This is a genomic window from Streptomyces sp. NBC_00158, from assembly GCF_045160885.1.
In the GTDB taxonomy this organism is placed as follows: domain Bacteria; phylum Actinomycetota; class Actinomycetes; order Streptomycetales; family Streptomycetaceae; genus Streptomyces.
The window spans coordinates 224,095-281,765 of the sequence record NZ_CP108161.1; the positions used below are offsets into that span (position 1 = coordinate 224,095).

Sequence of the window (57,671 nt, forward strand, 5' to 3'; positions counted from 1 at the left end):
GCCGGGGTGCAGCAGCAGGACGCCGGTGCGGTGGGCCCGGTCGGGGGCGAGCCGCCGGGTGACGGCGAGCGGGATCGTGCGCCCGGCCGGATCGCGGTAGTCCAGCGGTACGCGGGCGGTCGCGCACTCGAACGCGTCCCCGGGCGCGGCGCCCTCGCAGGGGCCCCAGGACAGGACGGGCACGGGGACGGGGGGCGCGGCCGGGGACGCCGCCGTCGCGGCGACCGGGGCGGCCCCGAGGAGGGCGGTGACCGCGGTCAGCACGAGGGTTATCCCCCACACCACTCGTTTGCGCGGCCCATCGGTCGAACGGTTCTGCATACGGCGGACTCCCTCGGTGACGGGATGGACGGGTCGGACGGAACGGACGCCGTCGAACGGCGGGGCGCACACGATCGGGGGGCTCGTGCGCGGCGCTCGGTCGAGCGGCGTGGTCAGGTTCGCACCTCCCGGCCCGCCCGGACAGGAGGTCGATGGTGCCTACACATCCGGAGCTGCGCGCTCCTGCGCCGCCGTCCGGGGAGGGTTCCCCGGCGGGGGGCGTCGGTCCCGGTCCGGGGGCGGAAAGCACCCGTGCGCGGTACGCCGGGGCCGGGGGCCCCTCAGCGGCGGCCCCGGGTGTTGAGGCGGGCGGCCTGGCGGGTCAGGTGGTCCCGTTCCGCCAGGTTGGGGGCCTTGCGGGCCGCCTCCGCGTACAGGCGGGCCGCCGTCGCGGGGTCGCCGTCGCGTTCGTGGAGGTACGCGGCCACCGCCGTGTGGCGCGGCAGCGTGTCGTCCAGCGCCGCGAGCGCCGCCAGGCCCGCGCGCGGCCCGTCCGCCTCGCCGACGGCCACCGCCCGGTTGAGCCGGACGACCGGACTGTCCGTCAGGCGTACGAGTTCGTCGTACCACTCGACGATCTGCGTCCAGTCGGTCTCGTCGGCGGCCTGCGCGTCCGCGTGGAGGGCGGCGATGGCTGCCTGCGCCTGGAACTCCCCCAGGCGGTCGCGGGCGAGGGCCGCCCGCAGGATCCCGATGCCCTCGGCGATCGCCCGCGTGTCCCAGAGTCCGCGGTCCTGTTCGGCGAGCGGCACCAGGCTTCCGTCGGGCGCGGTCCGGGCGGCCCGCCGGGCGTGGTGCAGCAGTATGAGGGCGAGCAGACCCGCCGCCTCCGGGTGGTCGATCGCGGCCGCGAGCTGCCGGGTGAGCCGGATGGCCTCGGCGGCGAGGTCGACGTCCCCGGAGTAGCCCTCGTTGAAGACCAGGTAGAGGACGCGCAGCACCGTGGCGACGTCGCCCGGCCGGTCGAGGCGTACGCCCGAGACGGTGCGCTTGGCCCGGCTGATCCGCTGCGCCATCGTCGCCTCGGGCACCAGGTAGGCGCGGGCGATCTGGCGGGTGGTGAGGCCGCCGACGGCGCGCAGGGTGAGGGCGACCGCGGACGACGGCGTCAGCGACGGGTGGGCGCACAGGAAGTAGAGCCGGAGCGTGTCGTCGGCGGCGGGGGCCGGGCCGGGCTCCGGTTCCCGGTCGACGAGGTCCTCGCGCCGGCGGCGGGCGGTGTCGGCGCGGGTGGCGTCGAGGAACCGCCGCCAGGCCACGGTGACCAGCCAGCCCCCGGGGTCGCGCGGGGGTTCGGCCGGCCAGACGCGGACCGCCTCGACCAGTGCGTCCTGTACGGCGTCCTCGGCCGCCGCGAAGTCGGCTCCGCGGCGGACGAGGACGGCGAGCACGCCGGGGGTGAGGCTCCTGAGCAGGGCCTCGTCGATACCGGACGCCCCGGGCATCGGGGAGGTCACTCCGTGATGGTGGGCGGCTCGGTCAGGAAGGGGCGCAGTTCGAGCCACTCGTGGATCGGCTCGCCGCCCGCGCCGGGGGCGGCGGACAGTTCGCCGGCCAGCTCGACGGCGCGTTCGTAGCTGTCGACGTCGATCACCATCCAGCCGGCGATGAGGTCCTTCGTCTCGGCGAAGGGGCCGTCGGTGACCGGGGGGCGCCCCTCCCCGTCGTACCGGACGAAGGTCCCCTCGGGGGCGAGCGCCTGGCCGTCGACGAACTCGCCGGTCTTCTCCAGCCGGGCCGCGAAGTCGTTCATGTACTGGATGTGGGCCGAGATCTCCTCGGGCGTCCACCGGTCCATGGGCACGTCGTTGACCGCCGCCGGGGCGCCGCGGTAGTGCTTGAGCAGCAGGTACTTGGCCATGATGGCTCTCCTCCGTGGTACTGGTGCGACCCCTTCCGGTCGCGTTCATACAGGAGACGGAGCCGGCCCGGGGTTCTCGACATCACCGCCCGGGATTTTTTCGCCGAATGCCGCGCCGAGGCGTCACGGTCTAGGATCACCGGCCGTGGGGGCTGACATCGACGGGGTGATCGAGGCGCGCGGGCCGGACGGCAGCTGGGAGACCGCGGCGGACCTGCTGCGCTTCGGGCTCGGGCGCGAGCGCCACGCCTGGGAGTGCCTGTTCGGTTTCGGCGGGGGCCTCGGTGTGGACCGGCCGCTGTTCGACCGGCGGGGAGTGCCCGACGGCGCTTCGGACCCCGTCCCGCGGACCTGCGGGGAACTGCACCACGGCCACTCGTACGCCACCTGGGCGGAGATCGCGGCGGTCGACTGGGACGTGCCGCTCTGCGACGCCCCCGCCTGGTCCTGGCTCGCCGAGTGGCGTCCGGGCCCGCACGGCCGGCTCGTGCTGCACGACGTCGTGCGGACGCGGGACGAGGTCCTCGACGCGGCGGAGGAGGCGTTCGGCGAGGACCTGATGCCGCCGGAGTGGCCGCCGGCGCGGGTGTCCGCCTGGACGGCGTCGAGTACCGGCCGGTGGTCCTCACGCCCCGCATGTTCGTCCCGCCGGACGGCGACTGGGAACCCGTGTGGGCGGCGATGCGCGCGCTGGCGGCCGTGCACGGGGACCCGGACGTCCGCCTGGTCGTCTGGTTCGGCTGAGGCCGGCCCGGCGGAGGAGACCCCTTAGCCGGCCGGGGTGAAGGTGACCGGGAGGGTGAGGGGGCCGCGGAGGCCGCCGGGGCGCCAGGGGATCTCGTCCGGCCGGACGGCGAGGGCGAGGGCGGGGAGCCCGCGCAGGGCCGTGCCGATGGCGATCTCGCCCTCCAGGCGGGCCAGTGGGGCGCCCAGGCAGTAGTGGACGCCGTGCCCGAAGGCCAGGTGGGCGTTGTCCCGGCGGGTGACGTCCAGGCGGTCGGGGTCGGGGAAGCGGACCGGGTCCCGGTCGGCGATGGCGGAGGCGATGAGTACGGTCGAACCGCGCGGGATCCGCACGCCGGCGATCTCGACGTCCTCGCGGGCGAACCGCGCGATACCGGGGCTGACCGGCCCGTCGTAGCGCAGGAACTCCTCGACCGCCCCCGGCAGCAGCCCGGGATCGGAGCGCAGCAGGGCGAGCTGGGCGGGGTGGGCGAGGAGCGTCGCGAGGCCGCCGGCGATCAGGTTGACCGTGGTGATGTAGCCGGCGGCCAGCAGCAGGAAGACCATGGCGATCAGCTCGTCCTCGGTCAGCCGCCGCTCCTCGTCCCGGGCCGTGACCAGGGCGCTGAGCAGGTCGTCGCCGGGGTGTGCCCGCTTGTCCCTGATGAGACCGGTGACGTAGCCGCGCATGTGCTGCCAGGCCTCGTTGACGACGGCGGGGTCCGGCGGCTCCGCGCCGCGGGTGACCAGGCGGTCGGTCCAGTGCTGGAAGTCGTGGCGGTCGTCCACCGGCACGCCGAGCAGCTCGCTGATGACGGTGACGGGCAGCGGGAGCGCGAAGTCGGCGACGAGGTCGGCGCGGCCGGCCGGGGTGACCGCGTCGAGCAGCCGGTCGGTGACGGCCTGGACGCGGGGCCGCATCCCCGCCACCCGGTGGGCGGTGAACGCCTTGGAGACCAGGCGGCGCAGCCGGGTGTGGTCGGGCGGATCGCTGCGGAGCATGTTGCCGAGCATCGCCTCGCGTTCCGTGTCGGGCAGCTGCCGCAGCAGGCGGGTGTCGGTCGCGTCGCGCACGTCGCTGCCGAGGCGGGGGTCCGACAGGGCTTCCAGGGCGTCTTCGTAGCGGGTGACGAGCCAGGCGTCCAGGCCGCCCGCGATGACCGCGCGGTGGACGGGGGCCTCTTCGCGCAGGTGCCGGAAGAGGGGGAACGGGTCGGCGACGAAGGCCGGGTCGGTGTACGGCAGCAGGACGGGCCGCTCGCCCGTGCCGGGGACGGGGTCCGTGCCGGAGGGGGTCGTCACCCGGCCATGATGCCCGGCGGATCAGTCGCGCAGCAGGAGCGGCACGGCCGCGAGTACGACCGCCAGGGCGAGGGCGGCGAGGCCGTGGGCCGGCCGGTGGGCGCGCAGGACCGGCAGGAAGCGGTCCAGGGCGAAGCGGCCGGGGCCGGCCAGGGCCAGGGTGACGGCGGCGGCGACGATCAGCGACTCGAACTCGACGCCCTCCGGGCCGAACACGGAGCGGGCCCATTTGACGGCGATGGCGTTGGTCATGACGCCGACGACGGCCGCGGCGGCCAGCGGGGTGAACAGGCCGAGGATCAGGCCGAGCCCGCCGAGGGTCTCGGTCAGGCCGGCGACCGCCGCCATGGTCTCGCCCGCCGGGTAGCCGGCCTTGGCGAAGAACACGCCGGTGCCCTTGAGGCCGGGTCCGTCGAACCATCCGAACAGCTTCTGGGTCCCGTGGACGGCCATGATCACGCCGAGTACGACGCGCAGCACGGGCAGGCCGATGTCGGCGGGGGTGGTCGCGGGGTGACGGGTCGCGGGCGAGAGGATCGCGGCCATCGTGGCGCCTTCCGTCGGCGGGGCGGGCAGTGCCGGGCCGGGCACGTCCGCCATGGAAGCACGTACCGCCCGGGCGGCGGGGGCGGGGCGCGCTGGACGGGCCCGACCGGGTCCGAATGCCATCCCCGGGCCGTCCGGACACCCGCCCCGCGGACCCTCGGCGGCCCTCCGCTACCTTGACCGGATGCACAGACGCAGCAGGCCGCAGCCGTACCGCCGGGCCGGACGGACGCTTCCGGGAAGGGCGGGGTGGGCGTCGGCCGCCGTGGCGCTGATCGGGGTGCTGACGGGCTGTTCGGACGCGCCGGGCGAGGCGGAGGTCCGCTACGCCTCGGACTACGGCGGCCACGAGCCGCTGGCCGTGCTCGGGTACCCGTCGACGGGCACGCTGCGGACCGCGCAGGAGGTCGTGTGGCGTACGGCCGACGGGAACGCGGGGGAACTGGCGGCGCTCGCGGCGCCGGACACCGCGCGCGACGCCGTCGCGGCGACCGCGCGGAACTGGGTCTCGGCCTTCGGCGAGGGTGCCCGGGGGAAGGTGACCGCGGAGTTCTACGACGAGGGCTCCAAGCGGCAGAGCGTCGTCCTGTACTTCCACGCGACCGGCCAGGTCAAGCAGATCGACATCCGCACGGGCATGGGCGGCGAGGACCGCGACTGGTACGTGTACATGGACCAGCCGGAACCCGCCGCCGCCACGGCCGTCCCGTCGTGGATCCCGAAGACGCCGGGCGCGCTCGGTTCCCGGTCGGTGCCCTAGGGGACGAAGTGGCGCCGTCCGCCCGGAGGGCGGGCCCCGCGGGGTCCGGTGCGTGCTCTCGGCCTGCCGGGCGGAAGCCCGCGTACTGGACGTACTCGCTCTTTCACCCGGTGCGGCGGGAGTGCGTGCCGGGCGCCGCGGGGCAGGCGCGACTTCGCGGACGCCCCCTAGCCCGTGCCGGGCCGCCGCGGGTGGCGGAGGTCGGGGAGGCCGGAGGGGTTGCGCGTGCTCGCCTCGGTCGCCTCCGACACCAGAAGCGCTTCCAGCAGCCTCTCCTGCGGCGTCCCCCGGCCGGTCGCGCGGCGCAGGCACAGCGAGAGGATGGCCAGGCTCCGTTCCTGGGCGGGCCGTTCGGGCGAACCCTCGGGGAGCAGCGTGACGAGTTCCCCCTGGATCTCGACCACCCGCCGCAGGACGGCGGTGTCGCGCAGTTCCAGGAAGCCGCCGTAGAGCGCGGCGGCCACTTCCTGGCGGAGCCTGATCCGCCAGCCCAGCGACACGTGCGGGAACGAGGGGGCGGCCAGTACGCCCTCGGCCGCTGCCCTCAGCCCGGCGAACCGCTCCGCCGTGGGGCGCCCCGCGAACGCCCGTTCCGCCTTCTCCATCCGTGCCACGGCGGGGTCCAGGTCCGCTTCGGCGCGGCGGCGGGCGGGCTCGCGCGGGGTGGCGGGCGGATCGGGCCGCAGGGTGTCCGGCCACGGCTTGGCCTCGAAGTTGTGCAGCACCCGCATGACGTCCCGGAGCATCGCGCGGGAGGTGTAGAAGTCCTCGGGGTCGGTGACCAGGCGGAAGCGGACCTTGTCGGACCGCTCGACCAGCTCCCGCGCGGCGCGTTCGGCGGTGACGGTGGCGGTCGGGACGATGAGCACGGGCGAGGAGCTCTCGGGCCGCAGCATCAGGTAGGCCACGCCGTCGAGTTCGGAGTGCGCCACCGTCATCGTGACCGGTCCTCCTTCCTCGTCGAGGCCGAGGACCGGCAGCTCGACGAGGAGGGCCTGGTGCGGGGTCCGGTGCTGGAAGAGGATGACGCGGCGCCGCGCGGCGAGCCCGCGGTCGCCGAGCCGCACTCCGGAGAGGTCTCCGCCGTCGCGCGTGCACAGGGTCGTGCCCTCGTCGAGTTCGCCGAGCCACTCGTGGAGCCAGGCCGGTGACAGCCGGCAGGCCCGCTGGTCCTGCCAGGGCGAGACGAACCACAGGGCGGTGTCGCCCTCGTTCAGCCACAACGGTTCCCGGCCGACGGGCTCCACCCCCGGCACCGGGGTGGGGAGCGCGTTGTGCAGCACCTCGACGAGGGGGTAGCCGTGGAGTTCGTCGGTCGGGGGGTCGATGTCGATCGGGCCGTGGGTGGAGGTGGTCCGGGTGAGGACCACCGACAGCAGGGGCGGGTGCAGGCCGGGCATGCTGAGCACCGGTACGGCCCACACGCCGGCGAGCAGGTCCCGGTCGTCCTGCGGCAGTGTGGTGTCGGAGACGAGCGGCCCGATCACGTTCGCCACGAGTCCGTCCAGCCACTGGGGGGTCGGCAGGGCGGCGGGGAACGGGCCGTAGCCGAGGGGTTCTCCGTCGAGGCGTACGTGTGCGAGCAGGCGGGCGGTCTCCTCGGGTCCGCCGTGGGACGCGCGGCACAGGGCCTCGTCGGACTGCTTCTCCAGGGCGCGGCACAGGGCGGGGAAGCGGCGGTCCGGCCGGTTGCCGGGGAGGCGGAACCACTGCTCGGCCGGTTTCGGCCGGTGGAGCCGCTGCGGCTGCCACGCCTCCAGGACGGGCACGGCGAGTGCGAGCGTGCCGAGGTGGAGGGCGAGTTGCTCCCGGGCCTCCGGGGGCAGGTCGCGGGTGCGCAGCCACTCCAGGGCGTCGGCGGCGTCGAGGTAGGGCTGGGGGTGCCGGGCCCGGTAGGCCGCCATGCCGGCGGGCTCGACGTCCAGGGAGGGGAGGAACGTCGCCACCGCCTCCTGGGTGAAGCGGGACGCCTGGACGGTGAGCGCGAGCAGCCGCGCGCACCGGTCGCGCAGCGGTCCCGGCCGCCAGGGGTCCATGGCGGAGGGGCTCAGCACGAGCTGGGTCCAGCCCAGTTGGGTCGCTCTGAGCAGGACGTCGTGCGTGGTCTCGTGCGCGAGGATCTCCGGGAGCGAATGGCCGTCGGTGATCCGGTCGATGCTGACGAGGATGCGGCCGCCGCGGCAGAGTCCCGCCCAGTCGAGGCTGAAGTCGAGGGAGCGCGCGGCGGATTCCGTACGGGTGCGGGACCGGGGGTGGGACCGGGAGCGGGGCTGGGACATGGCGGGCCTTTCAGCGGGAGCCGTCCTCGCCCGGTGCGGCGGCGGGCGGTGCGGCGGACGGCGGGACCGGCTCGTGCCCGTGCTCGTACGGGAGGGCGGTGAGCGGCACGCCCTGCGCCCAGAACCGGGTGAGCCGGCGGTTCAGGGACCGCTCGGTGTCGGACTCCGGGGGCAGGGGCAGGTGCAGGGCGGTCAGGAGGTCGAAACGGTGCAGGTCGAACGCGGCCGTCAGGGCCTCGGCGTAGCCGCGGGCCGCTGCCACGGCCGCGCGGTAGGCCACCCAGGCCGGCAGCAGGAAGGCGGCCGGGCTCGCCCGCCACCAGCCGTCGCCGCCGAGGACCACGGGGACGCTCAGCAGGCCGGTGGCGCCCGCCGTCACGCACAGCCGGCACGCCAGGTCGAGCTGGTCGCGCCGGTCGTCGACGACGGCCCGGAGCCGGTCGCCGAGCAGGGGGTAGAGCCGGGGCCACCACACCACCGCGTCCGCCCCGTACGCGGCGCCCGCCGTCGCCTCGCCGGCGCGCAGGGTGTTGCCGAGCGCGGTCGGCAGCAGGGGTACCGGGGGTGGCGGGAAGCTCCGCGCCAGCTGCCAACCGGCCGTCAGGATCCGCTGCCGTTCGGCTTCGGTGGGGTGGGCGGTGGCGGCCTCGGCGGCCCGGGCCAGGCGGTCCCGGGTGCGTTCCTGGACCTTGACGGCGCCCCGGGCGGCGGCGCGGGCCGGGCGCGGCCAGTACCCCTCCAGCAGCTGGACGAGCGGGGCCTGGAGGGGGTGCAGGAGGACGGCGACGAGCAGTGCCCCCAGGGCCAGGGCGGCGAGGACGGCGCCGGACAGGCCGTGCAGGCGGGCGAGCGCCCGGGACGGTTCGATGCCGCCGCCGGGCGCGCGGGCGGCGAGCAGGAACCCGAGGTAGGACAGGGCCGCGTACGTGGGCAGGTAGCCGACGAGCGCGAACCGTGAGGCGGTCAGCCGGGTCACGCCCGTCGCGAGCTGGGCGGGGGCGCTCACCGCCCGGCGGTCCCGTACGGTTCCAGCGGTACGTGGTGCGCCGGGCAGGCCGGCGGGACGTCCGGGTGGCGGGCGACGAGCACGGTGGCGTCGCCGTGCGGGCAGCGGAACTCCAGCAGCTCCCAGGAGACGGGCAGCCCGGGGAGGGTGGCGCCGTCGCCGGTGCCCAGGGCGAAGCCGCCCGCCGCGTCGTCCCGGCCCGCCCCGGCCGCGTCCTCCTCCTCGGCGCCGGCCTCCAGCAGGACGTCCTCGTCCCCGTCGGCGTCCACCCACCGGAACGCCTCGCCGCCGAGCGCGATGACCACGGCCCGTACCCCGGCGGGCGCCGTGCCGAGGAGGCCCCGTGCGATGTCGGCGTCGCCTTCCCGAAGTTCGCCGGGGAACCCGCCCCGGCGGACCCACACCATCACGTCGCCGGCCTGCTCCTCGCGGACGGTCCTCATGCGTTCCCCTTCCCCCTTCGGCCGGTGGCGGCCGGTACGAAGACCACATGATGCAGGCGGGGGCCGGAGCGTGTCCGGCCGTTGGCACCACTGCCGCGGATCCGGTGGGGGCGGTGGCCGCGGGGCGGCGACCGGTTCGTACGGACGCCCGGAATCCGGCTGTCCGTACGGGCCGACGGGGCTGTCGGTGGGGGGTGGCAGCATGGGGTCATGGCTCTTGACGATCTTGACGAACTGTTCGCGTCCCCCGCCGGGCTGCTGGCGGCCGGACCCGGCGCCCTCGGTGAACTGCCCGCCACGGGCGGGGGCGTGGGGCGCGAGGCCTTCGGGCAGGCGGTCTCGGTGCTGGACGGTGCCGAGGTGTCGCGGGCGGAGTTCGCGTCGTGGCTGCACTTCGGGGCGCGGGTGCTGGGCCACGAGGCGTACGCCGGACTGGTCGCCGGGGCCGCGCCGGACATGCCGTGGCGGACCGTGTGGACCTGGTGGCGGCCGGTCGGTGTCTACCGGGCCCAGCCGAACCTGTCCGGCGGCGGGCACGTCGAGGTCCACGAAGCGCCCGACGGCCGGGCGCTGTTGAAGCTCGAGGCGATGTGGACGGGCGAGCGCTGGTTCGACCCGGCCACCGGGGAGCAGGTCCCGGCCCCGGCCGGGGAGGAGTTCACCGAGCGGCCGTACGACGCCGTGCCCGGGACGGAGGAGTACGTCTTCTTCGACGACGAGGAGGGGCCGGTCCTCCACTGGCCGGAGGGCTGGGAGGAACCCGTACCGCTCGGCGGGAACCGGTTCGTGTTCGCCGATGAGCGCGGGATCGCGGTCGTCGAGCGGGGCGGCGGCCGGGCGGGCGCTCCGAACGGCGATGCCGCCGTGTGGGGAACGGACGGGCCCTGGTTCGCGGGGCCCTCGTCCGCCGGGGCCCCGCTCGACGCCGGCCGGCTGGCGGAGGCCTTCGGGGCGGACTGGGTCCTGCGCCTGGCGCCCGAGCGGCAGCCCGCGGCGCTGCTCCACTCCCCCGGCCGGCGGTTCATCGCGGAGGCGGGGCTGCCGCGGTGGTGGGCGGTGGGGGTGGCCTCGTTCTCGCTGACGTGGACCGAGGCGGGCGCGCACCAGGTCGAGCCCGGGGAGAACGGCCTGCTGCCGCTCGGCACCTTCGACCTGAGGTACGGCGACACCGGCCGGGTCTCCGTGCATCCGGAGACGGGCGCGGTGTGGATGGTCCGCAACGGCGGGGAACCGTTCCTCTTCGCCCGGGACGTGGAGACCTTCGTCCGGCTGCTGGAGGCCGTGTACCGCTTCATGGGCGCGTGCTGGAGCCCGTACCCCGGCGAGGACGGCAAGCGGGACTTCGTACGCGAGGCGGCCGCCCTGGAACCCTTCTCGGTCGACCCCTCCACCCCGGCCGGGGACGTCTGGGAGCACCTGTTCGCGGGCATCGTCGAGATCGGCGTCTGGGGGTTCTGAGCCCCGGCTCAGGGGCGGGCGGGCGTGACGCGGCTCCGGCGGTGCCGTCAACCCCGACGATCGTCGGGGGTGCGGGCAGCCGTTCGGCCGGGGTGCGCGGACCGGACGCTTCCTACCGTCGGGGGCATGGAATCGATCATGAGATGGGGTCGGGGGCGCCGCCTGCTGCTCTCGGTCGCCCCGGCCGCCGCGGGAGCGGCGGCCGTGGTGTGGCTGGCCCCCGGCGGAGCAGTGGGCAGGAACGCGCCGGTGCACGTCACCGGGGGCTGGTCGGCGGCCGGTTACCGGGCGCTGACCGGGAGCGTGGCGGACGGCCCGGCATGGGTGAGGGCCCTCGTGGGGCCGGCCAGTGAGGCCACCTTGCTGCTGCTCGGGGTGCTGCTGCTCTGGGCGGCCCGGAGCGCCTTGCGCCACCGGGAGGCCCGGGGCCTGGCCGGGGTCGCGGCGGCCGCCGCCGGGACCGCCCTCGCCTACGCGGCCAGTGAGGCCGTCAAGCTCCTCGTCGACGAGGAGCGTCCCTGCCGCGCCCTGACGGGGGTCCGGGCGCAGGCGGCGTGTCCCGAGCCGGGTGACTGGTCCTTCCCCAGCAACCACGCGACCCTGGCGGTCGCGCTGGCCGTGGGGGTGGTCCTCGTACGGCCCCGGCTGGCCGCCCTGGCGCTGCCGGTGGGCGCGGCGGCCGCCCTGCTGCGGGTGGCCGCCGGGGTGCACTACCCGCACGACGTCCTCGCGGGCGCGGCGCTCGGCGCGGCGGCCGCGGTGTCCGTACGGCTCCTCGTACTGCCGTACGCCGTGCGGGCGGTGTCAGCCCTGCCCGTCCTCCGGGCGGCCGGACGGCACCGGGAGCACACCGGCCTCGTGCGCGACCACCGCCGCCGCGGCCCGGTTGTCGACGCCCAGGCGCGCGAGGATCGAGCTGACGTGGGCCTTCACCGAGCCCTCGGCCAGCCCCAGGCGCCGCGCGATCCGGCCGTTGGAGAACCCGCTGCCGAGGTACCCGAGCACCTCCCGCTCACGGCCGGTGAGGGCTTCGACCTTGGCCCGCGCCGTGGAGCGGCGGCCGGCGCCGGCTCCCGCGCCTCCCTCCGCCAGATGGGCGACGACCCGGGCCGCGACCTTCGGTGACAGGTAGGCGGCGCCGTCGGCGACGGCCCGGACGCCGGCGATCAGTTCCTCCGGTTCCCCGGACTTGATCAGGAAGCCGGCGGCGCCCTCGCCCAGGGCCCGCAGGATGTACTCGTCCTCGCCGAAGGTCGTCAGCATCACGACTCCCGTCCCGGGAACGGTCCTGCGTATCTCGGCGGCGGCTTCCAGGCCGCCGGTTCCGGGCATCCGGATGTCGAGGACGGCCACGTGCGGGCGGTGGGACTGGACGAGCTCCACCGCCCGGCGGCCGTCGGCGGCCTCCGCGACCACGGTGATGCCCGGGTCGGTGGCGAGGACCGCGCGGACTCCCGCGCGGACCATGGGTTCGTCGTCGGCGATCAGGATCCGGATCATCGGACGTCCTTCCCGGTGTATTCGTCGGTGGAGACCAGGTGCCCGGCCCGGAAGCAGAGGCGGTAGACGTCCCCCGAGCGGTCGTCGAACGGGTCGCCGGTCTGTACGTAGAACTCGCAGACCGCGTCGCGCGGTTCGGGCGTGGGAGCCGCCGGGCGGCGGGTCGTCTGGCGTTCGGGCAGGTACCGCGCGACCTCGGCGCGCGGCTGGCCCGTGTACAGGCGGGCGTAGTCGGCGGGCGCGAGGACGGACTGCCGTGCGGTGGCGGTGTCCCACGCGCGCACCCCGCCGATCAGCAGGGCGCAGGTGCACAGCGGTACGAGCACGGCCGCGGCGGCGGTACGGCCCAGCCGGCGGCGGGCCGTCCGGTGCTCGGGGGGCAGTGCGCCGGCCGTGCGGCCGGGCGGCGGGGGCTGCACGGTCCCGGGGTGGTGCGGGACGGTGGCGCGTACGGCGAAGCCGCCGCCTTCGGGGCCGCAGGTGAAGGTGCCGCCCGCCAGCCGGACGCGTTCGTCCAGGCCGATGAGGCCGAAGCGGTGCTCCTCCCCGCCCTCCGGGGCCCCGGCCGCCGGCTCGGGCCGGGAGGTCCGGTCCCGGGGCCCGGGGACTCCGGGCCCCGGCCGGTCGGTCACGCTGACCTCGGTGCGGTCACCGGTGTGCCGGACGAGGACGGTCGCGCGGTGCCCGGGGGCGTGTTTGGCGACGTTCGTCAGGGCCTCCTGGACGACCCGGTGCACGGCCCGCCCGACGGCGGTGGGCGTCGCGGTGCCTGCCGGTCCGGTGCCGGCCGGTACGCCCTCCACGGCCAGTTCCACGTCCAGACCAGCGGCGGCGGCCCGGTCCACCAGGCCCTCGACCTCGGCGAGTCCGGCGGCCGGGCCGGACCCCGGCGCGGGCTCCGACGGCTCGCGCAGCACTCCGATCACCTCTCCGAGGCGGTCCACGGCGGCGCCCGCCATGGCCCGGATGGCCTGGGCGGCGGCCCGGTGCTCGTCCGGCAGCCCGGGGGCGAGTTTCAGCGCACCCGCCGACAGGGCGATGAGGCTGAGGTCGTGGCCGAGGAGGTCGTGCATGTCCTGCGCCATGCGGGTCCGTTCGCGCAGCCGGGCCTGTTCGGCGACCAGCCGCTGTTCCCGCTCCAGCCGCTCGGCCCGCTCCCACCCGGCCCGTACGAGTTCGCGGGACTGGCGCAGGAAGCGGCCCGCGAACCAGGGCAGCATCGCCGCCACGAGGAGCAGGCCGACGAACCGGCTCGCCCACCCCAGCCAGGCCGGTACGAGGAGTACGCAGACCACGGCGGCGGCGAGGACCGCCGCCAGGGCCGCCGCCGTGGTGCGGGCGCGACCCGGCCGCAGGCCGGCGAGGAAGGCGCAGACCGCCGCCGGCAGGCCCCACCACAGGGTGGTCACGCCCGTGCCGGCGCCCGCCACCGCCCCGGCGAACAGGCCGGCGGACAGCACCGGGACGGGTATCCGCATCCGCATTCGTCCCGGTGCCGGCACCGGCGTCGCCCGGCACTTCATGATCGTTCTTCTCACGGGCGCGACCCTACGCAACCGGGCCGGGCCCGCGGCACCGCCGAAAGTCCACTACCGCCCGTCGGTGCCGGTGAGTACCACGAGGCGCTGGGTCGCCCGGGTCATCGCCACGTAGCGGTCGACCGCGCCCGCCACGCCCGTGCCGAACTCCTGCGGGTCGACGAGGACGACCAGGTCGAACTCCAGCCCCTTCGACAGCCGCGGGGTCAGCGACCGGACGCGGGGCGTGGCGCGGAAGGCGGGGTCGCCGATGACGCAGGCGATGCCCTCCGGGTGCGCGGAGAGCCAGGCGTCGAGGATCCCGTCCCGTTCGGCGGCGGAGCCGTGGACGACCGGGATGCCGCTGCTGCGGACGGAGGCCGGCACGTTGGCGTCCGGGAGGGCGGCCCGGATGACCGGTTCGGCTTCGGCCATGACCTCTTGCGGGGTGCGGTAGTTGACGCTCAGGGAGGCCATGGTGATCCGGTCGAGCCCGATCCGTTCGAGCCGTTCCCGCCAGGACTCCGTGAACCCGTCCCTGGCCTGCGCCCGGTCCCCGACGATGGTGAAGCTGCGGGAGGGGCAGCGCAGCAGCAGCATCTGCCATTCGGCGTCGGTCAGTTCCTGGGCCTCGTCCACGACGATGTGCGCGAACGGACCGGCGAGCAGGTCGCGGTCGACGGCGGACAGGGCCGTGTCGTCGATCAGGCTGTCCTGGAGGTCCCTGCCGCGCAGCATCGTCACCGCGCCCTCGCCGTCGGCGTCGGCCGCGAGCACGCTGTCGATGACCGAGGCCATCCGCTCGCGTTCGGCGGCGACGGAGGCCTCGTGCCGGCGCTTGCGCAGGGAGGCCCCCGAGTCGCCGAGCCGGTGCCGGGCCGCGTCCAGCAGGGGCAGGTCGGCGACGGTCCAGCGTTCGGCGTCCTCGCGCTGGAGCGCGCGCACCTCCTCGCGGCCGAGCCAGGGGGCGCACTTGCGCAGGTAGGCGGGGACCGTCCACAGGTCGGCGATCAGCTCGGTGGCCTCGATCACCGGCCACGCGCGGTCGAGGGCGGTGACCAGCTCGCGGTTCTGCCGCAGCGACCTGTTCAGCAGTTCGGGCGAGAGGTCGTCCTCGTCCCCGTCGCCCTCGTCGTGGTGCTTGTCCAGCAGGATCGCGACCAGTTCGTCCCAGATCTGCTCGCGGGCCTCGTTGTGCGGGGTGCCGGGCTCGACCGCCTCGAACGCCGTCGCCCAGTCGTCGGCGGTCAGCCGGACGTCGGCCCAGTGGGTGCTGACCGTCATCCCCGCGGCGGGCGGCTCCTCGTAGAACGCGACGGCCGCGTCGACGGCCTTCACCAGGGCCGCGGACGCCTTCAGGCGGGCCGCCTCCGGGTCGGTCTCGGGCACCGCCGCGGCGCCCTCGGCGACGAGGTCCCGGACGGTGCAGGTCTGCACGCCCTCCTCGCCGAGGCTCGGCAGCACGTCGGAGACGTAGGACAGGTAGGGGCGGTGCGGGCCGACGAAGAGCACGCCGCCCCGGCGGTGGCCCAGGCGGGGGTCCGCGTAGAGGAGGTGGGCGGTGCGGTGCAGGGCGACCACGGTCTTCCCGGTGCCGGGACCGCCGTCGACGACGAGGGCGCCGCGGGATCCCGCCCGGATGATGGCGTCCTGGTCCGCCTGGATGGTGCCGAGCACGTCCCGCATGCGGGAGGAGCGGTTGCCCGCGAGGCTCGCGATGAAGGCCGACTGGTCGTCGAGCGCGGCGTGCCCCTGCAGCCCGTCGACGGTGAACACCTCGTCCCAGTAGTCGCCGATCCGGCCGCTGGTCCAGCGGTACCTGCGGCGGCTCACCAGGCCCATCGGGTTGGCGTGGGTGGCCGCGAAGAAGGGTTCGGCGGCCGGGGAGCGCCAGTCGACGAGCAGTCGGCGGCCCGTGCTGTCGGTGAGGCCGAACCGGCCGACGTAGAGGGGTTCGGGGTCGTCGGCGAGGACGATGTGGCCGAGGCACAGGTCCAGGCCGAAGCGGCGCAGCCCGCGCAGCCGGGCGGTCAGCCGGTGGATCTCCGCGTCCCGGTCCATCGCCTCCCGGCCGATGCCGCCGGGTGCCCTGCGGGCGGCGTCGAGCCGCTCGGACACCTCGGCGATCGTCTCCTCCAGGCTCGCCGCGACGGCGGCGAAGTGCCGCTCGTCCCCGGCGACCAGCTCCGGGTCCGCCTTGGCGGAGAGGTGGTCGGGAAGGTCGAACACGCTGGTGGTCAGCGGGTGCACTGGTGCGGCTCCGATCCGGGGTCGTCCACGACCCGTGTACTGCGGTGGTTTTGGCTCAGGCCGGTGATTCTGCGGGAGGACGGGGGTCTTGCCGCAAGCCCCCCGGTGCGTTATAACTTGAGAGTGGCAAGGAGTGGTTTCACCTCCTTGCCTCTTCTGTTTTCGGCCCTCGCCGCTGCCGGCCTCTGCCGCCGTTGCCACGAATCCCGCAGATCCCTTGCGTGCGTACGCGCGCCTCCTTCCGTCGGCCGTAGGCCGTAGGCCGTCGCCCGTAGGCGGCGGCTTTCGGCCGGATCGGCCAGAGGTCGACGGTGGGCGGGGCGCCGCCGGCCGACCGGGGCCGTTCGGGGGCCCGTTGTGCTGCCTTTCGGTCAACCTCCGCGCCTTCACGTGGAGTTACCCCGCGATGTCGAAAAGTGTCCGCTGCGCCCGGATCGCCCCGGGAGCTAGCGTTGCGACCGCTCGTCCGCAACAAAGATCCGGCCATCACAAGTCGTCCCACATCCTTGGGAGTTCTCATGGCAGATTTCGACGCGGCCACGTCCTTCGAGGCCCACGAACTGGACCTCGGCGGGATCACCGTCACCGCGATGCGCGACACCGCGGGGGTTTCGGCCTTCGCCGCCGGCTCGTCCACCTCCGGGTGCGGCATCCCCACCGCCACCGCCTGCCAGTGCGTCACGCAGCAGCCGCAGACGGTTCCCGGCGTGATCTGACAGTGCCCCGCCGACGCCCGTTCCGGCGCCCGTGGCCGGGCCCGGAACGGGCGGTCCGCTCCCCGCCCCCGACCAGGCCGAGCCGGAAGGACCCGGGACGCCATGACCTCCCCCGCCCCCGCCGTGCGCACCTCCTCGTACGCGCTGGTCCGCGCGACCACGCTCACCCATCCCGCGCAGTCGCCGCAGGCGGCCGCCTTCCGTGCCGCGTCCGGGGAACTGGCGCGGCTGGAGGGCGTACTGGCCCGGCTGACGCCCGCACTGACCGACGCCCTGTACGCGAGCCGGGGCGGCCATCCCGACGCCTTCCACCGGGAGGTGGTGCTGCCGCTGCGCCGGGCCCTGCACAACGGCCGGGAACCCCGGCCCGCGCTCCTCGGATCGCTCGGCGACCTGCCCGGCCGGGTCCCGGCGCTGCGGGAGTGGCTGGAGCTGCGCGAGCGGCTCGCCGCCCTGCGGGCCCGGCTCCGCGCCCCGGCCGCGGCCGCGCTGGCCGCCGAGCGCCGCGCCCTCGCCGCACAGTGCCGCGAGCCGGCCCTCGCCCTCGCCGCCTCGGCGACCAGCGCGGAGCTGCTGGCCGCCGTCGAACGCGCCGGGGCGGGGGCGGCCGGGCGCCGCGCCCGCAAGGAGGAACCCGGGGTGCTGCGGCACGCCGTGCGCGCCGCCACCCGCAGCAGCCCCGTGTCCTGGTACACCGCCGTCGGCTGGGGCCCGCTCCCGGCCGGCCCCGGCTCCCCGGGGCCGGGCGTCCCCGACTGGGGGGAGGGCGACCTGCCGGGCCCGGTCGGCAACCGGGTGCGCGTCGGCCGGGGCCTGGTCACCGCACTGTGCGAGGCGCTGCTCGCCGACCCCGCCCGGCGGGCCCGGCTCCCGCACCGGATGGCGAGCGCGGCCCGTACGGCGCGGGGGCGGGCCGCCTTCGCCCGGAGCCGGGGCCTCGCCGCCGTCGGCCGCTTCGCCGTACCCGGGCAGGACGAGGTCGAGGTCGCCGCGACCGCGCCCCTGGAACGGGTGGCCGAGCTGTGCCGCACTCCCGCGACGCCCGCGCTGCTGGCTGCGGCGCTCGCGGCTCCGGGGGACCGGGCGGCCGCCGTGGCGTACCTGGAGCAGCTCGTGGACGCCGGCCTGCTGGTCCCCGTACCGCCCGTCGGGCCGCAGGAGCCCGACCCGCTCGGGCGGCTGGCCGCCTGGCTGCGCACCGGAGGCGAAGCCGCCCTGGCCGCCCGCGTCGACGAAGTCGCCGACGCCACGGGGAAGTTCGCGGCGGCCGAACCCCGGGAGCGCACCGTGCTGCTCGCGCTGCTGCGCGAGCGCTGGACGGCTCTGCTGGCCTCGGCCGGGCGGCCGCTGCCCGCCGGGGACCCGGTGCCGCCCGTGCTGGCGGAGGACGTGGTGGCCCGGCGGCCGGTGGACGCCGACGGGCTCCTGACCGCCGAGGACCACGAGGCGCTGCGCGAGGTCGCCGCCCTGGCCGAGCTGTACGACCTCGGGCACCTGGTGCGCCGGTCCCTGCGCGACCGCTTCGTGGCCCGCTACGGGCGGGGCGGGGTCTGCCACCCCGTCTGGGACTTCGGGCCCTCGACGGTCGCGGCCTGGGAGGACACCGTCCGCGACGCGCTCCTGCACCCCCGGGACGGCCTCGGCTCCCTGCCCGGCCGCGCGGCCGGACTCGTACGCCTGCGGGCCTCGTTCGAGGCGGCGGTGCGGGAGCGGGCCGCCGACCGGGAGGACCCGGACGCCGACGTGGTGCTGCCCGCGGAGCTGGTCGGGGAGTACGCGGCACGGCTGCCCGCCTGGGCGGCGACGCGCCCGCTGTCGTACGCGCACTTCCTCCAGCGGGACGCCCGGCGCGGGCTGCTCGCCCTCAACCACCTCTACGGCGGCTGGGGGCGGACCGGGAGCCGCTTCTTCGGCCTGCTCGGCCCGGACGCCGTCGCGGCCGTCACCCGGGAGGTCGCGCGGGCGGCCGGACCCGGCTCGCGGCCGGTGCAGTTCCGGCCCGTCCAGGGCTTCAACGCCAACCTGCAGCCCCGGTTCATGCCGGAGGAGATCATCTCGCAGGAGTACGCCCCGCACGCGCCGGACGGCGGCGGGGAGCGGGCCCCGCTGCGCGAGGAGGACGTGGAACTGTTCCACGACGAGACGGCCGACCAGGTGCGGCTGCGGCTGCGGGACACCGGCGAGCCGCTGGACGTCTTCTACCCTGGCCTGTTGGTGAGCGGCCTGCTGCCGGTGCGGGACGCCCCGCTGGTCCACGACCATCCGGAAGGCGTCGTCTCCTTCGCCTCCCTGGTGCCCCGGGTGGTCACCGAGGTGCCCGGCGGGCCGCTCGTGCGCACCCCCAGGCTGCGCCACCGGCACGTGGTGCTGCGGCGGCGCCGCTGGAAGCTCGCGCCCGGCACGGTCGGGGAGCTGCGTGCCGCACTGGCCGCCGACACGGCCGGCGGTGAGGTTCCCTTCGCCGCGGCCGCGCGCTGGCGGGCCCTGCTGGGCCTTCCCGACCAGGTGTTCCTGCACCCGCCGCTGGTGACGGCCGCGGAGGCGGCCGCGGCGCCGGAGGATCCCCGGTTCCGGCGGGCGCTGCCCAAGCCGCAGTTCGTCGACCTGGGCAACGCGCTGCACCTGCGCTGCCTCGGCAAGTGGCTCGCCCGCCATCCCGACGGGCTGGTGCTGGAGGAGGCGCTGCCCGCGCCCGGCGGACGGGAGGTCCCCGCGCGCGCCGTCGAGGTCGTGCTGGAGACCTACCGTGCGGGAACCGCCGGGGGTGCGTCATGACCGCCGCGCCGCCCGGCCCGTCCGCCGTGTCCGCGGAGGCCCGGGAGCCCGACGGCCTGGACTCCCTGCGGGGTTGGCGGCTGCGGCCGGGGGTCGCGGTGAGCACCCTCGACGGCGGGCTCCACCTGCGGGGCTGGGACGGCAGCGTCACCCTGGAGGGCAGTCCGGCGCTGCCGGCGCTGTGGCGGATGCTGGAGGAGGCGCTGCGGACGGACGGCGGCGCCGCGCGGCTCGCCGCCCGCGCCGGGGACCGTACGCCGCTGCGTGCCGCCCTGTGCGCCCTGATCGGACAGCTCCACGCGCACGGGATGCTGGTGGCCGACCCGGCCCCGCCGGACGGGGCCCCGGCGGCCGAGTGGCTGCTCACGGTCGCGAACCGGCCCGCCGAGGCGGCCGCCGCCCTCGCCGGGGCCCGGGTGGAGGTGCGGGCCGCCGATCCGGGCGGGCCCCTGGCCTCGGCGGCCGTACGTGCCCTGGCGCGCGCCGGGGTACCCGCGGTCCGGGCCCGGTCCGGCGGCGGCCGGGAGCGGGTGCTGCTCCGGGCCACGCGCGGCGACGGCGCCGAGTGGGCGGTGGGCGCGGTCCTCGCCCCCGGCGGGGCGTTCGTCACCCCGGTCGCCGGTCCGGCGCGGGCCCTGGCGGACACGGCGGCGCTGGCCGGGCGCCTCGGGTTCGGCCGGGAGGCCGCCGGCCGGACCCCGCCGGGGCGGGCGCTGACCGCCCTGGTGGCGGGCGGGGCCGTGCAGCGGCTGCTGTGCGCGGTGGCGGGCCTGCCGGATCCGGGGTCCGAGGGCGCCGGGGGGCCCGGACCCGGGCGGACCCGGCCGCCCCTGGTGCTGCTGGCCGGTGAGGACCCGCCCTGGTCGGAGTACCGGCCCTGGCCCCAGGGTTCCCCGGAGCCGGCCGCGCCGCCCGGCACCCTCGCCGAGGCGCTGGCCGGGGTGGCCGCGCTGGGCGACGAGCGGCTCGGTGTGGTGGCGCCGCCGCTGACCGGGGCCCTGCCGCAGCTTCCGGTGGCGCTGGCAGGCTGTCCGGCGCCGGGCGGCGGGCTGCTGGTGGCCGGGGCCGCGCGGGCCGACCTGGCCCGGCTCGACGCGGTGTGCCGGGCCGCCGAACTGCGGTGCGGCGGTGCGGGTGTGGTGGTCGGGGCGGGGCCCGGGCACGCGCTGGGGCGGGCTCTGCGGCGGGCCGCGCTGCGGCTGCCCGCGCCGGGGGCCGGGGCCGCGCCCTGGGACCCGTACGCGGGCGGGCATCCGCAGGCCCGGCACTGGTGGGTCGCCCTGACGCGGCGGCTGGGGGTGCGGGCGGAGCTGAGCGTGACCCCGCTGGACGCGGACGGCACCGCCCACCGGGCCGCCGTCCGCGCCGACGGCCGCTGCGGGCCGCTGCTCGGGCGGGCGGTGGAGGCCACGCCCGGGGACGCGGCGGCCTTCGCGGTGCTGGCCGCGCTGGTCCGCGTGCAGGCGGGGGCGGCCGAACCGGCGGCCCGTCACGTCGTCGCGGCGGGCGGGGAGTCCTGCCCGCTCGCGGTGGCCGGGACGGTCCCTGCGCCGTGGGAGGACGCGAGCTGGTCCGCGGGCTGGTGGGCGGGGGTCGCGGGGCGCGAAGCCGGCCTGCACGCGGTCCTGCTGGAGCTGACCGGCCTGCGCGTACGGCCCTGGGAGCCCCGCGGGCCCGGTGGGCACGCCGTCCTCGCGGCGCTGCGCGGCTGCGGGTTCACCGTGCTCGGCGGCCGGGGCCGCGCGGGCACCGGCAGGGAAGGGGGACCGCGGTGAACGCCCCGGCGCGGCCGACCGCCGCCACACCGCTCGGGGCGGCCCTCGCCGCACTCGGGCTGACCGTCCTCGACGCGCGGGGCGCGCTGCGCGCCACGGAGGGGCGGGCCGTGGTGGTCCTGGACGACTGGTCCCTGGACACCGCCGCCGAGCTGTCGCGGCACGCGCTCCGCCATCCGGTGACGCTTGTCCCGGTACGCGGCGACGGCGCGCTGACCGTGGTCGGCCCGGTGCTGCGGCCCGGCGCGGTGGGCTGCCTCTCCTGCACGGAGTACCGCCGGCTGGCCACCATCGGCGGCCGCGTCCCCTGGCACAGCCCGGGGCTGCGGCTGGGCGGCCGGCCCTCCCCCGCGCTGGCGGACGCCGTCGCGGCGCTCGCCGCCGACCTGCTGGCGGAGCCCGCGCCGGTGCCGGGCGCCGGCACCCCGGTGCGGGTGGTGCACGGCGGCCGGGCCGGCTGGTCGGGCCACTCGTTCCGGCCGGTCGGCGGCTGCGAGGTCTGCCTGCCGCTGCCCGGCGACGAGCCCGTGGCGGCGGGGCCCCGCCGGACCGGGCTCCCGCTGCCGGACCCGGGGGTGCTGCGCGGGCCCAACGGCCGTACGGACCGGGCCGGTCTGCGCGCGGAGCTGTACGACGAGCGGTTCGGGCCGGTGCACCGGGTGGTCCGTACCGAGGACTCCGTACACAGCCTGACCAGCGCCTACGTCACCCTGGGCCGGGACGTGCCCGACGGCGGGTACGGCCGGTCCGGCGACTTCGACGGCAGCGAGCGGGTGGCCCTCTTCGAGGGCGTCGAGCGGCTCACCGGGATGCGTCCGCACGGCAGGCGGACCGTACTGCGCGCCCCCTACTCCGAGTTGGGCCCGGAGCGGGCATTGGACCCGGAGCGGCTGGGGCTGCCCGACCCGGCCCACCACGGCCATCCCGCGTCGCCGACCGTCCCGTACGCCCCGGACCTGGAGCTGGACTGGGTGCACGGCTGGTCGCTGACCCGCTCCCGCCCGGTCGCCGTGCCCGAGCACGTCGCGTACTGGGACCCGGCTCCGGGCCGGCCGCGCGTGGTCTACGAGTGCTCCAGCGGCTGCGGTCTCGGCAACAGTCCCGAAGAGGCCGCCCTGTACGGGCTGTTCGAGGTGGCGGAGCGGGACGCGTTCCTGATGGCCTGGTACGCGCGGACCCCGCTGCGCCGGATCGCGCTGCCGGGCGAGGACGCGGAGGTGCTGCACCTCGCCGACCGGGCGGAGCTGGCGGGCTACGGGCTCGCGCTGTTCGACGCGACGAACGACTTCGGCGTCCCGGCCGTCATCGCCGTCGCGCGGCACGCCGATCCCCGGTCGGCGGCGCCGCAGGTGTTCGTGGCGGCCGGGGCGCACCACGACCCGCGGGCCGCGATCCGCTCCGCCGTGGTGGAGGCGGTGACCAACGTGTTCAACGCCGCCCAGCGGCTGAGGGCGGAGCCCGAGGTCTGTGATCCGCGCAGGCTGCGGCCCATGCTGGAGCGGCCCGAGCTGGTCTTCACCCTGTCCGACCACACCGCCCTGTACGGCCTGCCGGAGGCCCGGCCGAGGCTGGACTTCCTGTACCGGGGCGACGACCGCCCGGCGCCGTGGCGGGAGGTCTGGCCGGGTGCGCCCGAGCCGGTCGCGGACCTGGCCGGGCTGCTGGACTCGACGGTGCGGCGGCTGGCGGGGGCCGGGCTGGAGGTGGTGGTGGTCGGGCAGGACGAGGCCGGGATCCGGAAGCGGCTCGGCCTGCACACGGCCAAGGCGGTGGTTCCGGGCGCCCTGCCGATGACCTTCGGGCACGTCAACCGGCGCACCCGGGGGCTGCCCAGGCTGCTGGAGGTCCCGTACCGGCTGGGCCGGGCCGACCGGCCGCCGCGCCACGACGAACTGGCCCTGCATCCGCATCCCTTTCCCTGAGGAGGCGTACGTGAGCACTGTTCCGCCGGGCTCCTGTCCGGTTCTGCACTGCCGTCCGCGGTCCGGGCCGGGGGCCGTCGACGGGTTCCTCGTGGAGGAGCTCGCGCCGCTGCTGGACGGGCTGGTCGCCGGGGGGCGGGCCGCCGGCTGGGACTTCGTGCGGCACGGGGAGGGCGGGCCGCACCTGCGGGTGCGGGTGCACGGCGGGCGCCCGGCCGATCTCGCCTCCGTGGCCGGGGCGCTGTCCGCGACGGCCGGGGTCCGCGAGGTGGCGGGCCCGCCGTGCGCCGGCGCGGGGTACGCGGCACTGGCCACCCGGACCGCGGTGGACTGCGTCGCCGGGACCCCGCGCGGCGGCCCGCGGCTGGCCGTCGCCGCCGACCTGGCGCACGCCACGGCCTGGGCCCTGGGGATGGACCGCCTCGCGGCGGCGCGCTGGCTGCGCGGGCTGGCGGTGGCCGGACGGCCGGGGCCGGGCTCGGGGCGGGCGCTGCCCGCGAGCACGGTGCACGCGCAGGTGACGGCCGTGTACGCGGAGCAGCGCGCGGGCCTGGCCGGCCGGGCGGCGGCCCTGCGCGGGGTCCTGGCCGCGGGCACGGCCACGGGACCGCTGGCGGCCTGGGCGGCGGGGGTACGCGCGTCCGAAGCCGGGGCCGGGGGCAGGACTTGTCCCGGGGCCGGGGCCAGGGCCGACGCCGAAGCCGGGACCGGAGCCGGTGGCCGGGACGAAGCCAGCAAAGCCGGGACCGAAGCCGGGTCCGGGGCTGGGGCCGACGCCCGGGCCGACGCCCGGACCGGGGCCGGGGCCGGGACCGGGGCCGGAGCCGGAGCCGGAGCCGGAGCCGGGGCCGGAGCCGGGGAGTGGGGTGTCGAGCTGCGGCTGCTGTGCAATCGGCTCGGGGTCGAGCCGGACGAGGAGCGGGCCGTGTACCGGCTGGCCGCGCACGCGCTGCTCGACACCGGCGAGCCGGCGGCGTACTTCCCCGAGGGTCACCTGGCGCCGGACTGGCGGTACCTGGAGCGGAGCAAGGTCCGGCCCGGCTGGGACCCCGGGGCCGCGCTCCGGCCGGCTCCCGCCGAGACGGCGGCGGAGGGCGAGGTGGTGGCGCTGCCCGGCGGGCCGGTGCCCGAGGTCTCGCTGCGGGCCGCCGTCACGGGCCGGACCAGCGTCCGCGCGGGGCTCACCGGCCCACTGGACGCCGGGGACCTGGGCACGCTGCTGTGGGGCGCGCACGCCGTCAGCCACACGACCGCTTCCGGCCCGCCCTTCGCGCACCGCCCGTACCCGAGCCCGGGCGGCCTGTACGCGGCGGGGGTCCGGCTGCTGGCGTTCGGCGTGGCGGGGCTGGCGCCGGGGGCGTACCAGTGCCTGCCGGGCCGGCGCGCGCTGCTGCGGGTCGGTGAGGCGCCCGCGCTCGGCGAGTTCAAGGAGGTGTCCGCGTACCTGTCGGCGGCGCCGGCGGATCCGGGGGCGGTGCTCGTGGACGGGGTCCCGGTGGTGCTCGGCCTGTACGTGGACCTCGGCAGGCTGCGGCAGCGCTACGGGCTGCGGGCGCTGCGGCTGGGGCTGCTGGAGGCCGGGCACCTGGCGCAGTCCCTGCTGCTGACGGCGTCTGCCCTGGGGCTGTGCGCGATGCCGCTGGGCGGTTTCCAGGACGACCTGGCCCACGAGCTGTTCGGCCTGGACGATCTGGACCGCCCCCTCCAGTACCTGCTCCCCCTGGGCCGGCCCGCCACCGGCTGAGCCGGGCGGGGCCGGGCGCCGGTGCCGTCCCGCCGGCATCGGATAATGGCGCCGATGCGCACAGACCGGGGAGACGAAGGATCCATGACGTTCGAGGAAGGCCGACGGGTGACGCTGGCGGCCGACATCCGGCTGGCCGGTTCGCCGGCCGCGGCCGACGGCTCCGGTGCCCCGCCCGTGGCCGTGGCCGGGTTCCTGGCCCTGGCGGCGGGCACCGCGGGGACGGTCGAGCGGGTGGACCGGGTGGAGCGGACGGAGAGCCACGGGGTCCGCGAGTACGCGCGCCTCAAGTCGCTCTTCGATTCCTTCGGGCACTCCATGCCGGCGGGGAGCCGGCGGCAGCTGGAGGAGGAGATCGCGGCCCTGGAGCCGGAATGGGCCGCCCACCAGGAGCGGGGCCCCGGCGTGACGGTCCGCGTCCGCTTCGACAACGGCTTCGTCCTGGACGGGACGCCCGCCGAACTGTTCGCCGACGCGGGCGGGGACGTGTGCTGATCCGTAGCCGGCTGGCCGCGGCGGCCGCCGCGGTGCTGGTCGTCGCGGCGGGGCTGGGGCTGAGGGCGGTGGCCGGCGGGAGCGCGGCGAAGTACGGCGGTGACGCGTTGTACACCGTGCTGGTGCTGGCCCTGGTCGTGGCGGCCCTGCCCCGGCTGACGGCGCCGCGGGCCGCGGCCGCCGCGCTGGCCTTCAGCTGGGCGGTGGAGTTCCTCCAGCTCACCGCCGTGCCGGCGGAGCTGTCCCGGCGCAGCACGGTGGCCCGGCTGGTGCTCGGTTCCACCTTCAACGCGCCGGATCTGCTCTGGTACGCCGTGGGGGCGGCGGCGGGCGGGCTCGCCCTCTCCGCCCTGCGCGGGCGCGGCCGCCCCGACACCGCGAGGCCTTTGCCCGATTTGTGAGAACGGTTACCTTCTCACCCGAATGGCGCACTTCCGGGTTCATGATGGTTCACCGGAACTGTCGTCTACGCGCCCCTGCCGCGGCCCCCGAGCCGTTCGGCGACCGGTCGGCGCGACTAGGGAGAACCGTGCGACCTGCGGGCAGCTGGACGGGGAAGAACTGGCGGATCGCGCTGCCGGTGGCGGGAGGCGCGCTCGTGCTGGGCCTCGGCGGTCTCTACGCCGCCGGGCTCGCCGTGGGCGACGACATCGCCGACGGCACCCGGGTCCGGGGCGTCGAGATCGGCGGCATGAGCCGTGCGGCGGCGCAGAGCACGCTGTTGCGGGAGCTCGGCCCGCGGGCCGGAGCCCCCATCCCGGCGGGCATCGGGGACCGCGTCGAACAGGTCGCCCCCGCGTCCGTCGGACTGTCCCTGGACGCCGCCGCGACCGCCGAGCGCGCCTCCCGCGCGGGCTACGGGCCGGTCGACGTCATCGGCAGGCTCTTCGCGTCCGGCGACCCGGACGCCGAGCCGGTGATCCGCACCGACGAGGAGGCGGCCCGCGCCGGCGTCGACCGGCTCGCGAAGAGCACCGCGCAGGCGGTCCGCGACGGGTCCATCGCCTTCGACGCCGGGAAGGCCGAGGTCGTCCCCGCCCGGGCCGGCGTCACCCTGGTCCAGGACCAGGCCCTCGACGCCCTCCGGGACGCCTACCTGCGGCCCCGCCCGGCCGGCACCCCGGTCCCCCTGCCCGTCACCCGCACCGAGCCGCGCGTCGGCGCGGACGAGACCGGGCGGGCCCTGCGCGAGTTCGCCGGGCCGGCCGTCTCCGGGCCGGTCACCCTCAGCGTCGCCGGCGCGCGGATACCCGTGAGCCCCGCCGTCCTGGGCGAGCACCTGGAGATGAACGCCGACGCCGGCGGCCGCCTGGTGCCCGCCCTGGACTCCGAGGCGCTGCTCGCCGACCCCGCCGTGGCCCGCCCCCTCGCGGAGGCCGCCGGGGCGCCCCGCGACGCCGCGCTCGACGTGGACGCGGCCGGACGGGTCGTGGTCACGCAGAGCAGCCGCGCCGGACAGCAGGTCACCGGGGAGGCACTCGGCCGGGCCGTGCTGCCCGCGCTGACCCGCTCGGGCGCCGCCCGGAACGCCGAGGTGGCCACCACGGCCGTCGAGCCGGAGCTGACCGACGCCGGGGTGCAGCGCCTGGGCATCAAGGAGAAGATGTCCTCCTTCACCGTGGAGTTCCCGGCCGCCCCGTACCGGACCACGAACATCGGGCGCGCCGTGGAGCTGATCAACGGCTCCGTGGTCATGCCCGGCGAGCAGTGGAGCTTCAACCGCACGGTCGGCGAGCGCACCAAGGAGAACGGCTTCGTCGACGGGATCATGATCAACGACGGCCGGTACGTGAAGTCGCCCGGCGGCGGCGTCTCCGCGGTCGCCACCACGATGTACAACGCCATGTTCTTCGCCGGCCTCAAGCCCCTCGAACACGGCGCGCACTCCTTCTACATCGAGCGCTACCCGGAGGGCCGGGAGGCCACCGTCGCCTGGGGCAGCCTCGACCTGCGCTGGCTCAACGACTCCGGCAACCCGGTCTACGTCAAGGCCACCTCGACGGACACCTCTCTGACGATCACGCTGCTCGGCACGAAGAAGTACGACGAGATCCGTGCGACCAAGGGCCCCCGCACCAACGTCAAGCCGCCCGCCAAGGTGAACGCCGCCGGCCCGACGTGCGAGGCGCAGACGCCCCTGGAGGGCTTCGACGTGGCCGTCGGCCGGGTGTTCGTCAAGAACGGCCAGGAGGTCAAGCGCGAGGAGTACAAGACGCACTACACCCCGCGCGACGAGGTCACCTGCGAGCCGGAGACCGCGCCCGGGACGGCGCCGAGCGGCGCCCCCACGCCGGGCACCGCGACGGCGGGCGCCCCCACGGCGGCCGCCCAGGCGGCCTCCGCACAGGGCCGGTAGGGGGAAATCCGCTCACCCGAGGTGACCGGCGGCGCGCGCGCGGCGCTCCGCCGGGCGCCGGAGGGTGCCCAGGTGCTACAACTGGGGACGTGACCCTTCCTCGCCAGCCGTACCGGGCAATTCGGTGCGGTCACCCCTGAGCAAGGGATTCAAGAGCGTCGCCGGACAGGTGTTCGTCCTTCAGGTGGCGATCGTGGTGTTGCTCGCCGCCGGAGCCCTTCTGGCCCTGCTCCTGCAGTCCCGCCACGACGTCGACCGTGAGGCGCGCAACCGGTCGATCGCCGTCGCGGAGACCTTCGCCCACTCCCCCGACCTCCAGGAAGCGCTGCGGACACCGGACCCGTCCGCCGTCCTGCAGCCCCTCGCCGAGGTCACCCGCAAGGCCGCCGGGGTGGACTTCATCGTCGTCATGGACACCAAGGGGATCCGCTACAGCCATCCCCAGCCGGACCGCATCGGCAAGCGCTTCGTGGGCACCATCGAGCCCTCCCTCGCCGGGCGGGTCCACACCGAGAGCGTGCAGGGGCCCCTCGGCAAGGAGATCCAGGCGGTGGTGCCCGTCACCGCGCCGGACGGCCGGGTCGTCGCACTGGTGTCCGCGGGCCTGACCGTGGAGAACGTCAGCGGCGCCTTCGACCGCCAGCTCCCCGTCATCCTGCTGGCCATGGCCACCGGCCTCGCCCTGGCCACCGCGGGCACCGCCCTGACCAGCCGCCGCCTGCGCCGGCAGACGCACGGGCTGGGCCCCCAGGAGATGACCCGGATGTACGAGCACCACGACGCGGTGCTCCACTCCGTCCGCGAGGGGGTGCTGATCACGGACGGGGACGGACGGCTGGTCCTGGCCAACGACGAGGCCAAGCGGCTGCTCGGACTTCCCGAGGAGGCCGAGGGGCGCCGCATCGATCAGGTGCCGGGCCTGGACAGCCGGATGGCCGACCTGCTGCTGTCGGGCCGGGTGGCCACGGACGAGGTGCTGGAGACCGGGGACCGGCTGCTCGTCGTCAACCAGCGGCCCACCCATCCGCGCGGCCGGCCGGAAGGGGCCGCCGTCACCATCCGCGACTCCACCGACATGCAGGTCCTCACCGGCCGCGCCGAGGCGGCCCGCAAGCGCCTGCGGCTGCTGTACGACGCCACCGGCGACATCGGGACCACCCTGGACGTGGAGCGGACGGCCCAGGAGCTCGCCGACGTCGCCGTGCCCCGGTTCGCGGACTACGTCACCGTCGACCTGGCCGGCCCGGTGCTCGACGGCGAGGAACCCGGCCCCGGCTCCGACATGCGGCGCACCGCGGTCAGCGGCATCCGCCGGGACCACCCGCTGTACCCGCTCGGCCGGCTGATCGAGTTCAAGCCCAGCACCCCGCAGGCGCGCGGCTACGACACCGGGAAGACGGAGCTGGTGACCGACCTGTCCGACGCGCCGGGCTGGCGCGTCCAGGACCCCCGGCGGGCCAGGGCCATCATCGAGTACGGGATCCACTCCCTGATCGCGGCGCCGCTCAAGGCCAGGGGCGTGGTCCTGGGCGTGGTCAACTTCTGGCGGGCGCAGAAGCCCGAGCCCTTCGACGAGGACGACGTGTCGCTCGCCGAGGAGCTGGTCGCCCGGGCGGCCGTGGCCATGGACAACGCCCGCCGCTACACCCGCGAGCACACCCTGGCCGTCACCCTCCAGCGCAGCCTGCTGCCCCGCGGGCTGCCCGAGCAGAGCGCCGTGGACGCGGCGCACTCCTACCTGCCCGCGCAGTCCGGGGTGGGCGGGGACTGGTTCGACGTGATCCCGCTGCCGGGCGGCCGGGTCGCCCTCGTCGTCGGGGACGTGGTCGGGCACGGGCTGCACGCGGCGGCCACGATGGGGCGGCTGCGTACGGCGGTGCACAACTTCACCTCGCTCGACCTGCCGCCGGACGAGCTGCTGGCCCGCCTCGACGACCTCGTGCAGCGCATCGACGAGGAGGACACCGACGGGGTCGGCGGGGTGCTCGGCGCGACCTGCCTCTACGCCGTGTACGACCCGGTGTCCCGCGCCTGCACCCTGTCCCGGGCCGGACACCTGCCGCCGCTGGTGGTCGCCCCGGACGGCACCACCGAGATCGTCGACCTGCCGGCCGGTCCCCCGCTGGGGCTGGGCGGCATGCCGTTCGAGACGAGCGAGCTGCTCCTGGCGGAGGGCAGCCAGCTGGTGCTGTACACGGACGGACTGGTGGAGCAGCGGACCCGGGACATCGAGGAGGGGCTGGAGCTGCTGCGGGAGGCGCTGAGCCACCCTGACCGGGACCCGCAGGAGAGCTGTCTCGCGGTCCTGGACGCCATGCTCCCGGCCCGGCCGACCGACGACGTGGCCCTGCTCATCGCCCGGACCCGGACGCTGGGGCCCGACCGGGTCGCGCAGTGGGAGGTGCCGCCGAGGGCGAGCGGGGTCGGGGTGGTGCGGAACCTGGCGGTCGCCAAGCTGGAGGAGTGGGGGATGGAGGAGCTCGCCTTCACCACGGAGCTCATCCTCAGCGAGCTGATCACCAACGCCCTGCGGCACGGCGGCCCGCCGGTGCGGGTCCGGCTGCTCCACGACCACGCGCTGACCTGCGAGGTGTGGGACGGCAGCAGCACCGCCCCGCACCTGCGGTACGCGGCCACCACGGACGAGGGCGGGCGCGGGCTGTTCCTCGTGGCGCAGCTCAGCGAGCACTGGGGCACCCGGTACACGCCGGAGGGCAAGGTCATCTGGTCGGAGCAGACCCTCCAGGGTCCCTCGGACGGCCTCTCCCTGGACGTCTTCGGGGACCTGGAACCGTAGCGTGGTGGGGTGCGCACCCCGCGCCCCGTGTCCGTCTCCCTGACCGCGGTCGCCGTGCTGTGCGCGAGCGCGGCGCCCGGGTGCGCGCCCTCGGAGCGGGAGCGGTCCGCGGCGGCGGAGCGGGCCGCCGCGGCGGCGCTCGCGGCGGAGGTGTCGGAGGTGCCGGCGGGGAAGCTGGGGGCGAGCCTGCGGGAGGGGTGCCCGGTGCCGGCGGAGCGGCTGCGGCTGGTCCGGATGAACCACTGGGGCTTCGACGGGAAGGTCCACCGGGGCGAGCTGGTCGTCCACCGGGACGCGGTGGAGCCGCTGCTGTACGTCTTCGGCCGGGCGCTGGAGACCCGTTTCCCGATCCGGCGGATGCGCGTGGCGGCCGAGTACGGCGGCGACGACCTCGCGGCGATGGCCGACGACAACACCTCCGCCTTCAACTGCCGGCCGGTGACCGGGGACTCCGGGAAGCCGTCGCGGCACTCCTGGGGACTGGCCGTGGACGTCAACCCGGTGGAGAACCCGTACGTGGACCGGCGCGGGACGGTGCACCCGCCGGCGGGCCGGGCCCACCTGCGGCGGGACCCGGCCCGCCCCGGGACGATCACCGAGGACGGCGCGCTGGTCCGGGCGTTCCGCAGCGTCGGCTGGCACTGGGGCGGCGACTGGTGGTCGAACCCGGACTACCAGCACTTCTCGGCCGACGGCCGTTAGGCCGGGGCCCGGCCGCGCGGCCCCGAAGTGCCGGGCGGTGCGGCCGATATCGCACGGGTGATCCACGCCCCGGACGGCCGTATCATCGAGTCCACGTCGGCCCGGTTCGGGGAGGGGCCGCACACCCCGGCCGTCCCCCGCGGTGGTCTGGCACCGCTCACGATCACGGAAGGACGGCGATGAAGGTCGGAATCACCGACGTCGCGGCCCGCGCGCAGGTCAGCGAGGCGACCGTCAGCCGCGTGATCAACCGCCGCCAGGGCGTGTCGCGCAAGACCCGGGACACCGTCGAGCAGGCGATGGCCGAGCTCGGCTACGAGCGCACCACCCAGGGCCAGTTGGTGGCCGTGATCACCGACCACGTCTCGAACCCCTTCTTCGCGGACGTCGCCGAGCGCATCGAGTCCGCGCTCGCCCCGCACGGGCTGAAGACGGTGCTCTGCCCGGCGTTCGCCGGCGGGGTGCAGGAACTCGACTTCATATCCTCCCTGGTCGACAAGGGCATCGCGGCGGTGGTGTTCCTCTCCGCCTCGAACACCGTCGAGGGCGCCGACACCGAGGTGTACGAGGTCCTGCGGCAGCGCCGGGTGCCGTACGTGGGGATCAACGGCGAGTTCGCGGACGGGGTGGCGGCCCCGGTGTTCTCCACCGACGACCTGCTCGCCGCCGAACTGGCCGTCGACCACCTGTACCGGCTGGGCCACCGCCGGATCGGGATGGCGTCCGGCCCGGCCGGGAACCGTCCCGCCGACCGCCGCGTACAGGGCTTCCTGGCCGCGATGGCCCGGCGCGGGATCGAGGACGCCGGACGCCGGGTGATCCGCCAGTCGTACACGGTGGAGGGCGGACAGGCCGCCGTCGCACCGCTGCTGGAGCTCGGCGCCACCGCGGTCGTCGCCGCCAGCGACTGGATGGCGCTGGGGGCGATCCGCGGGATCCGCCGGCTCGGCCGGTCCGTACCCGAGGACGTGTCGGTCGTCGGCTACGACGGCACGGGCGTCACCGAGTTCACCGACCCCCCGCTGACCACCGTCCGCCAGCCCGCCGACCGGCTCGCGCTCGAAGTCGGCCGCAGCGTACTGGCGCTGGTCGGCAACCGGGACGTCCCCACCGGGGAGCTGCTCTTCGACCCCGAGCTGGTCATCCGGGCCTCCACCGCCCCGGCTCCGGCCGTCTGACCTCCGCCCGCGAACCCCACGACCCACACAGGCGAGGACGTGCACGTGTACAGGACCGTCACCGAACTCGCGGACGGCCGCGAGCTCATCTACTACGACAGCGCCCCCGGCCTGGACCGCGGGGCCAAGGACCTCAGGCCGCTCGAACCGGTCGTGAGCGCCCCCGAACTGCGCCGGGATCCGGCCACCGGGGACTGGGTCACGATCGCCGCCCACCGGCAGTCCCGCACCTACCTCCCGGCCGCCGACTCCTGCCCGCTGTGCCCGTCCCGGGAGGGGCGGCCGAGCGAGATCCCGGCCGCCGACTACGAGGTGGCCGTCTTCGAGAACCGTTTCCCCTCCCTGTCCGGCGCGGCCGGCCGGTGCGAGGTGGTGTGCTTCACCCCCGAGCACGACTGCGGGTTCGCCGACCTCACCCCGGCGCGGGCCCGGCTGGTGCTGGACGCCTGGACGGACCGCACCGCCGAGCTGTCGGGCCGGCCCGGCACCCGGCAGGTGTACTGCTTCGAGAACCGGGGCGCCGAGATCGGCGTCACCCTCCCCCACCCCCACGGCCAGGTGTACGCCTTCTCCTCGCCCACCCCGCGCACCGCCAAGCACCTCGCCGCGGCGGCCGCACACCGGGCCGCCACCGGCCGGAACCTCTTCGAGGACCTGCTCGCGGAGGCCCGCGCGGCCACGGAGCGGGTGGTCCTCGCCGGGGAGCACTGGACGGCGTTCGTCCCGTACGCCGCCCGCTGGCCGTACGAGGTGCACCTGTACCCGCACCGCAGGGTGGCCGACCTGACCGGCCTCGACGAGGCGGAGCGGGCCGAGTTCCCGGGGCTGTACCTGGACCTGCTGCGGCGCTTCGACCGGCTCTTCGGCACGGCCGGGCCCACCCCGTACATCTCGGCCTGGCACCAGGCCCCGCTCACCGGCGGCGGGGAACTCGCCCTGCACCTGGAGCTGTTCACGGTCCGGCGGGCCGCCGACAAGCTGAAGTACCTGGCCGGGACGGAATCCGGCATGGACGCGTTCATGAACGACGTGGCCCCGGAGACGGCGGCCCTGCGACTGCGGGAGGCGCGGTGACCTCGACGGCGCGGGTGCGCGAGGAGTTCGGGCGGATCCACGGCCACGCCCCGGAAGGGGTCTGGGCCGCCCCGGGCCGGGTCAACCTGATCGGCGAGCACACCGACTACAACGACGGCTTCGCCCTGCCCATGGCCCTGCCCCAGAGCACACTGCTGGCCGCCCGCCGCCGCGGCGACGACCTGCTGCGGGTGCACAGCGCCCAGGGCGACGGCCGGGTCGCCGAGTTCGCGGTGGCGGACCTCGCCCCCGGCGCGGCCGGCGGCTGGGCCCGCTACCCCGCCGGGGTGGTCTGGGCGCTGCGCGAGCGGGGCCTGCCCGTCGGCGGGGCCGACCTGCACGTGGACAGCACCGTGCCCACGGGTGCCGGGCTGTCCTCGTCCGCGGCCCTGCAATGCGCGGTGGCCGTCGCCTACGACGAGCTGTACGGGCTGCGGCTGGAGCGGCCGGAGCTGGCCCTGGTGGTGCAGTACGCGGAGAACGCCTTCGCCGGTGTGCCCTGCGGGGTGATGGACCAGATGGCCTCGCTGTGCTGCGCCGAGGGCGGTGCCCTGTACCTGGACAGCCGGGGTCCGTCGGTCCGGCAGGTCCCCTTCGACCTCACCGGGCACGGGCTGTCGCTGCTGGTGCTGGACACCCGGGTCAAGCACGACCTCGCCGACGGGGCGTACGCCGCCCTGCGGGCCGGGTGCGAGCGGGCGGCGGGGCTGCTGGGACTGCCCGCCCTGCGGGACCTGGCCGAGGAGGGGCTGGCGGGGGCGCTGGAAGGGCTCCCCGGCGAACTCGTCCCGCTGGTGCGGCACGTGGTCACCGAGAACGCCCGGGTCGGCCTGGCCGTGGAGCACCTGACCGCCGGGGAGCCGGAGGGCCTGGGCCCGCTGCTGACCGCCGGGCACGCCTCGCTGCGGGACGACTACCGGGTCTCCTGCCCCGAGACCGACCTGGCGGTGGAGGCCGCCGTCGCCGCGGGCGCGCTGGGGGCCCGGATGACCGGCGGCGGGTTCGGCGGCTCCGTGATCGCCCTGGTCCGGGCCGGGCGGGCGGAGTCCGTGGGCCGGGCCGTGTCGGAGGCCTTCGCGGCGGCCGGGTTCGCGCGGCCGGCTGTACTGGACGCCGTGCCGTCGGCGGGGGCCCGCCGGATCGACTGACCCGTTCCCGGCCGTCTCTGCCGTCTCTGCCTTTCGGCAGAGGCAGGGATCCACCGCGAGGCTCATGCCGCTGCCGCCTCCGGCATCAATACTGGTCAGCGTGGTGCGCACTCCCCTGATCCCTCGTCCTGCCCCCGGCCTCCCGCGCGGGGCCCCGCCTTCCGGGTGGGCGCGCACGGCGGCGGAAACCGCCGGGGTGACCCTGCTGGGCCTGGGCGTGTTCGCGGCGGCCCTGGGGGTCGGGCTCGCACCCCACCCGGCCTTCCAGTTGCTGGTGATCGCCGCCGGCGCCCTGCTGTTCCCGCTGCGCGGCCGGTTCCCCGGGGCGGTGCTGCTCGCGCTGTCCGTGCTGACCGGGTTGGCGAGCGGCGCCGGTCCGCTCGCGGCGGTGGCCGCGTACGGTCTGGCGCGCCGGACGGTGCGGGTGCGGCAGCGGGCCCGGCTGCTGGCCGCCGGCGCCGTCCTGCTGGTGGCGGCCGCGACGGCGGCCGCGCCCGTGGTCGGGCCGGGGCGCTTCCCGTACGGTCTGGCGCTCGGGCTGGCCCTGGCCCCGACGGCGGTGATCGTCCCGGGTCTGGTCGGTACGGCACAGGGCCAGCAGCGGCGTCTGGTACGGGCCCTGCGCGAACGCGGGGACGCCGCGGAGCGGGCCCGGCTGGCGGCCGACAGCGAGGCCCGCACCCACGAGCGCTCCCGGATCGCCGCCGAGATGCACGACCTGCTGGGGCACCGGCTCAGCCTGATCTCGCTGCACGCGGGCGGGCTGGAACTGGCCCTGGACCGGGCCGCTCCAGAGCTGCGCGAGGAAGCCGTCCTGGTCCGCCGGACCACCCGCGACGCGATGCGCGAGCTGCGGCAGGTCCTCGGGGTGCTCGGTCCGCTGGGCCGGGACGCCGGGCCCGGCGTCCTCACGGACGCGACGGGCACCCGCGCCGACATCGAGGCGCTGGTGGCGGAGTCCCGCGACGGCGGGGTCGCCGTACGGCTGGACTGGACGGGACCGGACCTGGACGGGCGCCCGGCGGCGGTGCGCCGGGCGGCGCACCGGGTGGTCCGCGAGGCCCTGACCAACGTCCACCGGTACGCCCCCTCCGCGCACGTCACCGTGGCCGTCGCGCACGACGCGGCGGCGGTACGGATCACCGTGCGCAACGGCGCGCCGCCGCAGCCGCCGGCGCCGGCCGGGAGCCTGGGCACCGGGCGCGGGCTCACGGGGCTCCGGGAACGCGTGGAGCTGCTCGGCGGGGCCTTCGACGCCGCCCCGCTGCCCTCCGGCGGGTTCCTGGTGGACGCGGTCCTGCCGGCGGAGCCCGGTGACGCCGTCGTCCCGCACCCGGCCGGGCCGCGGGGGGCGGAGGCCGTCTCCGGTGCGGAGGCCGGAGGCGGCGAGGGCGGGGCCGCGAACGCGCTGACGCTCGCCCTGGGGCTGGGGGCGCTGTGCGTGCTGATGGCCCTGGCGACCGCCTTCGTGTACGGCAGCGCGCCCCGGCCGGACGCCGGGCCGCGTCCGCTGCCGCGGATCGGGATGACGTACGACGAGGTGACGGGGCTCGGCGTCCTGGACAACAAGGCGGTCCGGGCCGCCGCCACGGGACACGAGCCGCCGCGCCCCGACGGGACGGCGGGCTGCGCGTACCCGTTCAACGGCGCGACCGAGATCCGTCCGGGCGGCCTGCTGGTGGCCCGCTACTGCTTCGACGCCGGACAGCGTCTGATCGCCATCGACCGTTTCACCGTCCCGTCGGTGCGGGACGCCTCACCCTGGGAGACCCCGTGACCGAGCCCGACGGGCCGATCCGTGTCCTGCTCGCCGACGACGAGACGATGATCAGGCACGGCGTACGCCTGATCCTGCGGCACGCCGACGGCATCGAGGTCGTCGCGGAGGCGGCGGACGGGCGGCAGGCCGTCGAACTGGCCGCCGTCCACCACCCGGACGTGGCGCTGGTCGACATCCGCATGCCGGTGTGCGACGGGCTGGCGGCGATCGCGCCCCTGCTCGCGCTCGATCCGGCGCCGCGGGTGGTGATGCTGACGACGTTCGGCGACGACGACAACGTCGTGCGGGCGCTGCGGGAGGGCGCCGCCGGGTTCCTGCTGAAGGACGAGGGCCCGCAGGAACTGATCAGCGCGGTACGGGCCGCCGCGGCGGGCGACGCCGTGCTCTCCCCGGGGGTCACCGGGGCGGTGATCTCCCGGATGCTGGGCGCCCGCGAGCCGGCCGGGGCGGGCGGCGCGGCCGCGGACGATCGGATCGCCCGGCTGACGGGCCGTGAGCGGGACGTCCTCGCGGCGCTCGGCGAGGGGCTGTCGAACCAGGAGATCGCCGAGCGGCTCGGCATCGGGACCGGCACGGTGAAGACCCATGTGGGGGCGATCCTGGACAAGACCGGTTCGACGAGCCGGGTCCAGGCGGCGCTGCTGGCGCACCGGACCGGGCTGGCCTCCTGAGCCCCTCCCTCTGCCCGGGGGCAGAGGGAGGGCGGCGGCCGCCTCTGTCCTCCGGCAGAGGGGGCCGGTCCGGGCGGCCCTTTCGGCAGAGGCCGAGTCGCGCCCTGAGGCCGATGTCCGTGCAGGTCAGGGCGGTGAGGATGGATGAGTCCCCCGGCTCGCGGCGTGTTGCGCGGGCCGTCGTACTTCAGGCGGAGCATCCATGTCGCACGCGTTTCCCTCTTCCCCCGCGCCCTCCTCGCCACCGGCCCCCGCCCCGCCGGCGGCCCGCGCGACGGCGCTGACCAAGACGTACGGGAAGGGCGGGACGCGGGTCACCGCGCTGGACTCGGTGTCGGTGGAGTTCGCGCGGGGCCGGTTCACGGCGGTCATGGGGCCGTCGGGCTCCGGCAAGTCCACGCTGATGCACTGCATGGCCGGACTGGACCCGGTGACGTCCGGTTCGGCGCGGATCGGCGGGGTCGAGCTGTCCGAGCTGAACGACCGGCAGCTGACGCGGCTGCGGCGGGAGAAGGTCGGCTTCGTCTTCCAGGGCTTCAACCTGCTGCCCACCCTCACGGCGCTGGAGAACATCACCCTGCCGCTGAGGCTGGCCGGGCGGCAGCCCGACGCCGCGTGGACGGACACCGTCGTCGCCACCGTCGGGCTCTCCGGCCGGCTCGCGCACCGGCCCGCCGAGCTGTCCGGGGGCCAGCAGCAGCGCGTGGCCGTGGCCCGCGCCCTGGTCTCGCGCCCGGAGATCGTGTTCGCCGACGAGCCGACCGGCAACCTCGACTCCCGTTCCGGCGCGGAGGTGCTCGGCTTCCTGCGCGACTCGGTCCGGGAGCTGGGCCAGACGGTGGTGATGGTCACCCACGACCCCGTCGCCGCCGCCCATGCCGACCGGGTGGTGTTCCTCGCCGACGGCCGCCTCGTGGACGAGCTGCGGGAGCCGACCTCGGGCGCCGTCCTGGACCGGATGCTCGCCTTCGAGGCCCAGGGCCGCACCAGCTGACGGCAGACTGCCCGCGCCTTCCCGCCCGTCCCGCCCGTCCCGCCCGTCCCGCCCGCCGAGCCCTTCGAGCCTTCCGAAAGCCCCTTCATGCTGCGAACAGCACTGCGCAACGTCCTCGCCCACAAGGCGCGCCTGATCATGACCGTCCTCGCGGTCTGCCTCGGGGTCGCGTTCGTCTCCGGGTCGCTGGTCTTCGCCGACTCCACCACCGCCGCCTACCGCGCCTCCATGGCCCGCGACTACGCCGGCATCGCGGTCACGGTCGACCCCAAGTACCCCCTCGGCGCCCCCTCCGAGGAACGCGCGAGCGTCCTCGACGACGCGCTCGTGGCCCGGCTGGCCGCCGTACCCGGGGTCGCCTCGGCCCGTCCGACCGTCGACGGGTCGGTGACCCTGGCCGCGAAGGACGGCTCGCCGATGCGGGCCGACAACCCGATGGGCAGGCTCGCCGCCGGCTACGTACCGGGCCCCGACGGCAAGGACGCCCGTTACCCGCTGACGGCCGGCCGCGCCCCGCAGGGCGGCGGCGAAGTGGCCCTGGCCCGGGGCACCGCCGAGGCCGGCGGGTACCGCCTCGGCGACACCGTCAGCCTGGCCTCCGACGGACCCGTGCTGAAGCCGCGGCTGGTCGGCCTCGTCTCCACCGGCGACACCCGGGTCACGTCCGGCGGCACCCTCGCGGTGTTCGACCGGGCAACCGCCCAGAAGCTCTTCGCCACGCCCGGCCGCTACACCGGCATCGACCTGTCCGCGAAGCCCGGCACCGACCGGTTCGACCTCGCCCGGCGGGTCGGCGCGCTGCTGCCCGCCGACCGGGCGGAGGCCACCACCGCGACCGCCAAGGCCAACCAGCAGTCCGTCTTCATCGACGCCAAGACGCGCAGCTACTCCCGGCTGCCCCTGGTCTTCGCCGTGGTGTCGCTCTTCATCGGCTCGTTCCTCATCATCAACACCTTCACCATGCTCGTCACGCGGCGGACGCGGGAGATCGCCCTGCTCCGCGCGATCGGCGCCACCCGGCGCCAGGTGGTCCGCTCCGTGCTCGCGGAAGCTGCCCTGGTGGGGCTGGTCGCCTCCGTGATCGGCTTCGGCCTGGGCCTCGGCGTCGCCACCGCGCTGCCCGGTCTGCTCGGCACGGGGGAGGACCTGCTGCCCAGCGGCCCGCTGGTGATCGGCCCCGCCCCCGTCGCGGCCTCGCTCGCCGTGGGTGTCGGCGTCACGGTCCTCGCCGCCTGGCTGCCGTCCCGCCGGGCCGCCCGGATCGCCCCCGTCGAGGCGATGCGCACCGCCGAACAGCCGCCCTCCGCGACGCTGTCCAGGATCCGGGGCGCGATCGGCGCGGCCGTGGTCCTGCTGGGCGCCGGTCTGCTGCTCTCCCTGGGCGGGGCGAAGGACGCCTCGGACGAGAACCTGCGGACCGCGATGCTCGGCTGCGGGATCCTCGTGACCGGGCTGATCGTGCTGGCGCCGCTGCTGGCGGGCCCGGTGGTCCGGCTCATCGGCCGGGTCACCGGCCGGTTCGGCGTGGCGGGCGGCCTCGCCAGGGACAACGCCCTGCGCGACCCCCGGCGTACGGCCGCCACCGCCGTCGCCCTGATGATCAGCACGGCGCTGGTGACCGGTCTCTCCGTCATCGAGCACTCCTCCGGCCGCGCCCTGGACTCCCAGGCGGCCGCCGGCCTGAGCGCCGACTACGTCATCGGCACCCGCGACGCCACGAGCGCCGTGGACGCCGCCGCCGTCCGGCGGATCGCCGCCGTCCCCGGCGTGTCGACCGCCTCCGCCGTCGCCGACTCCGGCATCTCGGTCGGCGCCAGGGCGGGTCAGGTCTCGGGCGTCGACCCGAAGACCGTGGGGGCCGTCATGAAGCTCCGTTTCACCAGCGGCTCCGCCAAGGACCTCGGCCCGGGCCGGATCGCGGTCTCGGCGTCCTTCGCCCGCGACAACCGGATCGGCACCGGCGACCGGGTCGAGGCGGCCATCGGCCCCGGTACCGGGGAGGACCGCGACCGGCCCTACACCGTCGTCGGCGTCTACCAGGACAACCCCACCGCCCAGGACGTGCTCGCCGACCGGGGCGACGTCCAGCAGCACGGCTTCCTGCGCGACTCCGTCCAGCGGGTCCTCGTGTCCGGCTCCGCGGACCTCGCCGGACAGCTGCGCGCGGCCGTCGACAACAGCCCGCTGCTGAAGGTCCAGAGCCGTGCGCAGCTGGTGCGGGAGCAGGCGGGCGTCGCCGGCGACCTGATCACCCTGGTGTTCGGGCTGCTGGCCATCGGCGTGGTCATCTCCGCGCTCGGCATGGTCAACACGCTCGCCATGTCGGTCGCCGAACGCACCCGCGAGATCGGCGTGCTGCGCGCCATCGGCATGGACCGCGCCGGTGTCCGCCGCATGATCCGCCTCGAATCCCTCACGGTCGCCGCGTACGGCACCCTGCTCGGGCTCGCGGGCGGCCTGTTCGGGGCCTGGAAGGTCAGCGGCCTGGCCAACGGGGCCATCCCGCAGTACTCCTTCTCCCTCCCCTGGGGCACCCTCGCCCTGGTCGTCCTCCTCTCCCTCGCCGTCGGCGCGGCGGCGGCCGCCCTCCCCGCCCGCCGGGCCGCGTCGCTCACCCCGCTGCACGCGGTGGCGGACGCCTGACCGGGGCGGCGGGTCACGGCCCGGCCCCGGCCGGGCCGTGACGTTTTGGATCTTCCGCTGACGGCACCCGGCGCCGATGGTCGGGAAGGCGCATTGCGTGCGGGGACGGTGACGGACTGGAATGCCAAGGTCAGGGCCCGTCACCGCGAAACTCGACCCGCACGGCTTCCGGTCCTGGAGCCGGCCCGGAAGGAATCCCATGGCGTCCATGCTCGACGGCTGCACCCCCTGGCCGCAGGAGTTCGTCGACCGCTACTGGGCCGCGGGCCACTGGGGCGGCAACACGCTGGACAACCTGCTGCGCGGGTGGGCCCTGCAGTACGGGCCGCGGACCGCGCTCGTGCACGGCGGGACCCGCGTCACGTACGCGCGGCTGAACCGGCGGGTGGACCGCGTGGCCGCCGGGTTCCGGCTGCGCGGACTGCGGCCTGGGATGCGGGTCGTGGTCCAGCTGCCGAACGTGCCGGAGTTCGTGGTCGGCGTGTTCGCGCTGATGCGCGCCGGTGTGGTCCCGGTCCTGTGCCCGGTCTCGTACCCCGCGTCGGAGGTGCCCGAGCTCGTACGGGTCACCCAGGCCGTCGGCTACGTCGGCCCGGCGGAGTACCGGGGCGTCGACCACACGGCGGTGGCCGCGGACATCGCCGCCCGCTGGCCCTTCCTGCGGCGGGTGTTCACCTACGAGGCGCCGGGCACCGAGTCCCCGTACGGCGGTATGACGACCGACCCGTCGAACTGCCAGTACGCCCCGCTGGGTTCCATCGACGCCGCGCCCGAGCCGGCGCTCCCGCCGGACGCCGGGCAGGTGGCGCTCCTGCTGCTCGGCGACGGGGACGGATGGGGGTACGGCGGTGGCGGTGCGCCGGTGCTCGTTCCGCGCACCCACAACGACTTCGCCTACCAGGCGCGGGCCGCCGCCGAGCTGGTGTCGCTCACCGAGGAGGACGTGTACCTCGCCGCGCTGCCCGCCGCGTCCGTCTTCGCCCTCGGCTGCCCCGGCATCGTCGGCACGCTCGGCGTCGGCGGGACCGTGGTCCTGGCCGACGGACCGGACCCCGCCGAGTGCCTGCCGCTCGTCGAGCGGGAGCGGGTCACCTTCACCTCGCTGCCGACCGCGGCCGCCGGGGCCTGGCTCGACGCGCTGCCCTCGGTGCGGGCCGACGTGAGCAGTCTGCGTCTGGTGCAGACCGGCGGCGGCGCGCCCCTGCCCCGGGCGGCCGCCGAGCGGCTCGGATCCGGGCTGGGCGCCCGCCCGCAGCAGGTCTTCGCCCCGGCCGGGGGGCCGGTGCTCCTGACCGACGGGACGGCGCCCGGCGCGCAGGGCCGCCCGCTCTCCCCCGACGACGAGATCCACCTCGTCGGCGCCGACGGGCGGAACGTGCCGGACGGGGAGCCGGGCGAGCTCCTGGCCCGGGGCCCGTACACCCCTCGGGGCCACTACCGGGCGGCCGGGGACGAAGCCCGCCGCTTCACCCCGGACGGCTACTTCCGCACCGGCGCCCTGGCGCGGCGCACGGCGGACGGCGGCCTGGTGGTCACCGGCCGGGTGCCGGAGTCCGCGACGGACTGACGTGACCGCCCCGATGGCTCTGACGGCCCTGACGGCCTGACGGCCCCGGTGGCTCAAAATGCCCGGTCCGGGTGGTTCCCGCATCATGAGTGCTGTGTGCGACCCACCCGGCGGACCGGTCTTCCTGTCGATCGTGGTTCCCGTCTTCAACGAGGAGGAGTCCCTGCCGGCCCTGGCGGCGCGGCTGCGTCCCGTCCTGGACGGTCGCGCGGAGCCGTACGAGGTCCTCACCGTCGACGACGGCTCGACCGACGAGACCCCCCGGGTGCTGGCGGACCTGCGCGGCGGCTGGCCGGAGCTCCGCGTCGTCACCCTCCGGCGCAACAGCGGCCACCAGGCGGCCCTGACCGCCGGACTGCACCGTGCCCGGGGCGCGTACGTGATCAGCATGGACGCCGACCTCCAGGACCCGCCGGAGGTCATCCCGCGGATGGTGGACCTGGCCCGGTCGGACGGTCTGGACGTGGTGTACGGCATCCGGACGGACCGCTCCACCGACTCCGGCTTCAAGCGCCGGACGGCGGCCGGCTACTACTGGCTGATGCGCCGTCTGGCGGGTTCCTACGTACCCGCCCAGGCCGGCGACTTCCGGCTGCTGTCCCGTCAGGTGGTGGAGACCCTCAAGTCCCTGCCCGAGCAGCAGCAGATCCACCGGCTGCTCATCCCGTGGCTCGGCTTCCCCGGCGGCCGGATCACCTACCAGCGCGGGGAGCGGGTGGCGGGCACCACCAAGTACCCGCTGCACAAGATGGTCCTGCTGGCCCTGGACAGCGTCACCAGCTTCTCGGCGGTGCCCCTGCGCCTGGCCACGGCGATCGGCGCCGGCAGCCTCGCCGTGTGCCTCGGCTTCCTCGTCTGGACCCTCGTCGCCCACGCCACCGGGAACACCCTGCCCGGCTGGACCTCCCTGATCACCACGGTGCTGTTCTTCGGCGCCGTCCAGCTCTTCTGCGTGGGCATGCTCGGCGAGTACGTGGCCCGCATCTACACGGCGGTGCAGGGCCGGCCCGCCTACTTCGTGGCCCGCGACACGGACGCGGAGGCGGAACAGCGGTAGGCCGGGCCGGTCACACCAGCACTCCGGAGAAGAACATCGCGCCGAGCAGGGCGTACTGGGCCGCACAGCAGGCGAGCAGCGGCACCTGGACCCAGCGCGGCATGCGCGCGACGAGGAGCAGCCCGACGAACATCTGCGCGTGGTTGCGGTACCAGGACATCTCCGCGCCGGCGAGGAACGGTACGAGGAAGACCGCCGCCGTCAGGACGGCCGCGGCCCACTCCCCCGCGTCGAGTCCGCGGCCGCCGTCGCGGCCGCGCAGGAGCAGCGCGGCGGCCGTCACCAGGACGAGGAGCACGAAGGCGGTGTCCAGCCAGAGCTGCGTCCGGTGCGCTTCGAGCGCGTGCTCCACCAGCCACGGGAGGTGCCCTTCGGGCGTGTACCAGTCCTTGAACGGGAAGCGGTAGGCCTTGGCCATCTCGCCGAACGGCTGGTGGACGCCGCCCTGTCCGTAGCTGGACTCCTGGATGGTCTCGTACGCGTCCCAGCGGCCGGTCGCCTGCCACATCAGCCATTTGGCCCAGAGCACTCCGCATCCCGAGACGGCCGCGGCCGCACCGGCCTTCGCGCAGCGCACCGGCCACGTGTTCCCGCGCCACGCGAAGAGGGCGCTCAGGAGCAGCATGCCGACGGCGACGGCGCCCACGGGATGGCAGGCCGCCGCCGCGAACCCGCCGGCGGCGGCGACCGCCCACGAGCCGCGCCCCACCCCGGCGACGCAGACCAGCAGCGCCAGGGTGGCGGTGGAGAGCGGGAACAGGGCGTGGAAGTAGACGCCGCCCGGGAACACCGTGCCGACGGCGAGCGCGAGGCCGGTGGCCGGGGTGAGCCGGGCTCCGAGCAGCCACCACAGCGCCGCGAACATGCCCAGCAGGGCGGCCTCGGTGACGACTGCGGCGGCCAGTTCGTAGGAGAGCCCGGTGGCGGAGACCGCCCGGACGGACATGGGGTACCCGGGGAACCAGGCGACGTTCCCGCAGACGACGTCGCGGAAGTCCGGATAGCGCTCCCGGCACCGGAACATCTCGTAGCCGGTCTCGGCGATGGAAAGGTAGTGGGCGGAGTCCCAGCGGCTTCGGCCTCCGGTGGACCAGTACCGCACGGGGGTGCCGTCGCCGGCGACGGATGCCGTGGCGACGGCCCAGGTGAGGAGGTTCGCGACCAGCCACGCGAGGACCGGGGGCAGCAGCCGGCGGCACGGGCCGCGGCCCGCCCGCCGGGTCGCTTCCGCCATCTCCAGCCCCGCGATCGTCTCGTCGGCGGTCCGGCCGTCCGCTGCCGCGCTCCACGATCATTCTGGGCAGCACCTCCGGGAGCCGCACCCGGAGCTGCTCCCGCCAGGGGTGTCCGCACCGCGCACGGGGTGGTCGACCTGCCCCATGAACACACTGGCGCAGCGCGTCTTCCAGGCCCTCGACCGGTTCCACGCGGTCCGTCCGCGGGACCACGACGCCCACTACCACCGCTGGATCGTGCGGCAGCTGCCCCGCCGCTTCGGCCGCGCCCTGGACGTCGGCTCGGGCAGCGGGGACCTCGCCCGGCTGCGCCGGCACCTGGCGGCCGGCGGGACCCCGGTGGTCGTGGCCGGCCCCGCCCGCCCGCGTCAGTAGCCGATCGTGAAGCGGCGCTGGACGAAGCGGGGCAGTTCCGCCTCGTCGACGAGCGCCACGGCGGCGTCCTCCATGGAGATCCGGCTGCGGCCGTCCGCGTCGAGGACCGGCTGGTCGCCGCCGGTGCGGAATCGGCCCGTACGTTCTCCGGGCGCGATGTCCATGGCCGGGCTGAGGTAGGTCCAGAGCCGGTTGGAAGTGCGCAGCACGTCCAGGGCGTCCCGGGCGCCGCGCACGGCGGCCGCGTACTCCCTCGGCAGGCCGAGCGGGTCCAGGACGGCGAACAGGTGCTCCTCGGAGTCGGCCATGGCCAGGCCCGGTTCGACCTCCAGGCTGCCGGCGCCGCCGATCACGATGAGCCGGGTCCGGGGGTGGCTCTCCAGTGCCTTCACCAGCGCCCGGGCGGCGGTGGCGTACACGGTGGGGTCGGCGATCGACCGCCGTACGGTGTCCGCGAAGTCCCTGGCGGCGTTGCCGGGCTGGAAGGCGCTGATGAGCACGTCCAGTCCGGGCAGGACGGCGGCGACGCTCCCCGCGTCGAGTACGTCGACGTCCTTCCAGGTGACGTTCCGCCGGTCTTCCCGGATCCCCGTGACGTCCCGGCTGAACGCGGTGACGTGGTGCCCCCGGCCGAGGGCTTCGGTGACGACGCGGCTGCCGATCCCGCCCGTGGCCCCGATGACTCCGATCTGCATGGCTCTCCCCTGTTGTGCCGAACGGTGACGTGGCGGGACCGACCTCTCGGTGCACGCCACTCGAAAACTATACGGTGTGAAGTAAAGATACAGAGTGCGGGAAAGTAACTCTGTAGAGTGGCCGGCGTGGGAAGCACGGTGGGCAGTACCAGAGGGCGCCGCGAGCGGCTGCGGGCCGAGACGACGGCCGAAATCAAGAAGGTCTCGCTGGAGTTGATGGCCTCCGGCGGACCCGACGCGATCACCCTGCGCGCCATCGCGCGCGAGATGGGCATGACCGCCAACGCCATCTACGGCTACTTCGCCACCCGCGACGACCTGGTGACCACGCTCATCGGCGACGTGTACACGTCGCTGGCCGACGCCGTCGACGCCGCCTGGGAGGCGGCCCCCGCCGCGGACCCGGCCGCCCGGATCCGGGCCTGGGCGCACGCCCTGCGGGACTGGGCCCTGGCCAACCCCGAGGGCTTCCGCCTCGTCTACGGCGACCCCGTACCCGGGTACCAGGCCCCGCCGGGCGGCGCCGCCCCCGACGCCGCCCGCCGCGTCTGCCTCGGCCTCACCGCCCTCGCGGCCGCCGCATGGCCGTACGCCGGACCCCTGCACGCGGGGGGCGACTTCGAGTGGTCCGACTTCGAGGCCCCGCTCCTCGACAAGGTCCGCCCGGCGTTCCCCGAGCTCCCCCCGGCCGCCGTGGCCCTGGCCATGCGCCTCTGGGGCCGGCTGCACGGCCTGGTGACCCTGGAGGTCTACGGGCACCTGCGCACCCAGACCACCAGCCCGGACCGGCTCTTCCGTGCGGAACTGGACGACCTCGTCCGCTCCTTGGGCATCCCGGCCGGCGGCGGGCGGAAGCGGAACGGCTGAAGGCCGGGCCGGTGCGACGAAGAAGGCCCCGGTCTCCGTGAGGAGGCCGGGGCCTTGTCAGAGCGCTGGGCAGGCCTTGCACCTGCATTCCCCCACGGGAAGTGGGGTGTCTTTCCTTGGACCACCAACGCATCGTCCCGTTCGCCGTGTTCCGCGGCGGCGGGTGCGAGATCAACTATAGCCCACGAAACAGGAACCTCCGCTACCGCACCTTCGCCGCGCGGGACCGGTTCGGGCCCGCAGGGACGGCCCCGCAGGGACGACCCGGACGGGCCCGGGCTTTCGGGCTTAACTCGTGTAACCTGAAACGAGAAGGCAAGCACCGGTCGACAGAGAGCGATGAAGCACGCCATGGCCAAAGAGGCATCGGCACCCGCGTCGGCCACCAGCGCGGACGTCGCACGCCTGGCCGGGGTGTCACGCGCCACCGTCTCCTTCGTCCTCAACGACACCCAGGGCCACCGGGTCAGCGAGGGCACCCGGGCGCGGGTGCTCGCCGCCGCCGCGCAGCTCGGCTACGTGCCGAACGCGGCCGCCCGTTCCCTGCGCGCGGGGCGCAGCAACCTGGTCCTGATGCCCGCCTCCGTCTCGGCGGTCGGCCGCCTGGTGAGCGAGTGGGTGGACGACCTGGTCAGCGAGCTGGAGCGGCACGGCTACACCACCGTCATGCACGCCGGCCGCTTCGACGACCCCCTCGAAGCGGCCCGCGCCTGGGCCGAGTTGCGGCCTGCCGCGGTGCTCTCCCTCGACGGCGACCGGCTCACCGCACGCGCGGCCGAGGTGCTGCGCCGCGCCGGGGTCCGCGGGATGCTCGCCTTCGCCTCGCACCCCGTGGACGGGGTCCACACCATCGCCTTCGACCACACCTCCGTCGGCGCGACCGCGACCGGGCACCTGATCTCCCGGGGCCGCACCCGGATCGGCGTGGTCATCCCGCGCGAGCGCGGCCTCGACACCCTCGCCCGGCCGCGGCTGGCCGGCGCCGAACAGGTCGCCGCACGGCATCCGGTGACCGTCACGCCCGTCGAGCTGGCCTACACCCGGGAGTCCGCGACGGCGCTGGCCCGCCGGTGGCGGGAGCTCGGCCTGGACGGCGTCTTCGCGTACAACGACGAGTACGCCGCCCTGCTGATGCACGCCCTGCTGGCCGAGGGGATCTCGGTGCCGGACGAGGTGGCCGTCGTGGGCTGTGACGACCTGGTGCTGTCGGCGCTCCAGCGGCCCGCGCTGACCAGCGTCGCGCTGGAGCTGCCCACCGCCGCCTCCGTGGCGGACGCCCTGCACGCACTGGTCGGGCAGGGCACGGCACCGGCGGTCCCGGGCATCGAACCGGCCCTGGTGCACCGGCAGTCCTCCTGAGGACGCGGCCGGGCGGCTCCCCCCGGGGGCCCCGGCCGCGCCCGCCTCAGGCCCCGGCGGCCTGCGGCGGTACGGCCCGCGGCACCCCCTCGGGTGCCGCGGAGCCGCGCTCCTCCCGGGCCAGCAGGGGTGCGAACGCGCGCCACACCAGCAGCGCGGTCGCCGCGCCCGCCACCGCGCCGGCGACGGTGTCGCTGAGCCAGTGCGCGTGCAGCCACGTACGGCTCCACATCATGGCCAGCGTGAACAGCACCCCCGCGCACCACCAGGCCCGCCGCCGTGCCACCGGTACGAGCAGCGCGCCGGCCAGCACCACGAGCGCCGCCGCCGCGGCCGCGTGGCCGGAGGGGAAGGAGCCGTGGTCGACGCGGACCAGCGGGTTCTCCGGACGCGGCCGGTCCACCAGGCGCTTGAGGGTCTGGACGACCAGCAGGTTCGCCCCGAGGTAGGCCGTGAGGAAGCAGCACGCCGACCACCAGCGCCTGCGCAGCAGCAGGTGGGCCAGCAGCGCGAGCGGTACGACGATGCCCGCCGGGCCGCCGAACCAGTTCAGGAACGCGGCCGCGGCGGCGGGGATCCCCCCGTGCGGGCCGCCCATCAGGTCGAGCCAGCGTTCGTCGGGGCCCTGGAACGGCGGGCGGGCGGGGTCGGCGCGGACGACCGCCGTCAGCAAGGCGGTGGCACCGGCGAGCAGCAGGCCGAGCGGCAGCACGCCGGCCGTACGGTGCGCGGGAACGGGTCTCTCGCTCACGGGCGCGGCTCAGGCGTCCAGGTGGCGGGCGAGGAAGGCCACGCTGCGCGTGACGATCGGGGCCGTGTCCGTGACGCCGAGGAAGATGTGGTCGGCGCCCTCCACCGGCTCCAGTTCGCATTCCCCGCCGGCCTCCCGCAGCGCCGCGTCGAGCGCCTCGCTCTGGCTGTAGGGGACCAGGCCGTCGCCCGTGCCGTGGACCAGCAGGAACGGCGGCGCCCCTGGCCCGTCGGCGGCGAGTCGCGCGTACGTCACCGGGCTCGCCGCGCGGGCCAGGGCCGGCCGTGTCTCCTCGGTGCCGCCGAGGAGCGCGTCGTAGGGGTCGGGGAACCCCGTGCCCGGCGGCATCGGCGGCATGGGGTGTCCGCGCAGGGCGACCAGGTCGGAAACGCCGTACCAGTCGACGACGGCCCGTACCGAGGTGTCGCCGGCGCCGACGCCTTCGGCGCCCTCCAGGGCGGCGCCGCCGGGGGTGTGCGGGCCGGTGAGGCCGGCGAGGGCGGCGAGGTGGCCGCCGGCGGACTCGCCCCAGACGGCGATCCGGTCCGGGTCGATGCCGAAGACTCCGGCGAACTCGCGGACGTAGCGGATGGCGGCCTTCACGTCGTGCAGCTGCGCCGGGAAGGGGGCTTCGAGGCTGTGCCGGTAGTCGATGGAAACGAGGGCCAGCCCGGCCGCCAGCACCGTGCCGTGCAGCAGTGCGGCCGGGACCGTCGGCGGCGGGTAGCGCCGGTCGCCCTCCAGCCAGCCGCCGCCGTGGATCCACACCACCGCCGGGACCGGGCCCCGCGCGCCGACGGGCACCTGGACGTCCAGCAGCCGCGGCCGGTAGCCCGGCCGGGTGGCGTAGGTGACCCCGTCGAAGCGGCGTGCGCCGTCCTCGGCGACCACGGGCGGCACGGGCGCCCGGAAGGGAGGGGGCGGCCAGGTCATGTCGGGCTCGGCCGGGAGCGATTGCGTCATTGCGGCCCTTTCACGCGGAGCTGCCGGTAACCCCGCAGTCTGGAGTTACACGTGTAACACTGGACTGTAGCCAGCCCCGTCCGGGCCCACAAGATGCGCGGTGCAAGCGGTTCCGTTCCGGGCCGCCCCCAGAGGCTGACACGAGCAACCCCGGAGCGCGGGCAACCGCGCAACCGGCCTCGGCCGTCGAGCGGATGCCGTTGGGGCAACCGGGTGAAGTGCGGGGGGCAGGGGTGCGTGGCACGCTGTTGACGGGGTTCGGGCCGCCGAGGCGGGCGGCCTCGACGAACGGAGCGCGCCGTGGGAAATCCGATCCTTCCCGTGGCGCTGCGGCGCCGGCTGGCCGGCTGCTGCGCCGCCCTGCTGATGGTTTTCGCACCCGGTACGGGTGCTTGGGCGGCACCCTCTCCGTCGCCCGCGCCGTCCCCCTCCGGGGACGGTCTCGACCCGCGCATCACGGAGATCATGCGCAAACCCGAGTACCGACACGCCCAGTGGGGGCTGCTGCAGACGGAGCCGGGTGACGGCCGGGAGCTGCACGGCATGTTCCCCGGGCAGTTCTTCATCCCCGGGTCCACCGCGAAGCTGTTCCCCGTCTCCGCCACCTGGCGGACCCTCGGCCCGGACCACCGGTTCGTGACCCCCCTCTACGCGGTCGGGCAGCGCGCCGGTTCCACCCTGACCGGCGACCTCGACCTCGTCGCGCAGGGCGACCTCACCCTCGGCGGCCGGACCCGGCCCGACGGGACGGTCGCGTACACGGACCTCGACCACACCTACGCCAACGACTTCCCCGGCGCGACCCTCACCCCGGAGAACCCCCTCGCCGGGATCGACGGGCTCGCCCGGCAGGTCCGCGCGGCCGGCGTCACCCGTGTCGAGGGCGACGTGATCGTCGACAGCCGGCTGTTCGCCCCCGACCCGGAGCTCGACCCCGTACCGACCCCGCTCATCGTCAACGACAACCTCATCGACCTGCTGACCAGCCCCGGGGACCGGGCGGGCGCGGACGCCCGGCTGGACTGGCGGCCCCAGGTGGCCCCGTACGAGGTCACGTCGACGGTGAAGACCGCCGCCGCGGGCGAGCCGACGGACATCACGGTGACGGCCTCCGAGGGCGGGACCCGCATCCGGCTGTCGGGCACCATCGCCGCGGACGCCCGGCCGCTGCTGCGCACCTCCCCCGTCACGGACCCGGCCGCCTTCGGCCGGACGGCGCTGATCGAGGCGCTCGGCCGGGCCGGGGTGGAGGTCACGGCCGCCTCGACGGGGCCCAATCCGGTCGCGCGGCTGCCGCGCGACTACGCGGGCCGGCCGCGCGTGGCCGCGTACACCTCTCCCCCGTACGAGCAGTACGCGAAGCTGATCCTGAAGGTGAGCCACAACCTCGGAGCCAACCTGGACGTCTGCCTGCTGGCCGTCACCACCGGCAGCCGCCGGTGCGCCGACGGCTTCCCGGTGCTCGCCGCCTTCCTGGACCGGGCGGGCGTCGACCGCGAGCAGGTGGCGCTGATGGACGGGCGGGGCGGCAACCCCGCCGACCGGGTCACGCCCAGGGCTCTGGTGCAGATGCTGGCGTACTGGCAGGGCACCCCGGACGCGCGGCGGTTCCGGGAGGCGCTGCCCATCCTCGGCGTCGACGGGCTGCTCGCGCAGAACTGCCGGGACTGTCCCGCGCGCGGCAAGGTGTTCGCGAAGACCGGCGCGGCCGTCGGCGGCGACCTCCTCAACGACCGGCTCTCGGTGGGCGCCATCACCATCGCCGGCTACCTGGACAAGGGCGGCGGGCGCTTCGACACCTTCTACGCGGGCGTCACCGGGGCGATGACCCCGACGGCCGACCCGGAGGACGTGGTGGGCATCGCCGACGACCTGGCGCTGATCGCCGCCTACCTCCAGGAGTCGCCCTGACCGGGCGGCGGCGGGCCGCCGCCGGGCCCGTGCCTACAATGGCTGAATGATCTTCATTGTGGTGAAATTCGCCGTCAAGCCCGAACACGTGGACCAGTGGCCGGAGAAGGTCGCGGAGTTCACCCGCGCGACCCGTGCCGAACCCGGCAACCTGTGGTTCGAGTGGTCCCGCAGCCTGGAGGAGCCGGACACCTACGTCCTGGTCGAGGCGTTCCAGGACGACGCGGCCGAAGCCCACGTCACCTCCGAGCACTTCACCAAGGCCCTGGAGACCATGCGTCCGCTGGTCGCCCGTACGCCCGACATCGTCAGCACCACCATCGCGGGAGCCACCGGCTGGAGCCGGATGGGCGAGCTCCAGGTCGACTGATCCCGGCCGCCGGGCCGTCCGGCCTCCGGTGCCCCCTTGACCGGCCGTCCATGATGGACGGTATGACGACCGGATCCCGTGCTCGTTCGTTCGGTTCCGCGGCGGCGCGCTACGCCGATCACCGGCCCTCCTATCCGGCCGCGCTGTTCGACGCCGTCGAGGAGCTGGCCGGGTTCCCGCAGGCCGGAGCCCGCGTCGCCGACGTCGGCGCGGGGACGGGGATCGCGAGCGCGCTCCTGCACGCCCGCGGGGCCCGGGTGCTCGCGGTGGAACCCTCGGAGGGCATGGCCGCCGAGTTCCGCCGCCGCAACCCGGGGATCCCGCTGGTCCGCGGGGACGGGGACCGGCTGCCGCTGGCCACGGCGGGCACCGACCTGCTGACCTACGCGCAGTCCTGGCACTGGACGGACCCGGCCCTCGCCGGCCCGGAGGCCCTGCGCGTCCTGCGGCCGGGGGGCGCGCTGGCCGTCTGGTCCAACGACCCCGACACGGACGTGGAGTGGATCGCCGACCAGCAGGCGCGCATCGAGAAGCACTTCGGCCCCGGCTGGTACGTCAACGAGCCGGCCCGCTCGCTGCCCGGCCTGGAATTCACCACGCGCCGGCTGCGCTGGTCGCGCCCCGTGCCCGTCGGGACGCACCTCGGGAAGCTCTCGACGCACTCGCTCTTCCTGGTGGGCGAGCCGGGTACGGAAGCCTTCCTGGAAGCCGAACGCGCCCGTCTGCTGGCCCTCTTCCCCGACGGCCTGCTGCGGGAGCACTACACGGTCGGACTCGACGTGGCCGTCCGGGGTTAGCGGCGGGTCCTGCCCGACGCGACAAAAGGCCCCGGTCTCCGTGAGGAGGCCGGGGCCTTGTCAGAGCGCTGGGCAGGCCTTGCACCTGCATTCCCCCACGGGAAGTGGGGTGTCTTTCCTTGGACCACCAACGCATCGTCCCGTTCGCCGTGTTCCGCGGCGGCGGGTGCGAGATCAACTATACGTCACGCGGGCGGCCGCCAAAACCGTGTGACATGCGGGGCGGCGGGGCGTCAGCCTGGCGTGATGACCACGAAATTGAACGTCCTGCGGCTGTGCGTCAGGAACGAGCCGGGGCTCGGGCCCTACGAGGATCTGGAGGTGCGCCCGCTGATCGACGGGGTGGACGTGATCGAGGAGGCCTTCGACGACGCGGACTACGGCGCCCGGTGCGGCAGCCCCCGGGACTGGCTGCTGCCCGACGGCCCCTTGTCGGTGGGCGACAGGCCGCATCGGGTGGACTTCGCGGAGAAGTGGTGCGGTTGCCACGACCTGCTGCACCTCACGCTGCGGCGCGACGGCGACACGGTCGTGTGGACCTGGAGCACGGCCGAGGAGGGGGTTCCCGAGCTCCCCGATTACCGCTTCGACGCCGCCCAGTACGACGCCGAGCTGGAGCGCGCCCGCCGGGACGGCGGCTGGGAGTGGCCGGCCCAGACGGTCTCGCGGCTGGTCCTCGACGGGCTGCGCCGCGAGACCGGGTGGCTGGAGGGCTGGTCGTGCGAGCTCGGCCATGTGTGGACCGACCCGAAGCACCCCGAGCAGGTGCTGGTCTACTTCTTCCGCGACGAGCGGGATCCGGAGGGCCGGTACGGGCGCGCCGAGGAGTTCGGCATGAAGACGGCGGTCACCGACGAGGACCCCGCCCACCAGGCGGACCGGATCGTACGGGCCTTCCTGGCGGGCGATCCCCGGACGGTGGAAGGGTTCCGGCCGTACCCGATGAACGAGCTCGGGTACGGGCACTACCACGGCGACGGGCCGGCGCCCTGGAAGCACTACGGCTGACCCCCGGCTCAGAACCAGGTGACGGTGAGGGTGAAGGACGTACCCGCGCTCGCCCCGGCGGAGTCGGTCGCGGTGACGGTGACCTGGGCGGGGCCGACGCTCCAGGGCTTGCCGGTGATCCTGCCGGAGCCGCCGTCCAGGGTCAGGCCCCAGGGCAGGCCGGAGGCGGCGAAGCGCAGGGGCGGCTTTCCGCCGGTGGCGGTGAGCTGGACGGTGCAGGCCTGGTTGAACCGGCACGACCGGGGGCCCGGGTCGGCCAGCTTCAGGTCACCGGGTGTGGGGGTGGGCGTCGGGGTCGGCGTCGGGGTCGGCGTCGGTGTGGGCGTAGGGGTGGGCGTAGGGGTGGGTGTGGTGCCGCAGCCCGGGGTGGCTTCCGGGGGGAGGGCGACCTGCCAGATCTGGGGGTCGTTCTCCGAGCCGACCAGCAGGTGCGCGCAGTCCGCGTACGTCACCGTCTCGCCCTGGGACTGGGCGGGCAGGGGCACGTCCGCGAGTTTGGTGCCCGAGGTGTCGTAGACCGAGGCCGTGTTGGCGCCCAGCGGGCCTCCGCTGCGCAGGGTGTACGAGGCTCCGGTCGGGGAGAAGGCGCCGTCCGTGGCGAAGACCGGGCCGGGCCGGACGGCGGTGAGGGTGTTGACCTGGCCGGTGACCGGCGGGAGCGGGGCCTGGTAGAGCTGCCCGGCGGCGCCGATCAGCTTGCTGGCGACGAGGATCCGGCCGGTCGCGGGGTCTGCGAGCAGGGATTCGGCGTCGTGCCTGCCGTCGGCGTAGGCGAAGCGGTACGTCACCGGGGCGACCGTGGCGTCGGCGAGCCGCTCGGGCTCGGGGAAGCTGTGCACGGTGATCTCCGCGCGGCCCGCGAAGTTGTCGCCGATGTCGCCGACCAGGACGGCCGGGCCGCCCGTGGCGTCCTTGCCGATCGCCAGGCCCTCCCAGTCGGTGTTGCCGACGCCCGAGACGGTGAGGGTGGCCCTGAGCACTCCGGTGGCGCCGGTGCAGTCGACGGCGAAGACCTGGTTGGTGTTGCCGCTGTCGTTGACGGCGTAGAAGACGCCGGGGTGTCTGCGGCTCATCGCGAGGCCGCTGATCTCGGTCATGCCGCCGGGCAGGGTGCACTTCTTCTCGGGGGCCGGGGCGACGGCCCGGGTGGCGGCCGGTGCCGGGGAGGCGGTGGCGGCCGCCGTCCAGGCCACGGCGGGCAGGAGCGCGGACAGGGCGGCGGTCGCGAGGGCGGCGGCCCCGGGGGGTGTCAGGAGTCTGGGCATGCGGACCATGTGAGGCGGCGGAGCGGGGCAACACCAGCCCCCGGGAGCCCCCGTTCGAGCATCGTTCAATGCCGTCCCGGCATGGGCTCCGGGCCCGGCGTTCCGACCTCAGCGCTCCGGTTCCCGTACCGGTGCCTTGCGGCCGGCGTGGGCGATGAAGGCGCGGGCCGCCCGGCTGAGCGGGCGGCGGGCGTGGGCGATGCCGACCGGGCGCAGCAGGGCCGGGGTGAAGGAGCGGATCTCGGCCCTGCTGCCGAAGGCCCTGGCCACCACGTCCCGGTACCAGATGAGGGAGCCCCGGCCGTCGGTCACGCCCGTCACCCAGGCGAGGCGTTCGTCGACCTCCAGGGAGGGCACGGGGCGGACGCCCATGCAGCTGAACATGGCCTCCATCTCGGTGCGGCGGCCGGTTCCGGGGGTGGGCAGGACCATGGGGAGGCCGTCGAGCATGCGCAGGGGGACGGGGCTCGGCAGCCGGGTGCCGATCGGCGAGATCAGCACCACCTCGCGCTCCTGGATGAAGTGCGTGGACAGCTCCTTGTCGACGGGCAGGTCGACCAGGGCCAGTTCGGCCCGTCCCTGGGTGAGTTCCTCGACGAGGGCCTCGCGGCTGTCGTGCTTCTGGAGCCGGACCTCGACCCCGGGGTGGCGGCCGCCGAAGCCGGCGATCAGGTCGGTGGCCAGGTCGAGCGCGAGCGTCGGGGTGGTGGCGAGGGTGAAGGCGGCCCGCGCGTCCTTGCCGTGCGGGGTGCCGATGTCGTCGATGGCTTCGACCGCGTTGAGCACGGTACGGGCCAGCCGGACGACCCGGGCCCCCTCCGGCGTGAGGTCCACCCCCCTTCCCCGGCGCGCCAGCAGTTCGACTCCCAGGTCCCGTTCCATGGCCTGGACCGCCCGGGACAGGGCCGACTGCGCGACGAAGACCGAGGCGGCCGCGCCGGTGATGGACCGGCAGTCGGCGACGGCGACGAGGTAGCGGAGTTGCGCGAGGGTGGGGGTCATGAGCGGACGGTAACGGCGTGGGCATGGACCTGTAAGGGCTGGTGGATGAACAACTGCCGCCGGGTCCGCGGACGGCTCCATACCGGATCGGCGGAAAGACGTGCACGGGCGGCATGAGCCAGGCCGGACTGCGTACGCCGTCCCGTGCGCGGGGCCCGCCCGCCCGGCCGGGAAAGGCGCAGGCCAGCGGCCGGGCGGGGGCTCGCGGTTGGCGCGGCCGGGGCGGGGGGCGGGTGCGCCGGAGCTTCGGGCGGGGCGAAGGCACGTATTCCGTAAGGCTGTTGACAGTGCGGGGCGCCCCCCGCACGATGCATCGCGGCGTCCGGGAGTTTGACCACGGTTCAAGCCGGTCGCGCCGCCCGCACCGCGGTCGGACCCAGGCCCGGCGCCGCCTTCACCTCATCGCAACCACCCGTTCTTCCGCCCCGTACTGCGCCATGTCACACAGCACTGGAAACAGCACCGGAAGAGGAGCGCTCGTGACCCTCCCGCACCCGCAGTCCGCCGCCGCCCGTGAACTGGTCGTCGCCGTCAGTCCGTTCGAGGAGCCGAACCCGGCGCTCGTCACCGCGGCCGAACGCGCCGGTTCCCTCGGCCTGCTCGACCTCGGCCGCGACCCCGCCGCCGCGCGGCGCGCCTTCGCCGAGCTGGCCCGCCGGACGGGGAGCGGGGGCGGCTCGGGCGGGAGCGGCGGCGGCGGGTACGGGGTGCGGGTGCCCCCGGGGTGCCCGACCGGGCCCGGCGGACTGCCGCCCGAGGTGGACACCGTGCTGCTGGCCGACCCGGCCGCCCACACCCGCGAGGAGGTGGCCGCCTGGGCCGCGGCGCCCGGCCGGCCCCGGGTCTGGGCGGAGGTCACCGGCCGGGCCGAGGCCGCCGCTGCCGTCGCCGCCGGGGCGTCCGCACTGGTCGCGAAGGGCCACGAGGCCGGGGGCCGGGTGGGCGGGGCCACCACCTTCGTACTGCTCCAGCAGCTCCTGGCGGACTCCGGGCCCGGAGTGCCCGTACTGGCCCTCGGCGGGATCGGGCCGCACACGGCGGCCGCGGCCGTGGCGGGCGGGGCCGCCGGGGTGGTGCTCGACGCGCAACTCGCCCTGACCGCGGAAGCGGAGCCGGCTCTGCCCGCCGAAGTCGCCGCCGCCCTCCGTGCCATGGACGGCTCCGAAACCCGACTGGTCGACGGGTACCGGGTGTTCACCCGCCCCGACCTGCCCGCACCCCCCGCAGGGCCGGTTTCCGCCCTGCTCGGCGCCCGTGACCTGCGGGCGCAGCTGCTGCCGGTCGGCCAGGACGGGGCCTTCGCCGCCCGGCTGGCCGCCCGCCACCGCACCACCGGCGGGGTGCTCCGGGCCGTGCGGGCGGCCGTCACCGGGCATCTGGAGGCCGCCGTACGGGCCCGGCCGCTGGAGCGCGCGCTGTCCGTCGCCCAGGGGCCGATGACCCGGGTGAGCGACCGGGCCCGCTTCGCGGAGGCGGTGGCCGCCGCGGGCGGAGTGCCGTACCTGGCACTCGCGGTGATGGCCGGCCCGGACGTACGCCGACTCCTCGCCGAGACCGCCGAGCGGCTCGGGGACCGCCCCTGGGGCGTGGGCCTGCTGGGCTTCGCCCCGGAGGAGCTGCGTCGGGAGCAGCTGGCCGCCGTCGCCGGGGCCCGCCCGCCCTGGGCGGTGATCGCCGGGGGCACCCCCGCGCAGGCGGCCCCGCTGGAGGCGG

Annotated in this window: 46 protein-coding genes and 2 pseudogenes (2 of these 48 only partly in view); 31 read left to right on the forward strand and 17 right to left on the reverse strand. The window is 75.9% G+C overall.

Going from position 1 to position 57,671, the window contains the following annotated elements; translation table 11 throughout:
• The 3 genes from OG553_RS01060 to OG553_RS01070 all read right to left on the reverse strand — a co-directional run.
• Positions 1-321: the 5' portion of an alpha/beta hydrolase gene (locus OG553_RS01060; RefSeq protein ID WP_405977100.1), read on the reverse strand. The gene continues 1,299 nt to the left of window position 1, outside the view; 321 of the gene's 1,620 nt are visible here — the first part of the coding sequence; its start codon is at positions 319-321; its stop codon lies off the left edge, out of view.
• A 281-nt stretch (positions 322-602) separates the two neighbouring features.
• Positions 603-1,748 (reverse strand): RNA polymerase sigma factor, encoded by a 1,146-nt coding sequence (locus tag OG553_RS01065; RefSeq protein WP_405982914.1) that lies wholly within the window; start codon positions 1,746-1,748, stop codon positions 603-605.
• 26 nt (positions 1,749-1,774) lie between these two features.
• Complete coding sequence (locus OG553_RS01070; RefSeq protein WP_362471447.1) at positions 1,775-2,182, reverse strand: YciI family protein; 408 nt, start codon at positions 2,180-2,182, stop codon at positions 1,775-1,777.
• A gap of 145 nt (positions 2,183-2,327) precedes the next feature.
• Between OG553_RS01070 and OG553_RS01075 the strand changes: the two genes are divergently transcribed.
• Complete coding sequence (locus tag OG553_RS01075; RefSeq protein ID WP_405977101.1) at positions 2,328-2,954, forward strand: hypothetical protein; 627 nt, start codon at positions 2,328-2,330, stop codon at positions 2,952-2,954.
• Here the strand turns inward: OG553_RS01075 and OG553_RS01080 are convergent.
• Together OG553_RS01080 and OG553_RS01085 are read right to left on the reverse strand one after the other, a co-directional pair.
• A complete protein-coding gene (locus tag OG553_RS01080; RefSeq protein WP_405977102.1) occupies positions 2,951-4,207 on the reverse strand; it encodes a cytochrome P450 in 1,257 nt (418 codons plus the stop codon). The two genes, OG553_RS01075 and OG553_RS01080, sit on opposite strands and share 4 nt — an antisense overlap.
• A gap of 21 nt (positions 4,208-4,228) precedes the next feature.
• Positions 4,229-4,753 carry a DoxX family protein gene (locus OG553_RS01085; RefSeq protein WP_405982915.1) on the reverse strand — a complete coding sequence of 175 codons (525 nt, stop codon included), beginning with the start codon at positions 4,751-4,753 and terminating at the stop codon, positions 4,229-4,231.
• Between the two features lie 184 nt (positions 4,754-4,937).
• Between OG553_RS01085 and OG553_RS01090 the strand changes: the two genes are divergently transcribed.
• A complete protein-coding gene (locus OG553_RS01090; RefSeq protein ID WP_405977103.1) occupies positions 4,938-5,513 on the forward strand; it encodes a hypothetical protein in 576 nt (191 codons plus the stop codon).
• A 167-nt stretch (positions 5,514-5,680) separates the two neighbouring features.
• Here the strand turns inward: OG553_RS01090 and OG553_RS01095 are convergent, their stop codons facing one another.
• Genes OG553_RS01095 through OG553_RS01105 form a run of 3 tightly spaced genes read right to left on the reverse strand, consistent with a single transcriptional unit; the run spans position 5,681 to position 9,241 of the window.
• Positions 5,681-7,792, reverse strand: coding sequence for a hypothetical protein (locus tag OG553_RS01095; protein WP_405977104.1), 2,112 nt, complete (start codon positions 7,790-7,792; stop codon positions 5,681-5,683).
• Between the two features lie 10 nt (positions 7,793-7,802).
• The gene (locus tag OG553_RS01100) at positions 7,803-8,798 is read right to left on the reverse strand and encodes a hypothetical protein (RefSeq protein WP_405977105.1); all 996 of its coding nucleotides are present in this window, start codon (positions 8,796-8,798) and stop codon (positions 7,803-7,805) included.
• Entirely contained in the window at positions 8,795-9,241 is a 447-nt protein-coding gene (locus OG553_RS01105; protein ID WP_405977106.1) for a hypothetical protein, read from the reverse strand. Before OG553_RS01105 ends, OG553_RS01100 begins: the two co-directional genes overlap by 4 nt.
• A gap of 210 nt (positions 9,242-9,451) precedes the next feature.
• Here OG553_RS01105 and OG553_RS01110 point away from each other — a divergent pair, with 210 nt between their 5' ends.
• The gene (locus OG553_RS01110; protein WP_405977107.1) at positions 9,452-10,699 is read left to right on the forward strand and encodes an SUKH-4 family immunity protein; all 1,248 of its coding nucleotides are present in this window, start codon (positions 9,452-9,454) and stop codon (positions 10,697-10,699) included.
• A 138-nt stretch (positions 10,700-10,837) separates the two neighbouring features.
• A pseudogene (locus tag OG553_RS01115) lies at positions 10,838-11,410 on the forward strand (phosphatase PAP2 family protein); the annotation flags it as partial.
• 93 nt (positions 11,411-11,503) lie between these two features.
• Here the strand turns inward: OG553_RS01115 and OG553_RS01120 are convergent.
• From OG553_RS01120 to helR, 3 genes are all read right to left on the reverse strand, one after another.
• Positions 11,504-12,199, reverse strand: coding sequence for a response regulator (locus tag OG553_RS01120; RefSeq protein ID WP_405977108.1), 696 nt, complete (start codon positions 12,197-12,199; stop codon positions 11,504-11,506).
• The gene (locus OG553_RS01125; protein ID WP_405977109.1) at positions 12,196-13,677 is read right to left on the reverse strand and encodes a histidine kinase; all 1,482 of its coding nucleotides are present in this window, start codon (positions 13,675-13,677) and stop codon (positions 12,196-12,198) included. Before OG553_RS01125 ends, OG553_RS01120 begins: the two co-directional genes overlap by 4 nt.
• Before the next feature lie 111 nt (positions 13,678-13,788).
• A complete protein-coding gene (gene helR, locus OG553_RS01130) occupies positions 13,789-15,966 on the reverse strand; it encodes an RNA polymerase recycling motor ATPase HelR (protein WP_405977110.1) in 2,178 nt (725 codons plus the stop codon).
• A 518-nt stretch (positions 15,967-16,484) separates the two neighbouring features.
• Here helR and OG553_RS01135 point away from each other — a divergent pair.
• The 19 genes from OG553_RS01135 (at position 16,485) to OG553_RS01225 (ending at position 43,360) form a co-directional block, all read left to right on the forward strand.
• On the forward strand, positions 16,485-16,682 hold the full coding sequence (locus OG553_RS01135) for a thiazolylpeptide-type bacteriocin (protein WP_405977111.1): 198 nt from the start codon (positions 16,485-16,487) through the stop codon (positions 16,680-16,682).
• A gap of 102 nt (positions 16,683-16,784) precedes the next feature.
• Positions 16,785-19,457 (forward strand): hypothetical protein, encoded by a 2,673-nt coding sequence (locus tag OG553_RS01140; protein ID WP_405977112.1) that lies wholly within the window; start codon positions 16,785-16,787, stop codon positions 19,455-19,457.
• Complete coding sequence (locus OG553_RS01145) at positions 19,454-21,232, forward strand: hypothetical protein (protein WP_405977113.1); 1,779 nt, start codon at positions 19,454-19,456, stop codon at positions 21,230-21,232. Before OG553_RS01140 ends, OG553_RS01145 begins: the two co-directional genes overlap by 4 nt.
• A complete protein-coding gene (locus tag OG553_RS01150) occupies positions 21,229-23,154 on the forward strand; it encodes a TOMM precursor leader peptide-binding protein (RefSeq protein ID WP_405977114.1) in 1,926 nt (641 codons plus the stop codon). Before OG553_RS01145 ends, OG553_RS01150 begins: the two co-directional genes overlap by 4 nt.
• Positions 23,155-23,164: 10 nt before the next feature.
• The gene (locus OG553_RS01155) at positions 23,165-24,898 is read left to right on the forward strand and encodes a lantibiotic dehydratase C-terminal domain-containing protein (protein ID WP_405977115.1); all 1,734 of its coding nucleotides are present in this window, start codon (positions 23,165-23,167) and stop codon (positions 24,896-24,898) included.
• Between the two features lie 84 nt (positions 24,899-24,982).
• Entirely contained in the window at positions 24,983-25,393 is a 411-nt protein-coding gene (locus OG553_RS01160; RefSeq protein WP_405977116.1) for a hypothetical protein, read from the forward strand.
• Positions 25,387-25,794, forward strand: a complete 408-nt coding sequence (locus tag OG553_RS01165; RefSeq protein ID WP_405977117.1) for a DUF2809 domain-containing protein — start codon at positions 25,387-25,389, stop codon at positions 25,792-25,794. The genes OG553_RS01160 and OG553_RS01165 overlap by 7 nt, the downstream gene beginning before the upstream one ends.
• A gap of 128 nt (positions 25,795-25,922) precedes the next feature.
• Complete coding sequence (locus OG553_RS01170; protein ID WP_405977118.1) at positions 25,923-27,749, forward strand: VanW family protein; 1,827 nt, start codon at positions 25,923-25,925, stop codon at positions 27,747-27,749.
• A gap of 124 nt (positions 27,750-27,873) precedes the next feature.
• Entirely contained in the window at positions 27,874-30,546 is a 2,673-nt protein-coding gene (locus OG553_RS01175) for a SpoIIE family protein phosphatase (protein WP_405977119.1), read from the forward strand.
• A 9-nt stretch (positions 30,547-30,555) separates the two neighbouring features.
• A complete protein-coding gene (locus OG553_RS01180) occupies positions 30,556-31,248 on the forward strand; it encodes a M15 family metallopeptidase (protein WP_405977120.1) in 693 nt (230 codons plus the stop codon).
• A 179-nt stretch (positions 31,249-31,427) separates the two neighbouring features.
• Positions 31,428-32,426: a LacI family DNA-binding transcriptional regulator gene (locus tag OG553_RS01185; RefSeq protein ID WP_405977121.1), complete on the forward strand. Its 999-nt coding sequence runs from the start codon at positions 31,428-31,430 to the stop codon at positions 32,424-32,426.
• Between the two features lie 45 nt (positions 32,427-32,471).
• Complete coding sequence (galT, locus tag OG553_RS01190; protein WP_405977122.1) at positions 32,472-33,500, forward strand: galactose-1-phosphate uridylyltransferase; 1,029 nt, start codon at positions 32,472-32,474, stop codon at positions 33,498-33,500.
• Entirely contained in the window at positions 33,497-34,648 is a 1,152-nt protein-coding gene (gene galK / locus OG553_RS01195) for a galactokinase (protein ID WP_405977123.1), read from the forward strand. Before galT ends, galK begins: the two co-directional genes overlap by 4 nt.
• Positions 34,649-34,748: 100 nt before the next feature.
• Positions 34,749-36,425: a sensor histidine kinase gene (locus tag OG553_RS01200; RefSeq protein WP_405977124.1), complete on the forward strand. Its 1,677-nt coding sequence runs from the start codon at positions 34,749-34,751 to the stop codon at positions 36,423-36,425.
• Entirely contained in the window at positions 36,422-37,099 is a 678-nt protein-coding gene (locus OG553_RS01205; protein ID WP_405977125.1) for a response regulator, read from the forward strand. The genes OG553_RS01200 and OG553_RS01205 overlap by 4 nt, the downstream gene beginning before the upstream one ends.
• A 202-nt stretch (positions 37,100-37,301) precedes the next feature.
• Positions 37,302-38,093 (forward strand): ABC transporter ATP-binding protein, encoded by a 792-nt coding sequence (locus tag OG553_RS01210; protein WP_405977126.1) that lies wholly within the window; start codon positions 37,302-37,304, stop codon positions 38,091-38,093.
• 87 nt (positions 38,094-38,180) lie between these two features.
• The gene (locus tag OG553_RS01215) at positions 38,181-40,736 is read left to right on the forward strand and encodes an ABC transporter permease (protein WP_405977127.1); all 2,556 of its coding nucleotides are present in this window, start codon (positions 38,181-38,183) and stop codon (positions 40,734-40,736) included.
• A 199-nt stretch (positions 40,737-40,935) separates the two neighbouring features.
• Positions 40,936-42,303 (forward strand): AMP-binding protein, encoded by a 1,368-nt coding sequence (locus OG553_RS01220; RefSeq protein WP_405977128.1) that lies wholly within the window; start codon positions 40,936-40,938, stop codon positions 42,301-42,303.
• Positions 42,304-42,388: 85 nt separating this feature from the next.
• Positions 42,389-43,360: a glycosyltransferase family 2 protein gene (locus tag OG553_RS01225; RefSeq protein WP_405977129.1), complete on the forward strand. Its 972-nt coding sequence runs from the start codon at positions 42,389-42,391 to the stop codon at positions 43,358-43,360.
• A 10-nt stretch (positions 43,361-43,370) separates the two neighbouring features.
• Here the strand turns inward: OG553_RS01225 and OG553_RS01230 are convergent, their stop codons facing one another.
• Positions 43,371-44,594 (reverse strand): hypothetical protein, encoded by a 1,224-nt coding sequence (locus tag OG553_RS01230; protein WP_405977130.1) that lies wholly within the window; start codon positions 44,592-44,594, stop codon positions 43,371-43,373.
• A 145-nt stretch (positions 44,595-44,739) separates the two neighbouring features.
• Here OG553_RS01230 and OG553_RS01235 point away from each other — a divergent pair.
• Positions 44,740-44,904: pseudogene (locus OG553_RS01235) on the forward strand (SAM-dependent methyltransferase); the annotation flags it as partial.
• Positions 44,905-44,963: 59 nt separating this feature from the next.
• On the opposite strand, the gene OG553_RS01240 reads toward OG553_RS01235, so the two are convergent.
• Positions 44,964-45,665, reverse strand: a complete 702-nt coding sequence (locus tag OG553_RS01240) for an NAD(P)-dependent oxidoreductase (RefSeq protein ID WP_405977131.1) — start codon at positions 45,663-45,665, stop codon at positions 44,964-44,966.
• A 126-nt stretch (positions 45,666-45,791) separates the two neighbouring features.
• Here OG553_RS01240 and OG553_RS01245 point away from each other — a divergent pair, with 126 nt between their 5' ends.
• The gene (locus tag OG553_RS01245; RefSeq protein WP_405977132.1) at positions 45,792-46,532 is read left to right on the forward strand and encodes a TetR/AcrR family transcriptional regulator; all 741 of its coding nucleotides are present in this window, start codon (positions 45,792-45,794) and stop codon (positions 46,530-46,532) included.
• 351 nt (positions 46,533-46,883) lie between these two features.
• Positions 46,884-47,891 carry a LacI family DNA-binding transcriptional regulator gene (locus tag OG553_RS01250; RefSeq protein WP_405977133.1) on the forward strand — a complete coding sequence of 336 codons (1,008 nt, stop codon included), beginning with the start codon at positions 46,884-46,886 and terminating at the stop codon, positions 47,889-47,891.
• Positions 47,892-47,937: 46 nt separating this feature from the next.
• Here the strand turns inward: OG553_RS01250 and OG553_RS01255 are convergent, their stop codons facing one another.
• Positions 47,938-48,642 carry a phosphatase PAP2 family protein gene (locus tag OG553_RS01255; RefSeq protein ID WP_405977134.1) on the reverse strand — a complete coding sequence of 235 codons (705 nt, stop codon included), beginning with the start codon at positions 48,640-48,642 and terminating at the stop codon, positions 47,938-47,940.
• 9 nt (positions 48,643-48,651) lie between these two features.
• Positions 48,652-49,605, reverse strand: coding sequence for an alpha/beta hydrolase fold domain-containing protein (locus tag OG553_RS01260; protein WP_405977135.1), 954 nt, complete (start codon positions 49,603-49,605; stop codon positions 48,652-48,654).
• Positions 49,606-49,905: 300 nt separating this feature from the next.
• Here OG553_RS01260 and dacB point away from each other — a divergent pair, with 300 nt between their 5' ends.
• The 4 genes from dacB to OG553_RS01280 all read left to right on the forward strand — a co-directional run bounded on the left by dacB (position 49,906) and on the right by OG553_RS01280 (position 53,691).
• Positions 49,906-51,516: a D-alanyl-D-alanine carboxypeptidase/D-alanyl-D-alanine-endopeptidase gene (dacB, locus tag OG553_RS01265; RefSeq protein ID WP_405977136.1), complete on the forward strand. Its 1,611-nt coding sequence runs from the start codon at positions 49,906-49,908 to the stop codon at positions 51,514-51,516.
• A gap of 46 nt (positions 51,517-51,562) precedes the next feature.
• Positions 51,563-51,886 carry a putative quinol monooxygenase gene (locus tag OG553_RS01270; RefSeq protein WP_405977137.1) on the forward strand — a complete coding sequence of 108 codons (324 nt, stop codon included), beginning with the start codon at positions 51,563-51,565 and terminating at the stop codon, positions 51,884-51,886.
• 62 nt (positions 51,887-51,948) lie between these two features.
• A complete protein-coding gene (locus OG553_RS01275) occupies positions 51,949-52,683 on the forward strand; it encodes a class I SAM-dependent methyltransferase (RefSeq protein ID WP_405977138.1) in 735 nt (244 codons plus the stop codon).
• 246 nt (positions 52,684-52,929) lie between these two features.
• Positions 52,930-53,691, forward strand: coding sequence for a hypothetical protein (locus OG553_RS01280; protein WP_405977139.1), 762 nt, complete (start codon positions 52,930-52,932; stop codon positions 53,689-53,691).
• 8 nt (positions 53,692-53,699) lie between these two features.
• Here OG553_RS01280 and OG553_RS01285 read toward each other — a convergent pair whose 3' ends face one another.
• Positions 53,700-54,956, reverse strand: coding sequence for a putative Ig domain-containing protein (locus OG553_RS01285; RefSeq protein ID WP_405977140.1), 1,257 nt, complete (start codon positions 54,954-54,956; stop codon positions 53,700-53,702).
• 108 nt (positions 54,957-55,064) lie between these two features.
• Positions 55,065-55,958 (reverse strand): LysR family transcriptional regulator, encoded by an 894-nt coding sequence (locus OG553_RS01290; protein ID WP_405977141.1) that lies wholly within the window; start codon positions 55,956-55,958, stop codon positions 55,065-55,067.
• 479 nt (positions 55,959-56,437) lie between these two features.
• Here OG553_RS01290 and OG553_RS01295 point away from each other — a divergent pair, with 479 nt between their 5' ends.
• Positions 56,438-57,671, forward strand: partial view of an SDR family NAD(P)-dependent oxidoreductase gene (locus tag OG553_RS01295; RefSeq protein ID WP_405977142.1) — the start only. The gene runs 5,552 nt beyond the window's last position; only the first 1,234 of its 6,786 coding nucleotides appear in the window; its start codon is at positions 56,438-56,440; its stop codon lies off the right edge, out of view.

Excerpts from the sequence above, each read along its gene's own strand:
- OG553_RS01285 (WP_405977140.1), bottom strand. The coding sequence starts at position 54,956 with ATGCCCAGACTCCTGACACCCCCCGGGGCCGCCGCCCTCGCGACCGCC.
- OG553_RS01290 (WP_405977141.1), bottom strand. The coding sequence starts at position 55,958 with ATGACCCCCACCCTCGCGCAACTCCGCTACCTCGTCGCCGTCGCCGAC.
- OG553_RS01095 (WP_405977104.1), bottom strand. The coding sequence starts at position 7,792 with ATGTCCCAGCCCCGCTCCCGGTCCCACCCCCGGTCCCGCACCCGTACG.
- OG553_RS01230 (WP_405977130.1), bottom strand. The coding sequence starts at position 44,594 with ATGGCGGAAGCGACCCGGCGGGCGGGCCGCGGCCCGTGCCGCCGGCTG.
- OG553_RS01210 (WP_405977126.1), top strand. The coding sequence starts at position 37,302 with ATGTCGCACGCGTTTCCCTCTTCCCCCGCGCCCTCCTCGCCACCGGCC.
- OG553_RS01140 (WP_405977112.1), top strand. The coding sequence starts at position 16,785 with ATGACCTCCCCCGCCCCCGCCGTGCGCACCTCCTCGTACGCGCTGGTC.
- OG553_RS01220 (WP_405977128.1), top strand. The coding sequence starts at position 40,936 with ATGGCGTCCATGCTCGACGGCTGCACCCCCTGGCCGCAGGAGTTCGTC.
- OG553_RS01125 (WP_405977109.1), bottom strand. The coding sequence starts at position 13,677 with ATGCGGATACCCGTCCCGGTGCTGTCCGCCGGCCTGTTCGCCGGGGCG.
- OG553_RS01225 (WP_405977129.1), top strand. The coding sequence starts at position 42,389 with ATGAGTGCTGTGTGCGACCCACCCGGCGGACCGGTCTTCCTGTCGATC.
- OG553_RS01105 (WP_405977106.1), bottom strand. The coding sequence starts at position 9,241 with ATGAGGACCGTCCGCGAGGAGCAGGCCGGCGACGTGATGGTGTGGGTC.
- OG553_RS01260 (WP_405977135.1), bottom strand. The coding sequence starts at position 49,605 with ATGACGCAATCGCTCCCGGCCGAGCCCGACATGACCTGGCCGCCCCCT.
- OG553_RS01270 (WP_405977137.1), top strand. The coding sequence starts at position 51,563 with ATGATCTTCATTGTGGTGAAATTCGCCGTCAAGCCCGAACACGTGGAC.
- OG553_RS01250 (WP_405977133.1), top strand. The coding sequence starts at position 46,884 with ATGGCCAAAGAGGCATCGGCACCCGCGTCGGCCACCAGCGCGGACGTC.
- OG553_RS01090 (WP_405977103.1), top strand. The coding sequence starts at position 4,938 with ATGCACAGACGCAGCAGGCCGCAGCCGTACCGCCGGGCCGGACGGACG.
- OG553_RS01280 (WP_405977139.1), top strand. The coding sequence starts at position 52,930 with ATGACCACGAAATTGAACGTCCTGCGGCTGTGCGTCAGGAACGAGCCG.
- OG553_RS01070 (WP_362471447.1), bottom strand. The coding sequence starts at position 2,182 with ATGGCCAAGTACCTGCTGCTCAAGCACTACCGCGGCGCCCCGGCGGCG.
- OG553_RS01275 (WP_405977138.1), top strand. The coding sequence starts at position 51,949 with ATGACGACCGGATCCCGTGCTCGTTCGTTCGGTTCCGCGGCGGCGCGC.
- OG553_RS01215 (WP_405977127.1), top strand. The coding sequence starts at position 38,181 with ATGCTGCGAACAGCACTGCGCAACGTCCTCGCCCACAAGGCGCGCCTG.
- OG553_RS01185 (WP_405977121.1), top strand. The coding sequence starts at position 31,428 with ATGAAGGTCGGAATCACCGACGTCGCGGCCCGCGCGCAGGTCAGCGAG.
- OG553_RS01135 (WP_405977111.1), top strand. The coding sequence starts at position 16,485 with ATGGCAGATTTCGACGCGGCCACGTCCTTCGAGGCCCACGAACTGGAC.
- OG553_RS01240 (WP_405977131.1), bottom strand. The coding sequence starts at position 45,665 with ATGCAGATCGGAGTCATCGGGGCCACGGGCGGGATCGGCAGCCGCGTC.
- OG553_RS01145 (WP_405977113.1), top strand. The coding sequence starts at position 19,454 with ATGACCGCCGCGCCGCCCGGCCCGTCCGCCGTGTCCGCGGAGGCCCGG.
- OG553_RS01160 (WP_405977116.1), top strand. The coding sequence starts at position 24,983 with ATGACGTTCGAGGAAGGCCGACGGGTGACGCTGGCGGCCGACATCCGG.
- OG553_RS01120 (WP_405977108.1), bottom strand. The coding sequence starts at position 12,199 with ATGATCCGGATCCTGATCGCCGACGACGAACCCATGGTCCGCGCGGGA.
- OG553_RS01085 (WP_405982915.1), bottom strand. The coding sequence starts at position 4,753 with ATGGCCGCGATCCTCTCGCCCGCGACCCGTCACCCCGCGACCACCCCC.
- OG553_RS01110 (WP_405977107.1), top strand. The coding sequence starts at position 9,452 with ATGGCTCTTGACGATCTTGACGAACTGTTCGCGTCCCCCGCCGGGCTG.